51 protein-coding genes and 1 tRNA gene (2 of these 52 cut by a window edge) are annotated in these 57,158 nt (G+C 64.2%); 29 read left to right on the plus strand and 23 right to left on the minus strand.

The window, feature by feature from the left end:
* From CK218_RS24410 to CK218_RS24430, 5 genes are all read left to right on the plus strand, one after another.
* Positions 1-347 carry the final stretch of an ABC transporter substrate-binding protein gene (locus tag CK218_RS24410; RefSeq protein ID WP_095829165.1) on the plus strand. The gene continues 658 nt to the left of window position 1, outside the view, so only the last 347 of its 1,005 coding nucleotides appear in the window; its start codon lies off the left edge, out of view; it ends in the stop codon at positions 345-347.
* 59 nt (positions 348-406) lie between these two features.
* Positions 407-1,267: an ABC transporter permease gene (locus CK218_RS24415; protein WP_095826034.1), complete on the plus strand. Its 861-nt coding sequence runs from the start codon at positions 407-409 to the stop codon at positions 1,265-1,267.
* A 1-nt stretch (position 1,268) separates the two neighbouring features.
* The gene (locus tag CK218_RS24420) at positions 1,269-2,069 is read left to right on the plus strand and encodes an ABC transporter permease (protein WP_095829166.1); all 801 of its coding nucleotides are present in this window, start codon (positions 1,269-1,271) and stop codon (positions 2,067-2,069) included.
* Entirely contained in the window at positions 2,066-3,145 is a 1,080-nt protein-coding gene (locus tag CK218_RS24425) for an ABC transporter ATP-binding protein (RefSeq protein ID WP_095829167.1), read from the plus strand. The genes CK218_RS24420 and CK218_RS24425 overlap by 4 nt, the downstream gene beginning before the upstream one ends.
* 881 nt (positions 3,146-4,026) lie before the next feature.
* The gene (locus CK218_RS24430; RefSeq protein WP_095829168.1) at positions 4,027-4,926 is read left to right on the plus strand and encodes a dihydrodipicolinate synthase family protein; all 900 of its coding nucleotides are present in this window, start codon (positions 4,027-4,029) and stop codon (positions 4,924-4,926) included.
* Positions 4,927-4,972: 46 nt separating this feature from the next.
* Here CK218_RS24430 and CK218_RS24435 read toward each other — a convergent pair whose 3' ends face one another.
* From CK218_RS24435 to CK218_RS24455, 5 genes are read right to left on the minus strand one after another with little or no spacing between them, the layout of a single operon-like run.
* Positions 4,973-5,635 (minus strand): TetR/AcrR family transcriptional regulator, encoded by a 663-nt coding sequence (locus CK218_RS24435; protein WP_095777426.1) that lies wholly within the window; start codon positions 5,633-5,635, stop codon positions 4,973-4,975.
* 52 nt (positions 5,636-5,687) lie between these two features.
* Positions 5,688-6,212: a hypothetical protein gene (locus CK218_RS24440; protein ID WP_095777427.1), complete on the minus strand. Its 525-nt coding sequence runs from the start codon at positions 6,210-6,212 to the stop codon at positions 5,688-5,690.
* The gene (locus tag CK218_RS24445) at positions 6,205-9,084 is read right to left on the minus strand and encodes a sarcosine oxidase subunit alpha family protein (RefSeq protein ID WP_095829169.1); all 2,880 of its coding nucleotides are present in this window, start codon (positions 9,082-9,084) and stop codon (positions 6,205-6,207) included. Before CK218_RS24445 ends, CK218_RS24440 begins: the two co-directional genes overlap by 8 nt.
* Positions 9,081-9,350, minus strand: a complete 270-nt coding sequence (locus CK218_RS24450; RefSeq protein ID WP_095782950.1) for a sarcosine oxidase subunit delta — start codon at positions 9,348-9,350, stop codon at positions 9,081-9,083. Before CK218_RS24450 ends, CK218_RS24445 begins: the two co-directional genes overlap by 4 nt.
* Before the next feature lie 13 nt (positions 9,351-9,363).
* Positions 9,364-10,617 (minus strand): sarcosine oxidase subunit beta family protein, encoded by a 1,254-nt coding sequence (locus CK218_RS24455; RefSeq protein WP_095829170.1) that lies wholly within the window; start codon positions 10,615-10,617, stop codon positions 9,364-9,366.
* Between the two features lie 357 nt (positions 10,618-10,974).
* Between CK218_RS24455 and CK218_RS24460 the strand changes: the two genes are divergently transcribed.
* From CK218_RS24460 to CK218_RS24470, 3 genes are all read left to right on the plus strand, one after another.
* On the plus strand, positions 10,975-11,415 hold the full coding sequence (locus CK218_RS24460; RefSeq protein WP_095777431.1) for a hypothetical protein: 441 nt from the start codon (positions 10,975-10,977) through the stop codon (positions 11,413-11,415).
* Positions 11,416-11,424: 9 nt separating this feature from the next.
* Entirely contained in the window at positions 11,425-12,009 is a 585-nt protein-coding gene (locus CK218_RS24465; protein WP_245435181.1) for a hypothetical protein, read from the plus strand.
* Between the two features lie 254 nt (positions 12,010-12,263).
* Complete coding sequence (locus CK218_RS24470) at positions 12,264-13,028, plus strand: pseudouridine synthase (RefSeq protein ID WP_095829171.1); 765 nt, start codon at positions 12,264-12,266, stop codon at positions 13,026-13,028.
* Positions 13,029-13,040: 12 nt separating this feature from the next.
* Here the strand turns inward: CK218_RS24470 and CK218_RS24475 are convergent, their stop codons facing one another.
* Together CK218_RS24475 and CK218_RS24480 are read right to left on the minus strand one after the other, a co-directional pair.
* A complete protein-coding gene (locus tag CK218_RS24475) occupies positions 13,041-13,622 on the minus strand; it encodes a histidine phosphatase family protein (protein ID WP_066993924.1) in 582 nt (193 codons plus the stop codon).
* A 196-nt stretch (positions 13,623-13,818) separates the two neighbouring features.
* Positions 13,819-15,153 (minus strand): dicarboxylate/amino acid:cation symporter, encoded by a 1,335-nt coding sequence (locus tag CK218_RS24480; protein ID WP_095826078.1) that lies wholly within the window; start codon positions 15,151-15,153, stop codon positions 13,819-13,821.
* A gap of 234 nt (positions 15,154-15,387) precedes the next feature.
* Between CK218_RS24480 and CK218_RS24485 the strand changes: the two genes are divergently transcribed.
* The 3 genes from CK218_RS24485 to CK218_RS24495 all read left to right on the plus strand — a co-directional run bounded on the left by CK218_RS24485 (position 15,388) and on the right by CK218_RS24495 (position 19,105).
* Positions 15,388-17,253, plus strand: coding sequence for an ATP-binding protein (locus tag CK218_RS24485; RefSeq protein WP_095829218.1), 1,866 nt, complete (start codon positions 15,388-15,390; stop codon positions 17,251-17,253).
* On the plus strand, positions 17,250-18,638 hold the full coding sequence (locus CK218_RS24490; RefSeq protein WP_095777435.1) for a sigma-54 dependent transcriptional regulator: 1,389 nt from the start codon (positions 17,250-17,252) through the stop codon (positions 18,636-18,638). Before CK218_RS24485 ends, CK218_RS24490 begins: the two co-directional genes overlap by 4 nt.
* A gap of 212 nt (positions 18,639-18,850) precedes the next feature.
* Positions 18,851-19,105 carry a hypothetical protein gene (locus tag CK218_RS24495; RefSeq protein ID WP_170950361.1) on the plus strand — a complete coding sequence of 85 codons (255 nt, stop codon included), beginning with the start codon at positions 18,851-18,853 and terminating at the stop codon, positions 19,103-19,105.
* On the opposite strand, the gene ggt is transcribed toward CK218_RS24495, so the two are convergent.
* The 3 genes from ggt to CK218_RS24510 all read right to left on the minus strand — a co-directional run bounded on the left by ggt (position 19,106) and on the right by CK218_RS24510 (position 24,616).
* Positions 19,106-20,845 carry a gamma-glutamyltransferase gene (gene ggt, locus CK218_RS24500; RefSeq protein WP_095829172.1) on the minus strand — a complete coding sequence of 580 codons (1,740 nt, stop codon included), beginning with the start codon at positions 20,843-20,845 and terminating at the stop codon, positions 19,106-19,108. It lies immediately after the preceding gene.
* Positions 20,846-21,070: 225 nt separating this feature from the next.
* Positions 21,071-22,363, minus strand: coding sequence for an L-rhamnose catabolism isomerase (gene rhaI / locus CK218_RS24505; protein ID WP_095829173.1), 1,293 nt, complete (start codon positions 22,361-22,363; stop codon positions 21,071-21,073).
* A 150-nt stretch (positions 22,364-22,513) separates the two neighbouring features.
* Entirely contained in the window at positions 22,514-24,616 is a 2,103-nt protein-coding gene (locus CK218_RS24510) for a bifunctional rhamnulose-1-phosphate aldolase/short-chain dehydrogenase (protein ID WP_095829174.1), read from the minus strand.
* 186 nt (positions 24,617-24,802) lie between these two features.
* Between CK218_RS24510 and CK218_RS24515 the strand changes: the two genes are divergently transcribed.
* The 7 genes from CK218_RS24515 (at position 24,803) to CK218_RS24545 (ending at position 31,987) form a co-directional block, all read left to right on the plus strand.
* A complete protein-coding gene (locus CK218_RS24515) occupies positions 24,803-25,612 on the plus strand; it encodes a DeoR/GlpR family DNA-binding transcription regulator (protein WP_095777439.1) in 810 nt (269 codons plus the stop codon).
* A gap of 56 nt (positions 25,613-25,668) precedes the next feature.
* Complete coding sequence (gene rhaS, locus CK218_RS24520) at positions 25,669-26,664, plus strand: rhamnose ABC transporter substrate-binding protein (protein WP_095777440.1); 996 nt, start codon at positions 25,669-25,671, stop codon at positions 26,662-26,664.
* A 119-nt stretch (positions 26,665-26,783) separates the two neighbouring features.
* Complete coding sequence (locus CK218_RS24525) at positions 26,784-28,340, plus strand: sugar ABC transporter ATP-binding protein (protein WP_245418765.1); 1,557 nt, start codon at positions 26,784-26,786, stop codon at positions 28,338-28,340.
* The gene (locus tag CK218_RS24530; RefSeq protein WP_095777442.1) at positions 28,337-29,314 is read left to right on the plus strand and encodes an ABC transporter permease; all 978 of its coding nucleotides are present in this window, start codon (positions 28,337-28,339) and stop codon (positions 29,312-29,314) included. Before CK218_RS24525 ends, CK218_RS24530 begins: the two co-directional genes overlap by 4 nt.
* Positions 29,311-30,312, plus strand: a complete 1,002-nt coding sequence (locus CK218_RS24535; protein WP_095829175.1) for an ABC transporter permease — start codon at positions 29,311-29,313, stop codon at positions 30,310-30,312. Before CK218_RS24530 ends, CK218_RS24535 begins: the two co-directional genes overlap by 4 nt.
* Entirely contained in the window at positions 30,312-30,626 is a 315-nt protein-coding gene (gene rhaM / locus CK218_RS24540; RefSeq protein ID WP_179294590.1) for an L-rhamnose mutarotase, read from the plus strand. The genes CK218_RS24535 and rhaM overlap by 1 nt, the downstream gene beginning before the upstream one ends.
* On the plus strand, positions 30,623-31,987 hold the full coding sequence (locus tag CK218_RS24545) for an FGGY-family carbohydrate kinase (protein ID WP_095829177.1): 1,365 nt from the start codon (positions 30,623-30,625) through the stop codon (positions 31,985-31,987). The genes rhaM and CK218_RS24545 overlap by 4 nt, the downstream gene beginning before the upstream one ends.
* Positions 31,988-32,072: 85 nt before the next feature.
* Here CK218_RS24545 and CK218_RS24550 read toward each other — a convergent pair whose 3' ends face one another.
* Positions 32,073-33,329 carry a D-amino acid dehydrogenase gene (locus CK218_RS24550; protein WP_095829178.1) on the minus strand — a complete coding sequence of 419 codons (1,257 nt, stop codon included), beginning with the start codon at positions 33,327-33,329 and terminating at the stop codon, positions 32,073-32,075.
* 182 nt (positions 33,330-33,511) lie between these two features.
* The gene (galE, locus tag CK218_RS24555; protein WP_095829179.1) at positions 33,512-34,507 is read right to left on the minus strand and encodes a UDP-glucose 4-epimerase GalE; all 996 of its coding nucleotides are present in this window, start codon (positions 34,505-34,507) and stop codon (positions 33,512-33,514) included.
* Between the two features lie 281 nt (positions 34,508-34,788).
* Here galE and hemA point away from each other — a divergent pair, with 281 nt between their 5' ends.
* On the plus strand, positions 34,789-36,066 hold the full coding sequence (hemA, locus tag CK218_RS24560) for a 5-aminolevulinate synthase (protein WP_095829180.1): 1,278 nt from the start codon (positions 34,789-34,791) through the stop codon (positions 36,064-36,066).
* An 11-nt stretch (positions 36,067-36,077) separates the two neighbouring features.
* On the opposite strand, the gene CK218_RS24565 is transcribed toward hemA, so the two are convergent.
* Together CK218_RS24565 and mscL are read right to left on the minus strand one after the other, a co-directional pair.
* Complete coding sequence (locus CK218_RS24565) at positions 36,078-37,244, minus strand: pyridoxal phosphate-dependent aminotransferase (RefSeq protein ID WP_095829181.1); 1,167 nt, start codon at positions 37,242-37,244, stop codon at positions 36,078-36,080.
* Positions 37,245-37,348: 104 nt separating this feature from the next.
* The gene (mscL, locus tag CK218_RS24570) at positions 37,349-37,771 is read right to left on the minus strand and encodes a large conductance mechanosensitive channel protein MscL (protein WP_095777596.1); all 423 of its coding nucleotides are present in this window, start codon (positions 37,769-37,771) and stop codon (positions 37,349-37,351) included.
* A gap of 250 nt (positions 37,772-38,021) precedes the next feature.
* Between mscL and CK218_RS24575 the strand changes: the two genes are divergently transcribed.
* Complete coding sequence (locus tag CK218_RS24575) at positions 38,022-41,507, plus strand: PAS domain-containing hybrid sensor histidine kinase/response regulator (protein WP_095829182.1); 3,486 nt, start codon at positions 38,022-38,024, stop codon at positions 41,505-41,507.
* Here CK218_RS24575 and CK218_RS24580 read toward each other — a convergent pair whose 3' ends face one another.
* The gene (locus tag CK218_RS24580; protein ID WP_066996819.1) at positions 41,508-42,167 is read right to left on the minus strand and encodes a response regulator transcription factor; all 660 of its coding nucleotides are present in this window, start codon (positions 42,165-42,167) and stop codon (positions 41,508-41,510) included.
* Positions 42,168-42,288: 121 nt separating this feature from the next.
* Positions 42,289-42,726: a hypothetical protein gene (locus CK218_RS24585; RefSeq protein ID WP_095829219.1), complete on the minus strand. Its 438-nt coding sequence runs from the start codon at positions 42,724-42,726 to the stop codon at positions 42,289-42,291.
* Between the two features lie 110 nt (positions 42,727-42,836).
* Here CK218_RS24585 and CK218_RS24590 point away from each other — a divergent pair, with 110 nt between their 5' ends.
* Together CK218_RS24590 and CK218_RS24595 are read left to right on the plus strand one after the other, a co-directional pair.
* Positions 42,837-43,184 carry a DUF952 domain-containing protein gene (locus tag CK218_RS24590; protein WP_095829183.1) on the plus strand — a complete coding sequence of 116 codons (348 nt, stop codon included), beginning with the start codon at positions 42,837-42,839 and terminating at the stop codon, positions 43,182-43,184.
* Positions 43,181-44,260, plus strand: a complete 1,080-nt coding sequence (locus CK218_RS24595; protein WP_095829184.1) for a quinone-dependent dihydroorotate dehydrogenase — start codon at positions 43,181-43,183, stop codon at positions 44,258-44,260. The genes CK218_RS24590 and CK218_RS24595 overlap by 4 nt, the downstream gene beginning before the upstream one ends.
* Here CK218_RS24595 and CK218_RS24600 read toward each other — a convergent pair.
* The gene (locus CK218_RS24600; protein WP_066996809.1) at positions 44,253-45,593 is read right to left on the minus strand and encodes an MATE family efflux transporter; all 1,341 of its coding nucleotides are present in this window, start codon (positions 45,591-45,593) and stop codon (positions 44,253-44,255) included. The genes CK218_RS24595 and CK218_RS24600 overlap by 8 nt on opposite strands.
* 123 nt (positions 45,594-45,716) lie before the next feature.
* On the opposite strand from CK218_RS24600, the gene CK218_RS24605 reads away from it, so the two are divergent.
* On the plus strand, positions 45,717-46,655 hold the full coding sequence (locus tag CK218_RS24605) for a histone deacetylase (RefSeq protein WP_066996806.1): 939 nt from the start codon (positions 45,717-45,719) through the stop codon (positions 46,653-46,655).
* Here the strand turns inward: CK218_RS24605 and CK218_RS24610 are convergent.
* The 3 genes from CK218_RS24610 to CK218_RS24620 form a co-directional block, all read right to left on the minus strand.
* A complete protein-coding gene (locus tag CK218_RS24610) occupies positions 46,630-46,893 on the minus strand; it encodes a DUF6460 domain-containing protein (protein WP_066996803.1) in 264 nt (87 codons plus the stop codon). The genes CK218_RS24605 and CK218_RS24610 overlap by 26 nt on opposite strands.
* A gap of 149 nt (positions 46,894-47,042) precedes the next feature.
* Positions 47,043-47,798 (minus strand): glycosyltransferase, encoded by a 756-nt coding sequence (locus tag CK218_RS24615; protein ID WP_095829185.1) that lies wholly within the window; start codon positions 47,796-47,798, stop codon positions 47,043-47,045.
* Positions 47,777-48,511, minus strand: a complete 735-nt coding sequence (locus tag CK218_RS24620) for a hypothetical protein (protein ID WP_143749698.1) — start codon at positions 48,509-48,511, stop codon at positions 47,777-47,779. The genes CK218_RS24615 and CK218_RS24620 overlap by 22 nt, the downstream gene beginning before the upstream one ends.
* 392 nt (positions 48,512-48,903) lie before the next feature.
* On the opposite strand from CK218_RS24620, the gene CK218_RS24625 reads away from it, so the two are divergent.
* Positions 48,904-48,977: transfer RNA gene (locus CK218_RS24625), tRNA-Gly, on the plus strand.
* An 87-nt stretch (positions 48,978-49,064) separates the two neighbouring features.
* Here CK218_RS24625 and CK218_RS24630 read toward each other — a convergent pair.
* A complete protein-coding gene (locus CK218_RS24630; protein WP_141245831.1) occupies positions 49,065-49,520 on the minus strand; it encodes a hypothetical protein in 456 nt (151 codons plus the stop codon).
* 251 nt (positions 49,521-49,771) lie between these two features.
* On the opposite strand from CK218_RS24630, the gene CK218_RS30770 reads away from it, so the two are divergent.
* On the plus strand, positions 49,772-50,227 hold the full coding sequence (locus CK218_RS30770) for a hypothetical protein (RefSeq protein ID WP_170950356.1): 456 nt from the start codon (positions 49,772-49,774) through the stop codon (positions 50,225-50,227).
* A gap of 122 nt (positions 50,228-50,349) precedes the next feature.
* Here CK218_RS30770 and CK218_RS24645 read toward each other — a convergent pair whose 3' ends face one another.
* Positions 50,350-51,339, minus strand: a complete 990-nt coding sequence (locus CK218_RS24645; RefSeq protein ID WP_066996786.1) for a LysR substrate-binding domain-containing protein — start codon at positions 51,337-51,339, stop codon at positions 50,350-50,352.
* A gap of 293 nt (positions 51,340-51,632) precedes the next feature.
* Here CK218_RS24645 and chvE point away from each other — a divergent pair, with 293 nt between their 5' ends.
* The 4 genes from chvE to araD1 all read left to right on the plus strand — a co-directional run bounded on the left by chvE (position 51,633) and on the right by araD1 (position 56,914).
* A complete protein-coding gene (chvE, locus tag CK218_RS24650) occupies positions 51,633-52,703 on the plus strand; it encodes a multiple monosaccharide ABC transporter substrate-binding protein (RefSeq protein ID WP_066996783.1) in 1,071 nt (356 codons plus the stop codon).
* Between the two features lie 188 nt (positions 52,704-52,891).
* Positions 52,892-54,427 (plus strand): multiple monosaccharide ABC transporter ATP-binding protein, encoded by a 1,536-nt coding sequence (mmsA, locus tag CK218_RS24655; RefSeq protein ID WP_095829187.1) that lies wholly within the window; start codon positions 52,892-52,894, stop codon positions 54,425-54,427.
* Entirely contained in the window at positions 54,424-55,716 is a 1,293-nt protein-coding gene (gene mmsB / locus CK218_RS24660; protein ID WP_066996778.1) for a multiple monosaccharide ABC transporter permease, read from the plus strand. The genes mmsA and mmsB overlap by 4 nt, the downstream gene beginning before the upstream one ends.
* A 208-nt stretch (positions 55,717-55,924) precedes the next feature.
* The gene (araD1, locus tag CK218_RS24665; RefSeq protein ID WP_095829188.1) at positions 55,925-56,914 is read left to right on the plus strand and encodes an AraD1 family protein; all 990 of its coding nucleotides are present in this window, start codon (positions 55,925-55,927) and stop codon (positions 56,912-56,914) included.
* Between the two features lie 49 nt (positions 56,915-56,963).
* Here the strand turns inward: araD1 and CK218_RS24670 are convergent, their stop codons facing one another.
* Positions 56,964-57,158 carry the 3' portion of an ABC transporter substrate-binding protein gene (locus tag CK218_RS24670; protein WP_095829220.1) on the minus strand. Its footprint extends 573 nt past the window's final position, so the window shows 195 of its 768 coding nt (coding positions 574-768); its start codon lies beyond the right edge, outside the window; its stop codon occupies positions 56,964-56,966.

Here is a 57,158-nt window from a genome sequence, read left to right on the forward strand (position 1 = left end):
GGAACGGCCGTGTCTTTGCGCTCGAGAAGGACGGCGCCGATGTCGGCGTCTCCTGGAACCAGAACCTCACCGCCGCTGACGTTCTCGTCGTGCCAAAGGGCGCCAAGAACAAGGACAGCGCGATGAAGTTCCTCGCCGCTGCGAGCAGCCCGACCGGCCAGGCGAAATTCGCCGAGGCAAGCGGCTACGCGCCGATCAACACCAAGGCCAAGGCCGAAATGCCCGCCGACGTGGTGAAAGGGCTGCCCGACGCGCATGTCGAGGGTCAGATCAATCTCGACATGAACTACTGGGCCGAGCACCGCGACGAGATCGCCACGCGTTGGTACGCCTGGCAGACCAAGTAGCGCCACAGGACGCCGGGGCGCGGCAAGCCGCGCCCCCTTCGGACGACGGGAACCGCTCGATGCAAGCACACTCCCTCAGCCGCGGCTCGATTGCCGGCCTGCCGGCCGGCAGCGGCGGCGCCCTGCCGGCCCTGGTGCTGGTCGGCCTGTTCTTTGTCGTGCCGGTGGTCGCGCTCTTGCTGCGCAGCGTCACCGATCCCGAGCCCGGCCTGCAGAACTATGCCGCGCTGTTCGGCAGCGGGACTTATGTGCGGGTGTTTCTCAACACCTTCCTGGTCGCGGCCGTCGTCACCGTCGTGACCATCCTCGTCGCGTTTCCGGTCGCCTGGATGCTGGCGATCATGCCGCCGGCGCTCGGTTCGGTCGTCTTCGGCATCATCATCCTGTCGATGTGGACCAATCTCCTCACCCGCACCTATGCCTGGATGGTGCTTTTGCAGCGCACCGGTGTGATCAACCGGGCGCTGATGGGGCTCGGCGTCATCCACGAGCCGCTGCCGCTCATCAACAATTTGACCGGCGTCACCATCGGCATGGTCTACATCATGCTGCCCTTCATGATCCTGCCGCTGGTCGGCACGCTGCGCGCCATCGATCCGATGACGCTGCGCGCCGCCGCCCTTTGCGGCGCTAGCCCGTCGCAGGCATTCCGCCGCATCCTGCTACCGCTGTCGCTGCCCGGCATCGCCGCCGGCGGGCTGATGGTCTTCGTCATGTCGCTCGGCTATTTCGTGACGCCCGCGCTGCTCGGCGGCACATCGAACATGATGCTCGCCGAAATGATCGCCCAGACGGTGCAGTCGCTGCTCAACTGGGGGCTCGGAAGTGCTGCGGCCTTCGTGCTGCTCGCCGTCACCATGGTGCTCTACGCGATCCAATTGCGCATGGTCGGCGCCAGGCGCCTCGCCGGAGGGCTCTAAGATGCTGCTCGACTACGACCGGCTCGGATGGCTGCGTGCGGCGCTCGCCGGCTTCACTGCGCTCATCGCGGCTTTCCTTCTGTTACCGGTGGTCTTCATCGTCCTGTTGTCGTTCGGCTCGTCGCGCTGGCTGGCTTTTCCGCCACCCGGCTGGACGCTGAAATGGTATCAGGAACTGCTCGCCGACCCGGCCTGGGTCGACGCCGCTTTGACCAGCGCGAAGATCGCCGCGATGGCCGCCATCCTCGCGGTTCTGATCGGCCTGCTCGCCTCCTTCAGCCTGGTCAGGGGCGAGTTTCGCGGCCGGCAGCTCCTGCGCGGCCTGCTGCTGACGCCGATGGTGCTGCCGGTGGTGGTTTTCGCCATCGCCATCTACGCCTTTTTCCTGCGCATCGGGCTCGCCGGCACGACGATCGGTTTCGTCATCGCCCACACGATCCTGGCGCTGCCCTTCGCCATCATTCCGATCGCCACCGCGCTCGAAGGTTTCGACAAATCCATCGAGGACGCGGCGATCGTGTGCGGGGCCAGTCCGCTGCAGGCAAGGCTCAGGATCACCCTGCCCTCGATCCGCATCGGCATCTTCTCGGCGGCGATCTTTTCCTTCCTCGCCTCATGGGACGAGGTGGTGGTGGCGATCTTCATGGCGAGCCCGACCCTGCAGACCTTGCCGGTGAAGATCTGGGGCAGCCTGCGTGCCGATCTGAGCCCGGTCGTCGCCGCCGCCTCCAGCCTGCTCGTCGGCCTCACCCTGTGCCTGATGATCGTCACCGCACTCCTTCGCAGAAGACTGTCCAGATGACCCGGCCATTCCTGTCCATCCGCGCGGTGAGAAAGGCGTTCGGCGCCTTCGTCGCCGTCCACGACGTCACCATCGATGTGCCGAAAGGCGAATTCCTGACCTTTCTCGGGCCGTCAGGCTCCGGCAAGTCGACGACGCTCTATGCGATCGCCGGTTTCCAGGATCCGACGTCTGGCGACGTGCTTTTGGAAGACAAGTCGCTGCTTTCGGTGCCGTCGCACAAGCGCAACATCGGCATGGTGTTCCAGCGCTACACGCTGTTCCCGCATCTGAGCGTCGCCGAGAACGTAGCCTTTCCGCTGCGGGTGCGCCGCCGGCCGGATGCCGAAGTGAAGCGCAAGGTCGCCGATATGCTGGCGCTGGTGCGCCTGGAAAAATTCGCTGAGCGCTATCCCGGCGCGCTGTCCGGCGGCCAGCAGCAGCGCGTGGCGCTTGCCCGCGCGCTCGCCTACGATCCCCCGATCCTGTTGATGGACGAGCCGCTGTCGGCTCTGGACAAGAAACTGCGCCAGGAAATCCAGGCCGAGATCCGCCGCATCCACCGCGAGACCGGCGTCACCATCCTCTATGTCACGCACGACCAGGAGGAGGCGCTGCATCTTTCCGACCGCATCGCCTTGTTCAAGGAAGGCCGCATCGAGCAGATCGGCACCGGCGAGGACCTTTATCTCAGACCAGCGAGCGAGTTCGTCGCCGGCTTCATCGGCAATTCCAACTTCCTGCCGGCGGAGCACCTCGAAACAGAGAACGGCGTTGCCTTGGTGCGGTTGGCCGATGGCTCGATCGTCAAGGGCGTGAAAGCCACAAAGGCGCTTGGCCGCGGCCAAAAGGCCAGGCTGATGGTGCGGCCGGAAGCGTTCCGCCTGACGCCCATGGAGGGGAATGCGTCGCTTGCCGTCGAGATCGTCGACACCGCCTTCTTCGGCGATCGCCGGCGCGTCGTGGCGCGCACCGGGTCGGGCGACGAGATCGATGTCAGGCCAACTTCGGATACAGCCGAACCGGGCGGCACCGATGCCGCTTCTGGCCGGCAGATTTTCTTCGATCCGACTACGGCCTTCCTGTTTCCGGTCTGAAGGCAGGCTGGGTCATCCCCGCGACTGGCCCGCCGCCATCCAGTGGCGCGTCGTCACAACCGCGATCGTTTCGCGCCACGCCGGAGACCGGAACGCCTCTATGCGGCTCAACCAGGTGAGGTCGAGCTATGATGGGCACTCGCTGGACCCGCGGTCGCGCGTAGAAGGGACGCCGGCCGGCGATCGCGGGCCGCAATGCTGGTCGAAGAAATCTGCAAGGCGATGAAGATCGCTTAGGACCGTGTGCCGCCGTGCCGATCAGCACGATCCTGTCGCCGCAGAGACGTCGGCCATCCTCCTGTTGGATGCGCCGCCTTGATCAGAGGTCCACGCAGACCGGCCCTAGGGGACGGGTGCAGCAGGCGAGTACGTATCCCATGGCCTTCTCCTCTGCGCTGAGCCCGCCGAGATCGAGCATTTCCACATCGCCGCTCAGCCGGGGACGCGCTTGACCGTCATCCTCATGTCATCCGGCCGCGTGGGCGATGAAGAGATCGAGTAGTTGCGTGCGGAGCTTCTTCCAGGATGTGGGAGGGCCGCTCGGCGGCGAAGCGTCGCGCATCGTCGGCGCGCATGTAGCATGTGCCGCCGGCCCGCCGCAGCATATTGACCGGTTAGGCGCCGTTACCCGAACACCATCTTCTTGCACCGGCTCTTGGCATGCTGCTGCTGGCGCCGATCCCATCGGCATCCGCTGCAATAGGCCGCTGACGGGTCGGCGCCGGTTTTTGCGACAAACCGCTGGGCTATGGCGAAGACGCATTTGCGCCTTGGCAGGTCAACATGTGGCATTAAAAATGGGAAGCTGGTGCCGACCGGCGACACGGCACGCGACCCTTCTATGACGCCTCCGCCGGCCGCACCCAACCAAGGAGCATTCCATGACCTGGAGCGGCGTGTTTCCAGCAGTGACGACCAAGATGCAGGCTTCCGGCGCGGTCGACCTGAAAGCCACGCAAGCCAGCATCGAGCGGCTTGTTCAGAACGGCGTGTCGGGCGTGATCGTCCTGCCCATGCTTGGCGAGAATGCCACGCTGACACAGGCCGAGCGCGATGCCGTGGTTTCAGCAGCCAGGGAAGTCGTGGCGGGACGGGTGCCGCTGCTCTCCGGTCTTGCGGAATTGTCCACCGACGACGCGGCCGCGGCGGCTCGCCACTACCAGAAGCTCGGAGCCGAGGGGCTGATGACCTTCCCCAGCCTCGCCTATCGCACCGACCGCCATGAGACCGTGGCATGGTACAAGACCGTGGCCGAGGCCAGCGATCTGCCGGTGATGATCTACAACAATCCGCTCGCCTACAAGGTCGACGTCGACGTCGAGACGCTGAAGGCGCTGGTCGATGTTCCCGGCATCGTCGCCATCAAGGAAGAGACCGGCGATATCCGCAGGGTAACCGACCTGTTCAACGCCTTCGGCGACCGTTTCGACATCCTTTGCGGCGTCGACGATCTTATCCTTGAAAGCCTGACGCTCGGTGTTGTCGGCTGGGTGTCGGGCATGACCAATGCATGGCCGGCCGAGTGCGTATCGCTGTTCAACGCCGCCCGCGGCGGGGATTTCGCGGCAGCGCTTCCGCTCTACCGGCTGATGACGCCGGCATTTCATCTCGATACGGACGTCAAGCTGGTGCAGTACATCAAATTCGCCGAGCATCTGGTGTACGGCGCTCCGGAACACGTTCGAAAGCCGCGCCTGCCGATCGGCGGCGAGGAACGGTCGAAGGTGGAAGCGGTCATCAGGAAGACGATTTCCGATCTCGCAGCGCTGAAACGTGTTTGAGAAACGTTTGCAGGTGACGGCGCTGCGGACCGCCAGTCGGCCATGGTCAACTGCCGGTACGCACCCGCACCTTTTCGGCGAAGGCCTCCACCTCGCCCTGGCGAGGTTGCTTGCCGGTGTGCGTGAGCAGGTAGGCCGGCGTCAGAGACAGACGGTTGCTCACCGGCTCGACGATCTCGAGCGAGTAATAGCCGATCTGCGTGAAGTACAGCACGCGCGCCCGCACGAAGGCTTCGGTGTCTGCGTAACCGTGCCGCAAAAACATCGCCCGGATGGCATCGACCCGCGCATCGTCTTCCTCGTTCACGATACCATGGACCTTGGCGGACTGGCGCGACCAGGCACGCACGGCGAAATCCAAGCGCGGATTGAACAGCTTCTCATCCAGCCAGCACTCGAAGACATTGAGCACGGCCTCAGTTATCGACGCGGCGGGCCGGCCGGCCTGCTCGAGGATGAAGCGGGTGTTGTTGTTGCGCCAATAGTCGAGAAGCTGATCGAGCAGGTCCTGACGGCTCTTGAAGTACCAGTAGAAACTGGAACGGGAGACGTTCAGCTTCTGCCCGAGCGCGAGGACGCGCACCGCCTCCACGCCCTCTGAGATCAGCGTCTCCAGCGCGAGCTTCATCCAGTCCTCGCGCGTCACCTTGGTGTTGCCGATCAGACCGGACCGTTGCACGACTGCATCTGCACTGGAATCGGAAGGCATGTCGGGCTGGCCAGGTTTGAATGCCGGCTAGATAGACCTGAAACCGCCCCCGCTACAATACTTGCACCTGTTCGAGCCACTCCCAGAGATACGGGGCAAGACCCCGGTCGACGTGCACACGCGCCCGATCGGGGTTGCCGAACCGGTAGAAGAGAACGCCGGCGCCGGCAAAAAGGATCGAAGCCGAGGGACTTGCCTGCCTCGGATCGAGCGCTGTGCCCCTGGCGACCAGACCGGCCAATCCCGGCCCTTTCATCTCGAATACATGCAGCCCGGCATCCATGACCGTGACCGCGAAACCGGCCGCGTGCCAGCCGGCCGCGACGGGTAATGGCCGTCCGCTCACGGCGAGAATGCGATCGCGCGCGATGCGCACCATGTATTTGTCGCCGTTGGCAACCGTGCCGGCTTCGACCCCTTCCCCCGCGAGACCCGAAGCCTGCGCCCAAGCCGTCAGGTCGCCGCTGACCAGAAGCTGGTTCAGCCCGTCCAATGTGCGCACGCTAATCCCGTCCGTGTTCAGGACCGCGGTGGTCCAGTCAGGCGCTGGGGGCCATTTTTCGGCAAGGTTACGCATGCAGGCGGCTCCCTTCCGGATCGAAGGCGCAGGGCGCGACGATGGTGGCCCGGCGCAGGACGCCGAGATGTTGAACGTCGATCGTTTGGCCATGCCGCGCGGCACCCCGTTCGATGAGCGCCAGGGCGACCGGACGCCCGAGGGTCGGGCTTTGATAGCTGGAGGTGACGAAGCCGATGCTCCGGAGCCGGTCGCCGCTTTTCTCCACACCATGCGCGCCGGTCGCCAGCGGCGCCTCGCCTTCGCCGACAGCCAAGCCGACAAGCTGATTGCGATCGGTTCGGCTCGCCGCTTCGGTGAAAAGCGAGCGCCGGCCGACGAACTCACCTGTACGCTTGGTCCGCGGTCCCGCGACGCCGAGGTCGTGCGGCATGACGTTGCCGTCGGTGTCCTTGCCGATGACGATGAAGCCCTTCTCGGCGCGCAGGATCATCAGGGATTCAAGCCCGAGCAGCACGGCGTCGAACGCGCGGCCCTCCTGCTGCATCCTTGCCCAGAGCACCTCGGCCCGGTCGGCGCGGATGGAGATCTCGTAGCTTCGGTCGCCGGTGAAGGAGACCCGGGCAATGCGCACCTCGTCGCCGGCAAAGCGGCCGGCGGTAACCGCCATGTGCGGCAGGCTGGCATCGTCCAGCGCGGCACCCAGATCGAGCGCCTCTATCAGCCCGCGCGCTTTCGGACCCGAAATGGTCAAGGTGGCGTATTGGGCGGTGGCGTTGTGGATATAGACCGCATCGCGGCCGAAACGATCCTGCCGCCATTCTTCGAGACGCGCGTGGACAGCGGCGACATGCGACGACGAGCAGGAGACGATGAAGCGGTGCTCGTCGAGACGAACCAGCACGCCGTCATCGAAGACGACGCCATTTTCCGACAGCATGAAACCGTAGCGGCAATGGCCGGGTTTGAGGGTCGACATGGTATTGTAATAGATGAAGTCGACGAATTCGGCCGCGCGCGGACCGATCACCTCGATCTTGCCGAGCGTCGAGCCGTCGAAGAGCGCAACGGACTGCCGGGCGCGCCGCGCTTCCTCCTGGATCGTGGCTCCGGCTTCGCCGCTTCCGTAATAGGCCGGCCTCAGCCAGCCGCCATATTCCTGGAACACTCCGCCTGCTGCGCGATGGTTTGCCTCCAGCGGCAGGCGACGGACCGGGGCGTGCATGCTGCCCCGACGCGCTCCCGCCAGGCTGGCGAACGGCACAGGCGTGAAAGGCGGCCGGTAGGTGGTGGTGCCGACATCCGAGATGGCGCGGCCGGTAACCGCGGCCAGCAGCGCCAGACCGTTCAGGTTCGACGTCTTGCCCTGGTCGGTCGCCATGCCAAGGGTCGTATAGCGCTTCAGGTGCTCGACGGAGACAAAATTCTCCCGCGCCGCCAGTTCGACGTCCTTGGCGGTGACGTCGCTCTGGTAGTCGATCCAGACGCGGCCCTTGGCTTTGGGCTTCGGCCACAGGCTGACGACGCCAAGCTTTGCTTCCTCGCCAGTGCTGCGAGGTGCCGGCGGCGCCGAGCCGAACCCGCCGAGGGCCGCTAGGCCGCTGGCCAAAGTTTCGGAAAGCGAGACCGTGCCGGCGACGGCGCCGGCTACGCCGATCCCCTCGATCGCTTCTGCGGGAATGAAAGCCGACAGTTGATCGCTCCAGGCGAGCTTGCCTTTTGCCTGCGAGAACAGATGCACGGTGGGTGTCCAGCCGCCCGAGACGAGCAGGCAATCGGCCGCAAGGGCGGTACCGTCGTCGAGCAGAACACTCTGAACGGCGTTGCGGCCGCGCGCCGCTGCAATGGCGCGTCCGGCGAGGACCCGAATACCGCTCTTCGCCTGTACGCCACCCTCACGCCGGCAATCAACCACCGTCACCGAAGCGCCGGCCGCAGCCAGCGCCGAGGCCGGCTCGTAGGCGCTGTCATTGTTGGTTGCGACCACGATCTGCCGGCCCACAAGGACGCCATGCCTGCGCAGGTAGCTCAACGCCGCGTCAGCGGAGAGTATGCCCGGAAGGTCGTTGTTGGCGAACGGGACCGGCCGCTCGATCGCGCCCGTCGCCAGCACGATGCGGCGCGGGCGCACGCGCCACAGCGTATCGGGTCGGCCGTCGCGGTGAATCTGGTTGAGAGCGACCAGATTGTGATCATAGAGGCCGAAGGCGGTCGTATCGCTGAGCACGAGATGCCCGCTGCTCTTCAGCCGGGCCACCGTCGCATCGACCCATTCCGTACCCTTGACACCGTCGACTGCGCCTGCACGGTGGCGCAGCGACCCGCCGGGATGCGTCCGCTCGTCGACCAGCACGACCGAGTGCCCGGCTGCCGCCGCGCCCGTTGCCGCGGCGAGTCCGGCCGGTCCGGCGCCGACCACCAGGACGTCGCAATGGTGATTGATCTGGTCCGAGACGTGACGCGGCTTCCAATTGCGGTCGACGACGCCGAGCCCGGCCATGGCGCGGATGCGCGGCTCGAACAGGTGCCAGTCCGGCCACATGAAGGTCTTGTAGTAGAATGCGGCGGGCAGGAAACGGGCAAGGCGGTCCAGCACCGCGTTGCGGTCGGCCAGCGCCGTCGGCGACGCGTTGACGCTCTTGACCGTGAGGCCGTCCCGCGCCGGCACGGTCGTTGCCCGCGCATTGGGCACGCGGCCGCCGGCGCTCTCGACATCGACCAGCGCGTTGGGCTCCTCCACGCCGGATCCCCAGATGCCACGCGGCCGATGATATTTGAAGCTGCGGCCGACGATCGCCCGGCCGTTCGCCAGCAAGGCAGAAGCGATCGTGTCGCCGGCAAAGCCGTCGACGCGCGTGCCGTCAAAAGTGAAGCTCAGCGGACGGGCCCGATCGATGTCGCTGCCGCCATTGGCAAGACGCGAAGCGCTCATGCGCCATGCTCCGCTTCGCCGAGCACGGAGGAACCCAACACCTTGTGATTGACGCTGTCGCGGCTCATCGCAAAGAACTCGCCGCAGGTCAGGTGCACCCAGATCTCGCGGGTCGGCCCCTTCGGGTTGTCGCGCATGTGGAGATAGCCCGCCCAGCGCTCGGCCGTCACGTCGTCGCCGTCGGGCCGCAAATTGCCGGCCTCTCCGCCATAGTGAAATTCGCTTTCTTCGCGCGGCCCGCAGAACGGACAGGGAAAGAGCTGCATCTTTGCTATACCTTCAATGGGCAATGCCGGAGCCGGCAGCCTCGTCGATCAGCCGGCCGCGGGCGAAGCGGTCGAGATCGAAAGGCCGGCTGATGTCGTGGTGCCTGCCGGTTGCAAGCAAATGGGCAAGCAGCGTGCCGCCGGCGGGAATCGCCTTGAAGCCGCCCGTGCCCCAGCCACAATTGAGGAAAAGCCCGGGCAACGGCGATTCGCCGATGATGGGCGAGGAATCGGGGACGACGTCGACGATGCCTGCCCATTGCCGCATCATCTTCAGCTGGCCGAATATCGGGAACATTTCGAGCATGCCTGCGATCGCGCCTTCCAGCACCGGCAAGTTGCCGCGCTGGCCATAGGACGGGATGCGGTCGAGCGCGCCGCCGATCACCAGTTCGCCCTTGTCCGATTGGCTGACATAAACGCCCGTATCCGGCGAGATCACCACCGTGTCGATGATGGGCTTGACCGGCTCGGACACGCAGGCCTGCAGCGCATAGGAATTGACCGGCAGCCGGAATCCCGCCTTCGCCGCCAGCACCGAGGAGTGGCCGGCCACCGCCATCCCCGTACGCTCTGCCCGGATTGCGCCGCGCGATGTGACGACCCCGCGGCAGCGCCCGTCCTCAATGATAAAGTCGCTGATCTCGCAGTTCTGAATGATGTCGACGCCGAGACGGCTGGCGGCGCGCGCATAGCCCCAGGCGACAGCGTCATGACGGGCCGTGCCGCCGCTCGGCTGCCAGGTGCCGCCATAGACGGGGTAGCGGGCATCCGGGCTAAAATTGTAGATCGGCACCACCCGGCGGACGTCCTCGACCGAGAACAATTCGCAATCGATGCCGTTGACCTGGATGGCGTTGACGGACCGGGCAGCGGTTTCCATTCCCGCTTCACTATGCGCGAGGGTGAGAATGCCGCGCGCGGAAAACATCACATTGTAGTTCAGATCCTTCGATAGCCTCTTGTAGAGGCTATGCGCCAATCCGTAGATCGCTGCGCTTTCCGGGTAGAAGTAATTTGAGCGGACGACGGTTGTGTTGCGGCCGGTGTTGCCGCCGCCGATCCAGCCTTTCTCGAGCACCGCCACATTGGTGACGCCGTGGTTCTTTGCGAGATAGTAGGCCGTAGCGAGGCCGTGGCCGCCACCGCCGATGACGATGGCGTCGTAACGCGGTTTGGGCTCCGGCGAGCGCCAGGCCTTCTCCCAGCCTGTCTGGCCGGCGACGCCTTCCTTGAATAGCGAAAGCGCTGAATAGTGCCTTGTCATGCGCTCAGGCCCGCATCACGTGAGCGATATTGCAAGGGTGCCAAGAACCGCTGAGACGCCAGATCGGCGGCGCCGTACCAAAACCGGCGCAATCAACTCGCCCCGTCCTCGAAAGTCCATAACCCATCCCGTTCTGCCGCGGTTCGACAAGAGTCGCCGAGCTTCGCGCGGCGCGAACTTAGCTTGAATGGACACCTGTGTCCATTGGGCAATCGAGATCGCGCGTCGTACGAGCGCGGTATCGGCCATCTAAGCAAAGTGAAATGCATTTGCGCGTGTCAGGCGCATGGCGGATTTCATTTGCTTGGTGATCCTCCTCCCATGGGGCAAACTCCCGCCGGGCTGTCAGGAGGAGAAATGAGAGCACGCGCAGCGACGGTCGGAGATCTCGAGGATGTTTTCCGCGGCCTGTCCAAGCGAATGTCGGACGAGTACCTGGCGGCCGGCAAGGACAGCAAGGCCGCCTACGACAATCTGATGATGAACCTGAAGGAAGGCCGGGCCCATGCGCTGGTCGAGGGCGAGCAGGCCGTCGCCTTTATCGCCTGGCATGAGCATGGCGACGCGGCCGACACGCTGTTTGCCGCGCAGGAGGACTTCTTCAGAGCGGCAACCGTTCGCTTCTGCAGGCGTCACATCCGCCACATCCAAGCGCTCGCCGGCAACCTGCCCGTGCACTCGCGCAGCTGGCTCGATGGACCGGACGTCGCAAAATGGTTTCGGCTCATCGGCTATGTCGAGCGGGGACAGGAGAATGGCGCCACCCTGTTCGAACTGCCGCCGGCGCCCAATGGGTGACACGGGTTATTGGCGCAGCGGCTTGCACCGCGCAGCAATTGGCGGGATGGTGTGGAAGGCAGCCGGGGGCTCTGGCAGGCCGGAGATGCATGGCTGCTGGAAAACAAAATGGTGCGAGCTTGTTTGGCCCTTGTCGCCCTTGTTGCCCTTGCGAGGCCAACAGAAGCAGGCGAGCGAGCGGCTCCCCTCTTCGACCGCTCCGATCTGGCATCCACGTATTCCGGTGAGTCCGACCTCGTAACCGCCTATACGAGCGGGATGGCCCGGTACCGTCTTCAGCTCATGGCGCGTACCGGCACCGCCAATCTCGCCGCCCCTCTCGAACCTTTGGCCCTGCGGCCGGAATTTCGCCAGCGGACATGGCGCTCGGCCGATGGCAGCCTGCTGCAGGGCTTCGCCGGCAAAGGCGGCTTCCGGCTGACTGTCGGCAACTGCCTTGCCCGCCTCTGCGCGGCCAGCGAATGCAGCGAGGCCGGCTGGCCGGTCTATGCCTGCAGCGACGGCCATAAGCGCAAGATGTCGGTGAAGAGCTTCGTGACGGCAACCTTCGACGGCGTCCCTTACCTGCGGTTGAGCGCTCCGCCGGAACCGTGATTTGATTGCGGTCGACGACGCTGCCGGTTCAGCAAAGTCAGGTACTCGTCTCCACCCGAAACGCTGGCTGCACCGCTTCTCGTCACCGGAGCAGCCACATCAGCACGGGACCGCCAGCGAGCGTGGCGACCAGGCCGGCCGGGATCTGGCGCGGGATCAAGGTGCGGCCGATCTGCGAGCGAAGGGCAATGCGAGAAGTGCAAGCACGGCGGCCAGGTTGCGCCGGCGTTGCCCGGCATGGCATCTGTCGGCCGATGTCACGCAAGCCCCTACGACAGCTTCCCGAATTCCCGCGACGACCGATCGCTGGAAAAGTCAGCCTCAACCGAGCGCTGTCGAAGCTAGGATTCTGCTCGCGCAAGCAGGCCGAACTGATGATCGCCGAAGGACGCGTGCGCGTTGCCGGCAAGGTGGCGCGCGATCCGTCGCTGCGCGTCGATCCGGATCGCGACCGCATCGCAGTCGATGGCGCACAGGTCGCCGCGGAACGAAAAGTGTATCTTATGTTCAACAAGCCGCGCGGGCTGGTCACCACGCGCGACGACCCCGAAGGACGCGGCACCGTCTATGACTGCCTTGCCGATCTCGACCTGCCCTTCGTGTCGCCGGTCGGGCGTCTCGACAAGGCGAGCGAAGGTCTGCTGTTGATGACCAACGACACGCGCTGGGCGAACCGTTTGCTCGATCCTGCCTCGCATGTCGCCAAGACCTATCATGTGCAGATTGCTTCCGTGCCCGACGAGAAGATGCTCGAGCGGTTCCGCCAAGGCGCTGTCGTCGACGGGGAATTGCTGACGGCGAGCTCGATCGCGCTCTTGCGCAGCGGCGGGCGCACGACATGGCTGGAGTTAGTCCTCGACGAAGGCCGCAACCGCCAGATCCGCCGCATGCTCGGCGCCTTCGACATGGGCGTGCTCAGGCTGGTACGGGTGGCGATCGGGCGGCTGCAGTTGGGTGATCTCGCGAAGGGCAAGGCGCGGCATTTGACGGCCGAGGAGCTGGCGATACTTGCCGCTTAACAGGGGCCGGAACTACTTTTGGTTCCAGCGGCGGATGACCGGCTCGGTCAGGTCGTGCTCGTAGCCGAGGATGCTGAGGCTCGCGGTATCGAGGACGAAATGTTCGCCGCCTTCCGGCGGCAGGCCGATCCAGCACGCCGCAAGCACGCGCAGGAAATGCGAGCTCGAGAAGATGAGCACATTGCCGGCCACCGTCCGGATTTCGGCCACGATCGCATTGGCCCTGGCGCCTACATCGGCCGCCGTCTCGCCGCCCGGGCAGCCGTCGCGAAACAACTGCCAGCCCGGACGTCCGGCAAGGATTTCCTTCGTTGTCACGCCTTCATAGGCGCCATAATCCCATTCCTGCAGGTCGGCCTTCTTGAGCGCGCGCTCGCCGAAGCCGGCCAGCCGGCAGGTGTCGAAGGCGCGCTGCGACGGGCTCGACCAGACCGCCTGGAAGGTGTGCTCCTTGAGGCGGTCGGCGACGCCGCCTGCGGCCTGTTCGCCTTTCGCGGTCAACGGAATGTCGGTGCGGCCGGTATGCTTTCCCGATGCGCTCCATTCCGTCTCGCCATGGCGGACAAGGTAGATCTCAGGAAACGCGCTGCTCATCCGCCGGCCCTCACGCTTGGATGCACCGGCAAGAATGCCGGCCCGCGCCACCCTATGCGGCGTCCGACAAAAAGAACAGGCCGCGGCGGAGCCACGGCCTGTTTCGGCTTGGGTGGACGCTCTTTGTCTGTGCAACTCCGGATCGAAGGCTACGGTGAAGTCACCGAGGCAATTTTCCGGGAATTGTTGCGATCGCTCAGGCCGGCTGCAGGCCGCCTGAGAGCGCGAGGTCTGCCTCCTCCGGCATCTGGCCGGCCATGGCGGCGGCGAACTGCTTCTGGTCGAGCTCGCCTTCCCAGCGCGCCACGACGATGGTCGCGACGGCATTGCCGACGAAGTTGGTGAGCGCGCGACACTCCGACATGAAGCGGTCCACGCCGAGGATCAGCGCCATGCCGGCAACCGGCACCGAAGGCACGACCGAAAGCGTGGCCGCCAAGGTGATGAAGCCCGCGCCGGTGATGCCGGCGGCCCCCTTGGAGCTCAGCATGGCAACGAGCAGCAGCAGGATCTGGTCGCCGAAGGTGAGCGGCGTGTCGGTCGCCTGGGCGATGAACAGCGCTGCCAGCGTCATGTAGATGTTGGTGCCGTCGAGGTTGAACGAATAGCCGGTCGGGATGACGAGACCGACCACCGAGCGGTTGCAGCCGGCGCGCTCCATCTTGGCCATCAGGCCGGGAAGCGCTGCCTCCGACGACGAGGTGCCGAGCACCAGGAGCAGCTCTTCCTTGATGTAGCGGATCAGCGCCAGGATGGAGAAGCCGTTGTACCATGCCACCGCTCCCAGCACGATCAGCACGAAGAGCAGCGACGTCAGGTAAAAGGTGCCGATCAGGAAGGCGAGATTGGCGATCGCGCCGATGCCGTATTTGCCGACGGTGAAGGCCATGGCGCCGAAGGCGCCGATGGGCGCAGCCTTCATCAGGATGGCGACGAGGCGGAAGATCGGCGCCGTCAGCGCCTGCAGGAAGTCGACCACCGGACGAGCGCGCTCGCCGACCAAAGCGAGAGCGACGCCGAACAGCACCGAGAAGAACAACACCTGCAGGATGTCGCCCTGGGCGAAGGCGCCGGTGATGGTGTCGGGGATGATGTTCATCAGGAAGCCGACGATCGTCGTGTCATGCGCCTTCTCGGTGAAGGTCGAGACCTTCGAGGCGTCGAGCGTCGCCGGATTGATGTGCATGCCGGCGCCGGGCTGGACGACATTTGACACGATCAGGCCAACGATGAGCGCCAGCGTCGAGAAGACGAGGAAATAGATCATCGCCTTGCCGGCGACCCGGCCGACCTTATGCAGGTCGGAGACGCCGGCGATGCCGGTCGCGACGGTGAGGAAGATCACTGGCGCGATCACCATCTTGACCAGCTTGATGAAGGCATCGCCGAGCGGCTTCAGCGAGGCGCCGATGTCGGGATAGAAATGGCCGAGCAGGATGCCGGCGGCGATCGCCGCCAGGACCTGCACGTAAAGATGCCGATAAAAGGGAACTTTGCCGCGCGGTTCCGCGGCAGCGATTGCCGTCTGCATGATGTCCTCCGTTCGGCCCCGATCGAGAAGCTCGACCTCCCGGGGCAGTTGACCTTCACAGCCTCGCGGCTGCTGCGGATGCATTTGCAACGGCCGTGCCAGATTGCGCCTTGATGCGTCGAGCATTGATTTTGTTTGGTTTTCTGACGCAACGCGCTTTGCCATTCAACAGCGCAGTGCGGCGATCCGCATAGCTCGAATTGTGCTTTGTGCGAAATCATGCACAAATGGGCGATGCTGCAACGCCCCGCCGCTGCCCTCGCTTCGACGCCCGAACTGCTCGCCGGGCGGGCGCGGCGCGCCTGGCTGCTGTTTGCGGCGGTGGCGCTTCTCATCGTCTTTGCAGCGCTCTTTGGCGCCGGCCTCTACGGACGCTCGACCGAGATCGAGGCGCTGTCGGCGCAAGGGCGGACCGACGCCAATCTCAAGGTCGCGCTGCTGCGTGCGGTGCTCGAAAATCCGCGCGCGCTGCCGCTGCTTCTGTCCGAAGACCAGCAGGTGCATGACGCGCTCGCCGAGCGCAGCCCCGCCTCGATCGACGTGCTCAACCGCAAGCTCGAAGGGCTGGTTTCCGGCACCAAGGCCTCGGTGCTTTACGTCACCGGCCCGGACGGGCTGGCCATCGCTTCCAGCAACTGGCGCGAGCCGGTAAGCTTTGTCGGCAATGACTACGGTTTTCGCGCTTATTTCTCCGGCGCCATGCAATCCGGCACGGCCGAGTATTTCGCGCTCGGCAATGTCAGCAAGCGCCCGGGCCTCTACATTTCGCGCCGTGTCGGGAGTGCGGCGGCCCCGCTCGGCGTCGTCGTGGTCAAGATGGAGTTCGACCAGCTCGAAGCCGACTGGCACGAGGCGAACCGCCCGGCCTATGTCAGCGACGAGCATGGGGTGGTGCTGATCACCAGCGTGTCCTCCTGGCGCTTCATGACGACGGCGCCGCTGGCCGCTTCAGTCGCGGCCGACATCCGCGCCAGCCAGCAGTTCGGCGAGGCTCCGCTGGTGCCGTTGCCCGTCACGAGGCCGCAACCGCTCAGCCCCGATGTCGCGTTGGTGCACGCCATCACGCCCGGCGGCAGCGACGCGGAGTATCTGCGGCTATCGACCGCCGTGCCGTCGACGCCATGGCGCCTCGACTATCTCGTGCCGGCGGAAGCGCCGATCGCGGCGGCGCAGCGCGAAATGCGTTTGTTGGCCCTCGGCGTCCTTGTCCCGCTCCTCGCTTTGGCCGCCTATCTGTTGTGGCGCCGGCAGTCCGCGCAGATGCGGATCGCCGCCGAGCAGGCGGCGCGCGCCGAACTCGAACGGCGCGTCGTCGAGCGCACGCAGGACCTCAGCCTCGCGCGCGACCGGCTGCAGGCCGAGATCGCCGACCACCGCAGCACCGAAGCCAAGCTGCAGGTCATGCAGCAGGAGCTGGTGCAGGCCAACCGCCTGGCGACGCTCGGCCAGGTTGCCGCGGGCGTCGCGCATGAGATCAACCAGCCGGTGGCGACCATCCGCGCCTATGCCGACAATGCGCGCGTTTTCCTGGAACGCAAGCAGACGGCGCCGGCGGAGGAAAATCTCGGCGCCATCGCAGCGCTGACCGAACGCATCGGCTCCATCACCGAGGAGCTGAAAGCTTTCGCCCGCAAGGGTCGCACCGCCGCCGAGCCGGTCGAGTTGCGCAGCGTCATCGAAGGCGCCGTGGTGCTGCTCAGGAGCCGCTTTGCCGGCCGATTGGACGCGCTGGCGATCACGCTGCCGCCGGCGACGCTGAAAGTGATGGGCAACCGGCTGCGGCTGGAGCAGGTGCTGATCAACCTGTTCCAGAACGCGCTGGAAGCGCTCGATGGTCGTGACGGTGCTCGGGTCGAAGTGTCCGCCGAGGAAACCGCCGACGGCGTCGCGCTGATCGTGTTCGATAACGGACCGGGGATTCCGCCGGCGATCCTGAAATCGCTGTTCACGCCTTTCAATACCTCGAAGGAAAAGGGCTTGGGGCTCGGGCTCGTCATCTCGAAGGACATCGTCGCCGACTATGGCGGGCGTATCGAGGTGACAAGCAGCGGGACCGGCACCCGCTTCACCATCCATCTCTCGAAGGCTGGCCCGAGATGACAGACGGCAATCCGGTCATCCTGATCGATGACGATAGCGACCTGCTCAAGGCGACGAAGCAGACGCTCGAACTCGCCGGTTTTGCCGTGTCTGCCTTTTCCGCTGCAAGCGAGGCACTCGCCGGCCTCGATGCCGGCTTTGCCGGCGTCTTGGTGTCAGACATCCGCATGCCCGAAATGGACGGCCTGCAGCTTTTCGACCTCGTGGTCGACCTTGACCCGGATATTCCCGTCATCCTCGTCACCGGGCACGGCGATATCGCCATGGCGGTGAAGGCGATCAAGGACGGCGCCTATGACTTCATCACCAAGCCCTTCGCCGCCGACCGGCTGGCGCAAAGTGTATGGCGCGCCGCGGAAAAGCGCCGTCTTGTTATGGAGAACCGCGCCTTGCGCGAAGCGGCCGAGCAGGCGCAGGAAGGCCTGCCGCTGATCGGCCAGACGCCGGCGATGGAGCGGCTGCGCCGCACGCTGAGACAGATCGCCGACACCGATGTCGATGTGCTGGTGACCGGCGAGACAGGCTCGGGCAAGGAGGTGGTGGCGAGCCTGCTGCATCGCTGGAGCCGCCGCGCCAAGGGCAATTTCGTCGCGCTCAATTGCGGCACGTTGCCGGAGACAGTGATCGAAAGCGAGTTGTTCGGTCATGAGGCCGGCGCCTTCACCGGCGCGCAGAAGAAGCGCGTCGGCCGCATCGAGCATTCGAGCGGCGGTACGCTGTTTCTCGACGAGATCGAAAGCATGCCACCCTCCACTCAGGTGCAGATGCTGCGCGTACTCGAAATGCGCGAGGTGACGCCACTCGGCACCAACGAAATCCGGCCCGTCGACCTGCGCGTCGTTGCCGCCGCCAAGGTCGATCTCGGCGATCCCGGCCAGCGCGGCAATTTCCGCGAAGACCTCTACTATCGGCTCAATGTGGTGACGCTGTCGATCCCGCCGCTGCGCGAGCGGCGGGACGACGTGCCGCTGCTGTTCGGGTATTTCGCCGAGCGCGCCGCCGCCCGCTTTCATCGCCAGGTGCCCGCGGCGCCGGCCGCCGTCCAGCGCCATCTGCGCGAACACGACTGGCCCGGCAATGTCCGCGAGCTCGCCCATTTTGCCGAGCGCTTCGTGCTCGGACTGGAAGAGATCGGCAGCAGCCCCGCCGCTCAGCCGACAGATTTGGACGTCTCGATGCCCTTGCCGGAACGGCTGGAGCGCTACGAGGCCGAGATCATCCGCGAGACACTTGGCCGCAATGGCGGCGATGTCCGGCGTACGATCGAGGCGCTCGGCATTCCGCGCAAGACCTTCTACGACAAGCTGCAGCGGCACGGCATCGTGCGCAGCGATTTTTCCAGAGAGATCAAGCTTGTGGAACCCGATCGAAGCCCCCGGCGTTGAGGCTATCCAGGAAACCGTGGCACGTTGGCACCAGCCGGGTGGCGAACGCATGATGGCGGTGGCGTTGCCGGTTGCACTTGGCAAGCGTTGATGGTTTGTTGCCGCTCAGCGGAGAACGAATGATGCGCGAATCCCTCGGTCAAGACGAATACGGCTCGGCCAGCCCCTTTGATCCGGACGATTTGCCGAATCTCAACGCCATGGGACCGGCGATGGGCAGCGGCAATGATTTCGAGAAATATGCCGTTGCCGTCATCATCGTGTTCGGCGCGCTGATCATCGGCGGCCTCATGGCCGCCTCGATGACCTTCGGCCACCGCAACGGCTTCCTGTTTGCGTTGGGCGGCGCCACTTCGGCCTGGATTTCGGGCAACGCGCTGCTGATTGACCGGCCGCGCATTTATGCGCTGTTCGTCGGCATCGCGGCGGTGCTGCTGATTGCCTCGACCATTACCCTCGTCGTGTAGTCAGTAGCCCAGCGCCTCGCCGGAAGCGGCGCGGCTGTCGATGGCTCCGTTGTAGCGGGCGCCGCCACCTTTCTCGATCTCCGCCAGGCTCTTGCCGCCGACAAGGATGCCGGCCGCCTGGCCCCAGGTCTGGTCGCTGAGATCGAGATGATAGCCCATGCCGGCAAGCAGCCTTTCGGTGTCGGGAGAAAGCCCGAATGGCTCGACATAGACGGTGTCGGGCAGCCATTGATGGTGGATGCGCGGAGCGTCGATCGCCTCCTGAATGTTCATGCCGTGGTCGATGACGTTGACGATCGCCTCCAGCGTGATGGTGATGATGCGCGAGCCACCCGGGCTGCCGATGACCATGAACGGCTTGCCGTCCTTCACAACGACGGTCGGGCTCATCGAGGACAGCGGCGTCTTCTTCGGCTGGATCGCGTTGGCCTCGCCTTGGACCAGTCCGTAGAGGTTGGGCACGCCGGGCTTCTGGGTGAAATCGTCCATTTCGTTGTTGAGCAGGATCCCGGTGCCGTCGGCGACGACGCCGGCGCCAAAGGAACCATTGAGCGTATAGGTGACGGCTACCGCGTTGCCGTCCTTGTCGATGATAGAATAATGGGTGGTTTCCTTCGACTCGCCGAAGCCCTTGGGCATCAAGTCCTTCGAGGCGCCGGCGCGGAACGGATCGATCTTGTCGCGGATGTCCTTGGCATAGCCCTTGTCGAGCAGTTTCGAGACCGGATTGTCGGCGAAATCCGGATCGCCGAGCGCCGAATTGCGGTCGACATAGGCATGACGCATGGCCTCGACCATGACGTGGACGGTCTCGGCCGAGCCGGCTCCGAGATAGGACAGCGGATAGCCTTCGAGCACATTGAGGATTTCGCAGATGATGACGCCGCCCGAACTCGGCGGCGGCGAGGAGATGATCTCGTAGCCGCGATAGGAACAGGTCACCGGCTTCAGCTCGCGCACCGCGTATTGCTCGAAATCGCCTTTGGCGAGGATGCCGCCCTTGGCGCCGCTCGCCTTGACGATCGCGTCGGCAATCGGCCCCTTGTAGAAGGCATCGGGGCCTTTCTCGGAGATCGCCGAGAGCGAGGCCGCAAGGTCCGACTGAACTAGCTTCTCGCCGATGCCATAGGGCTTCCCGTCTTTTTTCAGAAAAATAGCGGCCGCTGCCGGATCCTTGGCCAGCCGGTCGGCGCCGCCGGCGAAGGAGGCCGCGTCGCCCTGGTTGAGGACGAAGCCGTCCTTGGCATAGGCGATCGCCGGGGCCATGAGATCCTGTCTGGACAAGGTCCCGTATCTCTCGCGCGCCATCTCGAAGCCGGCCACCGAACCAGGCACGCCGACGGCGAGATAACCGTCGAGGCTGGCACCTTTGATCGGCTTGCCCTCCTTATCGAGATACATCGTCTTGGTCGCCGCAAGGGGCGCGCGCTCGCGGAAATCGATGAAGGTCGAACGGCCGTCCTTCAAGCGGATGGTCATGAAACCGCCGCCGCCGATATTGCCGGCATTCGGATAGACGACGGCCAGCGCATAGCCGACGGCGACCGCCGCATCGACGGCGTTGCCGCCCTTCTTCAGCACGTCGATGCCGACTTCGGTGGCGAGATGCTGGGCGGTCACCACCATGCCGTGCTCGCCCTTGGCGGGAGCCGGCGAAGCCGCAAAAACGGCGGCCGATGGTGTGAAGGCAACAGTGAGCGCAAAGCTGACGGCGATCAGCGTCCGGCGGGTGAAATGCATGGTGGGTCTCCAAGGCGGGGGGACACCCAGGAAAGACCGTTGGAGCGCGTTAGTCCAATAACAATTGGAGTAGCATTGGGCAGAGCCCCTCACCTGCCCCCCGAATTGCGAAGGGCAATTCGGGGCAGTCCGACCTCTTCCCGCGGGGGAAGGAGCTCGTCAGCGCCGACGCCAACCTCTTCTGCCTTGGGAGAAAGGCGGCCGCGAAGCGGCCGGATGAGGGTGTCAGACGATCCCGCCGCCACCGCCGGCGACGCCCGGCCGCTCCGCCGCGACCTTCGCCCGGTAGCCGGCCTGGCGATAGGCGGCGACCGGATCAATGGCGCCGCCGGTTCTCAGCCGCGCCATGGCGAGGATCGGCTCGACATCGGTGCGGTAGGCGGTCTTCAGCGTCTGCGTCGCCATCAGCGCGTCGTTCGCTTCCTGAAAACCGTCCAGCGCCTTGCGGTCGACCAGCAGCGCCTGCGCATAGGCGCGCTGCACCTCGACCGCGGACAGCATCAGGCTTTCGATCGGATCGGTGACGTTATGGCTCTGGTCGAGCATATGCGCGGGATGGAAGCCCTTGGCACCCGAAAGCTCTGCATCGACCAGCTCGTTGAAGACCAAAAACAGCCGGTAAGGATCGATCGAACCGGCGTCGAGATCGTCGTCGCCATGTTTGGAATCGTTGAAGTGGAAGCCGCCGAGCTTGCCGAATTGAATCAGCCGCGACACGATCATCTCGATGTTGACGTTGGGCGCGTGGTGGCCGAGGTCGACGAGGCAGAAGGCCTTGTCGCCGAGCTCCTTGGCGATGATGTAGTTCGTGCCCCAGTCCTGCACGACGGTCGAATAGAAGGCCGGCTCGTACATCTTGTGCTCGGTAAACAGCCGCCAGTCGTCCGGCAGGCCAGCGTAGATTTGCCGCATGGCGTCGAGATAGCGCTCGAAGGCCTTGGCGAAACTGACCTGGCCGGGGAAGTTCGAGCCGTCGCCGATCCATACCGTCAGCGCCTTCGACCCAAGCGTCCTGCCGATCTCGATGCATTCGAGATTGTGCTCGACCGCCTGGCGGCGCGTGCCGGCATCGGCGTGCGACAGCGAGCCGAATTTGTAGGAGAGCTTCTGGTCCTTCGCGTCGGAAAAGGTGTTGGAGTTCATCGCATCGAACCCGAGCCCGAAACGCGCCGCCGCCTGCTTCAGCCGGTTCGGATCGGCCTTGTCCCACGGGATATGCAGCGAGACGGTAGGCGTCGCTTGCGTCAGCTGGCTGATGACGGCGCAATCCTCGATCTTGTCGAAGATGTCGCGCGGCTCGCCGGGGCCGGGAAAACGGGCAAAGCGCGTGCCGCCGGTGCCGACGCCCCAGGACGGGATCGCGACGCCGAATTTTTCGACTTGGTCGCGGATGGCGTCGATGGCAATGCCGCGCCGGTCGAGGCGTTCGCCGAGCGAGGCGTAGTCGCGCTCGAGGGCGGGTTGGCGAGCTGAGTTGTGGTTGGCGACGAGGTCGGCTGAGATGATCTGTTCGGACATTTTTTCCTCCCAATTCGCCAGCGCTGCCCCTCACCCTTACCCTCTCCCCGTATAGTGACGGGGAGAAGGGACGCGCTCCAGCGCTGGCGCCCCTCTCCCCGTTCTTACGGGGAGAGGGTAAGGGTGAGGGGCAGCGCTGGCTTTGACAATTTACCGCGTAAAACTCTGCGCGTTGCCGGCGTCGACATTGACGATGTTGCCAGTCGACTTGGCCGACATGTCGGAAGCGAAGAAGTAGATCGCTTCGGCGATATCTTCCGGAAATACCGAGCGTTTCAGCATCGAACGCGACCGGTAATGCTCCTCGAGATCGTCGGTCGACATCTTGTAGGCGGCGGCGCGCTGTTCCTTCCATTCGCCGGTCCAGATCTTGGAGCCGCGCAGCACGGCGTCCGGATTGACGACGTTGACCCTGATCTGCGCCTCCGCACCCTCAAGCGCGAGACAGCGCGCGAGATGGATCTCGGCCGCCTTGGCCGTGCAGTAAGCGGCGGCGTTGGGCGAAGCGGCAAGGCCGTTCTTGGAGGCGACGAAGACGACATTGCCGCCGATCTTCTGCGCGCGGAACAGCCGGAAAGCCTCGCGCGAAACGAGGAAATAGCCGGTCGACAGGATGTCCATATTCTTGTTCCACAACGCCAGCGTCGTTTCCTCGATCGGCGCCGAGGAGGCCAAGCCGGCATTGGAAACCAGAATGTCGATGCCGCCGAACTCGACCGAAGTTTCGGCAAAGCCCGACGTGACCTGATCTTCCGAGGTCACGTCGATCCGCACCGGACGGACGAAGTCTTTGCCGTAGGCCTTCGACAGCTCTTCGTGAGCGCCGGCAAGCGCGGCCTCATCGATATCGGCCAGCACGACGCAGGCGCCTTCGCGCAGCAGGCGGTTGGCGGTGGCGCGGCCGATGCCGCCGGCGCCGCCCGTGACCAGCGCGATCTGTCCCGCCAGCGCCTTCGGCTTCGGCAGGCGTTGGAGCTTGGCTTCTTCCAACTGCCAGTATTCGATGTCGAAGGCCTCCTGAGCCGGCAGGCCGACATAGGACGAGACCGTCGAGGCGCCGCGCATGACGTTGATGGCGTTGACGTAGAACTCGCCGGAGATGCGCGCCGTCGCCTTGTCGCCGGCGAAGGTGAACATGCCGACGCCCGGCATCAAATAGACGACCGCGTTCGGATCGCGGATGGCGGGCGAGTCCTTATGTTTGCAACTGTCGTAATAGGCCTGGTAGCCGACGCGATAGGCCTCAATGTCGTCGGCGAGGCGCGCGATGACGGCATCGACATCCGGCTTTGCCGGATCGAAGTCGATCACCAATGGCCGGATCTTGGTGCGCAGGAAATGGTCCGGGCAGGACGTGCCCAGGGCCGCCAGCGGGCGCAGGTCTTTCGAATTGACGAATTCGAGCACTGCCGGCTGGTCGTCGAAATGGCCGAGCTTATGGCTCTTTTCCGAGATCAGGCCGCGGATTCTCGGCATGAGTTTCGCGGCAATGGCACGCCGTGCCGGCGCCTCGAGCGCCTTCACCACCTCGCCGCCGAAGATCGCCTTGCCCTGGGATTTGCGCTCGAACCAGTCGATCGCCTGATTGATCACCGAAATCGTCGTTTCGTAACATTCCTTCGGCGTGTCGCCCCAGGTGAACAGGCCGTGGCTTTCGAGAACCACCCCCTTGGCGTCGGGGTTCTCGCGGCAGAATTTCTCCAGCCACAGCCCAAGCTCGAAGCCCGGCCGCTTCCAGGGCAGCCAGCCGATGGCCTCGCCAAACACCTCTTTCGTGATCGCTCTGGAGTCCTTCGCCGCGGCAATCGCGATAATGGCATCGGGATGCATGTGGTCGACGCAAGCCTTCGGCACAAAGGCATGCAGCGGCGTGTCGATGGAGGCCGCGCGCGGATTGAGGTTGAAGGTGCAGTGGGGCAGATAGCCCACCATCTCATCCTCGTGGTCGACGCCGCGATAGAGGCTCTTCAGCGCGCGCAGCTTGTCCATGTAGAGGGTCGCAAACCCGTCGAGCTTGATCGAAGCGCTGTCGCCGCCCGAGCCCTTGACCCACAGCACCTCGACGTCCTCACCGGTCAGCGCGTCTTTCTGCCAGACCTTGGACGAGGTGTTGCCGCCGCCATAATTGGTGACGCGCTTGTCTGACCCCAGCGTGTTCGAGCGATAGACCAGAAGCTCGGGACCGCTCATCCCTTCGGCCCTTGCATCGTCCCACAGATTGGCGAGGCGCGAGCCGGAGCGCTTGTCGAGCATAGGTATCCTCCCTTGGGACGCTAAAAATGCGCAGTCCAATTTGGCAGGAATGTCTACGCAACAGGGCCTCTTGTCAATCATAAACGATCAAGATCGATCATATTGCACTGCACAATGAAAATATGTGATCGGAAATGATTGACACTGCGCGTTTTCTGGTGCCTGATAGCCAGGCAGGGAGGAACCATGCACGAAAAAGAGCGCCACAGGATCATTCTGTCCGCCGTCCAGGAAAAGCCTGTGGTGACGGTGCAGGAAATGGTCGACCTGACGGACTCCTCCGAGGCGACGATTCGGCGCGATATCGCGGCGCTGCATGTGCAAAAGCGCCTGCGCCGGGTGCGCGGCGGCGCCGAGGCGATCTCACCGCCGCAAGTCATCGGCCTTGCCGGCCGGCCCTTCTCGGTCAACGAAACGCTGAACGCCGCGCAGAAGCGGGCGATCGCGCGGGAAGCGGTGAACCTTTGCAAGGACGGCGAGCCGATCATCATCAATGGCGGCACCACGACCTTCCAGATGGTGCATTTCCTGACCGGCCGCCGCATGCCGATCTTCACCAACTCGTTCCCGATCGCCGAGCATCTGCTCAAGCACTCGAAGAACACGGTGATGCTGTCGGGCGGCACGATCTATCGCGAGCAGAACATCATCCTGTCGCCCTTCGACAATGACGTGACGCGCAATTTCTATGCGCGGCGCATGTTCATGGGCGCTCAAGGGTTGGGACCGCTCGGCCTGATGGAAGGCGACCCGCTGCTGATCCAGGCGGAGCAGAAACTGATCGACCAGGCCGACGAGCTGGTGGTGCTGGTCGATTCCTCGAAATTCCGCATGCGCTCCAGCCTGATCCTGTGCGGGCTGTCGCGCATCACGACCGTGATCACAGACGACGGCATCGACGACCGCGAAGCCAAGATGCTGGAAACCGCGGGTGTGGCGCTGATCGTCGCCCGCAAACAGTCAAGCGACAAGGAGGAATCTTCACTGCAGGCCTGAGGACAACTCGCGCCCGCAGCGGCGATGGAATGCAACGCTCAAGGGAGGATATTCGAATGAGCTTTTTGAAGAAACTGCTGGTCACGGCGGCCTTTTCCGCCGCCATGTTCGTGAATGGCGCCTATGCCGAGAACGTCAAGATCGCGCTGGTCGTGAAGTCGCTCGGCAACGGCTTCTTCGACGCCGCCAACAAGGGCGCCGAGGAAGCGGCCAAGGAACTGGGCGACGTCGACGTGATCTATACCGGTCCGACCAAAGCGACGGCGGAGGCGCAGATCGAGGTGATCAACTCGCTGATCGCGCAGAAGGTCAATGCCATCGCCGTCTCGGCCAATGACGCCGATGCGCTGGTGCCGGTGCTGAAGAAGGCGATGGATCGCGGCATCACCGTGATCTCGTGGGACTCCGGCGTCGCCAAGGAAGGCCGCCAGCTCCACCTCAACCCGTCCGACACCAATTTGATCGGCGAAACCATCATCAAGCTCGCCGCCGACTACCTGCCGGAAGGCGGCGATGTCGCCATCCTCTCGGCATCGTCGACCGCGACCAACCAGAATGCCTGGATCGAAGCGGCCAAGAAGATGCTGCCGGAGAAGTTCCCGAAGATCAAGCTGGTCGCCACCGTCTATGGCGACGACGACTCCGCCAAGAGCACCGACGAAGCCAAGGGCCTGTTGAAATCCTATCCGAACCTCAAGGCGATCATCGCGCCGACCACCGTCGGCGTCGTTGCCGCCGCGCAGGTCGTCACCGACGAGAACCTGATCGGCAAGGTCAACGTCACCGGCCTCGCGCTGCCGTCGGAGTTCAAGAAGTTCATCGACAACGGCGCCAGCCAGGCGGTCGCGCTGTGGAACCCGATCGACCTCGGCTACTCGGCGATCTATCTCGCGCATGACCTGGCGGTGAAGAAAGAAGAGGCCAAGCCCGGCGCCACGCTGTCGATCGGCCGCGTCGGCAAGGTGACGCTCGACGATACCAACTCGGCTGCGATGGCTCCGCCCTTCCAGTTCGACAAGACCAACATCGAGAAGTTCTCAAAGATCTATTGATCTGAGGAGCTTGCACCCTCCCCCTTGTGGGGAGGGTCGGCGAGGCGGTGTCGCGAAGCAAAACTGGCGAGACGGGGCGGAGGCGACGACGCTTCCATGCACCAGGACCTTAACTTGATATGCTAGACAACCCCCATCCCGCTCACTTTGTTCGCGACCCTCCCCGCGAGGGCGAGGGCAAATTGGCCCCGCGCCTGACGCTCTCAGGCATCTCCAAGAGTTTTCCGGGCGTTCGGGCGCTGCACAATGTCAGCCTGTCGCTCTATCCCGGACAGGTGACGGCGCTGATCGGCGAGAACGGCGCCGGCAAGTCGACGCTGGTCAAGATCATGACCGGCATCTACCAGCCCGACGCCGGCGAAATCAGCATCGACGGCCAGGCCACGGCGCTGCCCAGTGCCCATGCCGCGTTCGCCCACGGCATCACCGCCATCCATCAGGAGACGGTGCTGTTCGACGACCTTTCTGTCGCCGAAAACATCTTCCTAGGCCATGCGCCGCGCACCCGCTTCGGCACCATCGACTGGCGCACCATGCGCAAAAATGCGCGCGAGGTGCTGGAGACGATGCGCGCCGGCCATATCGACGCCGATGCTCGGCTGAAGGACCTTGGCATCGCCAACAAGCATCTGGTGGCTGTGGCGCGCGCCATGTCCATCGACGCGCGCATCGTCATCATGGACGAGCCGACCGCCGCACTTTCGATGAAGGAGATCGAGGAGCTTTTCCTCTTGATCGAATTCCTGAAGAGCGAAGGCAAGGCGGTGCTCTTCATCAGCCACAAGTTCGACGAGATCTACCGCATCGCCGACCGCTACACCGTCTTCCGCGACGGCGAGATGGTAGGCGAAGGCCTGCTCAAGGACACCGGCCAGAACGAGATCGTGCGTATGATGGTCGGCCGCAACGTCGACCACATCTTTCCGCAGCGCGAGCCGAAGATCGGCGCTCCGGTGCTGTCGGTCTCCGGCCTGTCGCACCCGACCGAGTTCGACGATATCGGCTTCGAATTGCGCAAGGGCGAAATCCTCGGCTTCTATGGCCTGGTCGGTGCCGGCCGCAGCGAGGTGATGCAGGCGATCGCCGGCATCACGCGCACCAGCCGCGGCACGATTTCGCTGGACGGCAACTCAATCGCGCCGAAATCGGCGGCGGATTCGATCGAGGCCGGCATCGTGTATGTGCCGGAAGAGCGCGGCAAGCAGGGTGTCGTCATCGGCCTGCCGATCTTTCAGAACGTATCGCTGCCTTCGCTTGCGCGCACCTCGAAATCCGGTGTGCTCAAGCTGGCGGAAGAATTCTCACTTGCCCGCTCCTACACCGAGCGGCTGGACCTGCGCGCGTCGTCGCTCAGCCAGGATGTCGGCACGCTTTCCGGCGGCAACCAGCAGAAAGTAGTCATCGCTAAATGGCTGGCGACGACGCCGAAGGTGATCATCCTCGACGAGCCGACCAAGGGTATCGACATCGGCTCCAAAGCCGCCGTGCACGGCTTCATGGCCGAGCTGGTGGCGCAGGGGCTATCGGTGATCATGGTCTCCTCGGAATTGCCGGAAATCCTCGGCATGTCCGACCGGGTCGTCGTCATGCGTGAAGGCCGTATCGCGGCCACCTACGACAACAAAGGCCTCGACGCCGAGACGCTGGTCAGGACCGCAGCGGGGATCGCGGCATGAAGAATTTTCTCAAATACCGCGAGATCTGGCTGCTCGCCGGCATCGTCCTGCTGATCGGGCTGATCTCGACCCGCTTCCCCGGTTTTGCCGATCCGGCCAATCTGCGCCAGGTGTTCAATGACACCTCGATCCTGATGATCCTGGCGCTCGGCCAGATGGTGGTGATCCTGACGCGCTCGATCGATCTGTCGATGGCGTCCAATCTCTGCTTCACCGGCATGGCGGTGGCCATGCTCAACGCCGCCCATCCGGCGATCCCGATCCCGGTGCTGATCGTCATCGCACTGCTTGTCGGCCTCCTGCTCGGCGCCATCAACGGCATCCTGGTGTGGCGGCTGAATATCCCGTCCATCGTGGTCACGCTCGGCACGCTCACCATCTATCGCGGCGCCACCTTCGTCGTCTCCGGCGGCGCCTGGGTCAATGCCGACCAGATGAGCCCCGACTTCATCAACTTCCAGCGCGCCGCCTTCCTCGGCCTGCCGGTTCTGTCGTGGATCGCGCTTCTCGTCATTGCGCTGTTCTTTCTGGCGATGACGCGCACGCAGATCGGCCGCTCGATCTATGCCATCGGCGTCAACCCGACCGCCTCGGTCTATGCCGGCATCGATGTCGGTCGCACCAAGTTCATCGTCTTCTGCATTTCCGGCATGATCGGCGGGCTTGCCGGGTACTTATGGATCTCGCGTTACGTGATCGCCTCGGTCGAGGTCGCCAACGGCTATGAGCTCAACATCATCGCCGCCTGCGTCATCGGCGGCATTTCGATCGCCGGCGGCATCGGCTCGGTCGGCGGCGCGGTGCTCGGCGCGCTCTTCCTCGGCATCATCTCCAACGCGCTACCGGTCATCAACATCTCGCCCTTCTGGCAGATGGCGATCTCGGGCAGCGCCATCATCCTGGCCGTGGTGCTCAACGCGCGCGGCGAGCGCCGGCAGGGCCGCATCATCCTCAGAAAGGCGGAAGCGGCATGACCGACACCCCTGCCCCGCGTCATATCCCCGACCGGCTCGACAAGCCGCTTTCTTCGGCGATTTTTTCCTGGGAGGCGCTGCTCGTCGTCATCGCGATCCTCATCTTCGCGGTGAACAGCTTCGCCTCGCCCTATTTCCTCGACCCCTGGTCACTCTCGGATCTGACCTTCAACTTCACCGAAAAGGGCCTGATCGCGCTCGCCATGGCGCTGCTGATCATCTCGGGCGAGATCGACCTGTCGGTTGCTGCGATCGTCGCGCTCGCTTCGACGATGATGGGCATGGCGGTGCAGGCTGGCGCCGGCACGCCGGTGCTGGTCGCGATCGGCATCGCCGTCGGGCTCGGCTGCGGCGCTTTCAACGGGCTGCTCGTCACCAGGCTCGGCCTGCCCTCCATCGTCGTCACCATCGGCACGATGAGCCTGTTTCGCGGCATCGCCTTCATCATCCTCGGCGACCAGGCCTATAAGGGATATCCGGAAAGTTTCGCCTTCTTCGGCCAGGGTTATGTCTGGTGGGTCTTCTCGTTCGAGCTGGCGTTGTTCCTTCTCGCGGCGCTGGTCTACTGGTTCGTGCTGCATCGCACGAGCTTCGGCCGGCGCGTCTTTGCCATTGGCAACAATCCGGTCGCCTGCCAGTTCTCCGGTGTGCGCGTCGACCGCATCAAGTTCATCCTTTTCTGCCTCACCGGGCTGATGTCTGGCATCGCCTCGGTGCTGATCACGTCGCGGCTCGGCTCGACAAGGCCGTCGATCGCGCAGGGCTATGAGCTGGAGGCCATCACCATGGTGGTGCTGGGAGGTGTGTCGATCCTCGGCGGCGCCGGCAGCATCCTCGGCGTGGTGCTTGCCGCCTTCATCATGGGGCTGGTGACCTTCGGCCTCGGCCTGCTCAACGTGCCCGGCATCGTCATGTCGATCTTCATCGGCCTGCTGCTGATCATCGTCATTGCGCTGCCGATCGTCTGGCGGCGGCTGCGCGAAGGACGTTTCGCCTGATGGAGAAACACGCCTTCAAGATGAAGCTCAATCCCGGCATGAAGGCCGAGTACAAGCGCCGCCATGACGAGATCTGGCCTGAACTGGCGGAGCTGCTGAGAGAGGCCGGCGTCTCCGACTATTCGATCCATCTCGACGAGGAGACCAGCATCCTCTTCGGCGTGCTGTGGCGACGCGACGATCACGGCATGGCCGACCTGCCGAAACATCCTGTGATGCAGCGCTGGTGGGCGCATATGGCCGACCTCATGGAAACCAAACCCGACAATGAGCCGGTGGCGGTGCCGCTGGAAACCATGTTCCATATGGCATGATCCGCCACGTCGCCGTCATCGATATCGGCAAGACCAACGCCAAGGTGGCGCTGGTCGAGCTCACGACGCCGAGCGAGATAGCGCTGCGCCGCACCGCGAACGCGCCCGTTTGGCAGGCGCCCTACCCGCATCACGATGTCGAGGCGCTGTGGACGTTCATCCTGAACAGCCTCGCCGATATCAACCGCGAGCGGCGGATCGATGCGATCTCGATCACCACGCATGGCGCGACCGGGGCGCTGGTCGACGCCGCCGGCGAACTGGTGCTGCCGGTGCTCGACTATGAATTCGACGGCCCCGACCAGCTTGCGGCCGACTACGACGCCGTACGCGCTCCCTTCGCCGAAACAGGCACGCCGCGGTTGCCCATCGGCCTTAATCTCGGCGCGCAATTCTTCTGGCAGCAAAAGCGCTTTCCAGTGGAATTCGCCAAGTCCGCCGCGATCCTGATGTACCCGCAATATTGGGCGCTGCGGCTGACCGGCGTCGCCGCCAACGAAGTGACATCGCTGGGCTGCCACACCGATCTGTGGAACCCCTGGACGTCCGACTATTCCTCGCTGGTCGACAGGATGGGCTGGCGTCCGCTGATGGCGCCCGTGCGTCGGGCGAAGGACAGGCTCGGATCGATCCTGCCGGCGATTGCCCGACTGACAGGGCTCGACCCCGCGACTCCCGTGTTCTGCGGCCTGCACGACTCCAACGCTTCGCTGCTCCCGCATCTGTTCTCCGATCGGCCGCCCTTCTCCGTCGTCTCGACCGGCACATGGGTGGTCTCGATGGCGGTCGGCGGCAAGAAGGTCGAGCTCGATGCGGCGCGCGACACGCTGGTCAATGTCAATGCGCAGGGCCATCCCGTGCCGTCGGCGCGCTTCATGGGTGGACGCGAGTTTTCGCTGCTGACCGAGGGCCAGGCGCAGGACTGGACCGAGGCCGATGTTGCCGCCGTGCTGGCACGCCAGGCCTTGCTGCTGCCTTCAACCCAACAGGGGTCTGGGCCATTCCCTCACCATGCCGCGCAATGGGTCAACGCCGAGGGCTTGCCCCCCGGCCAGCGCTTCGCCGCCATCTCGTTCTATCTGGCGCTGATGACCGCGACCTGCCTGGAGTTGATTGGCGGCGACGGGCGGACGACGGTCGAAGGGCCCTTTGCGCGGAACCCGCTTTTCATCCGCATGCTGGCGGCGGCAACGGGACGGGCTGTCATTGCGTCGGAGACGTCGACAGGAACGAGCATCGGCGCGGCACTGCTGGCGTCAGACGGCGCTACCGCAATGAGCAAAGGCGAGCGGACCGAGCCACCCGCAGATCCGGCTTGGCATGATTACGCGCGAGCGTGGCAGCGGGTCGTCGGGACGTGATCCGCGCCATGGTATTTGCCACAACTTGACAGGTCGCGCCGACCAGCGCCGACATAGGCCAGTGGCAACTTGCCGACCGAACGTCTCAGCCCGATGTCGCGTAAAGCAACCCTTGCGGATCGATCTCCGGCTTGCGGCCGGCGACGAGATCGGACAGGAATTTTCCCGAGCCGCAAGCCATGGTCCAGCCGAGATGGCCGTGGCCGGTGTCGAGATAGAGGTTGCGGTATTTCGCCTGACCGAAGATGGGCACGGAACTCGGCATCATCGGCCTCAGGCCTGCCCAAAGCAGCGCCTTCTTCTCGTCGAAGGCGCCCGGGAACAGGTCCTTGCCGGTTTCCAGGATGGTTCTGAAATCACGCGGCTTGAAGCTGCGATCGAAGCCTATGAATTCCGCCGTCGAGGACATCCGCAGCCGGTTGCCCAGCCTCGAATAGCCGATCAGCCGGTCCTCGTCGGCGCCGCCCATGGTCGGGCCCTTGCTCTCGTCATCGAGCGGGACGGTCACGGTGTAGCCCTTCACCGGGTAGACGGGCAGGTCGATGCCGTAGCGGCGGCCGAACAGGCCGCTTTCGGGTCCCATCGAGATGACGACGGCGTCGCCCGCAACCGGTCCGGCCGAGGTCATCACGGCTCGCACCCGGTCGCCCTCGATGTCGAGACCCTCGATTGTCGTGCCGAACAGGAACCTGACGCCAAGCTTCTCGGCCGCATAGGCGGCGAGCTTGTCGACGAATTGCTTGGAATCGCCGGTCTGGTCGATCGGCGAATAGATGCCGCCGGCGATCTTGTCCTTCACGTCGGCAAGGCCCGGCTCTAGCTCGGCTAGGCGGTCGCGGCCGACGATCTCGATCGGTAGGCCGTGCTCGCCGAGATAGCGGTAATTGGCGGTGCCGGTGTCGAAGCTTTTCTGCGAGCGGAAGAAGTAGAGGATGCCTTTCTTGCGTTCGTCGTAGTGGATGCCGGTCGCCTCCGAGAGCGCATTGATGCAGTCGCGCGAATAGAGCGCGAGCCTCAGCTTGACGTCGGTGTTGGCGCGCAGGCGCGCTACGGTGCATTCGCGCAGGAAGCGCAGGCTCCAGGCATAGAAATACGGATCGAGGCGCAGCCGGACCTTGATGCCGAGGTCATGGTTCCAGAGCGCGCGCAAAAAGGTCTTCAGCGCCGCCGGCGAGGCCCAGGCTGTGGCGTCGCCCGGCGAGACCAGGCCGGCGTTCGACTGGCTGGTGCCGCGCGCCGCTGCCTCATGGCGCTCGATCACCGTCACCTCATGACCGTCTTTAGCCAGATAGTAGGCGGCCGCCGTGCCAACCACGCCGGCGCCGAGCACCAAGACCTTCATGCCGTCCCTCAAGGCTCATTCCAATAGTGCGCCTTCGGCGCACCGCCGCATGAGCCTCAATACCGCGTCTAAAAGCGCCGGACGAGCCCTTGGCCCAACAGGTCAGTGTCATTTACGCAATTCCGGGACGAAGGCTACGGCGAAGTCGCCGAACCCAACCGCTACACACTTTCCTGAACTGCTTAGTTTCGAACGGAGTTCTTGGTCGTCAGGATGCGTTCCCAGGCCAGCGCGTCCTTGACGATCTGGTCGAGATCGTCGCGCTGCGGCGTCCAGCCGAACTCCTTGCGGGCAAGGTCGGAATTGGCGACCACGGCGGCGGCGTCGCCCGGCCGTCGCGCACCCATGCGAACGTCGAAATCATGGCCGAAGGCGCGGCGCACGCTGTCGATCACTTCCAGCACCGAATAGCCATGGCTGTAGCCGCAATTGGCGACGAGGCTCTCCCCGCCATCGCGCAGCCGCTGCAGTGCCAACCGGTGCGCCGCCGCCAGATCGCTCACATGGATGTAGTCGCGGATGCAGGTGCCGTCCGGTGTCGGATAGTCCTTGCCGAAGACCTGCATGAATGGCCGCTTGCCGAGCGCCGTCTCGCAGGCGACCTTGATCAGATGCGTGGCGCCGGGCGTCGACTGTCCGGTGCGGCCCTTGGGGTCGGCGCCGGCGACATTGAAATAGCGCAGCGCCGTATAGCGGATGTCGTGCGCAATCGCGGCATCGCGCAGCATCCACTCGCTCATCAGCTTGGAGAGGCCGTAAGGGGATTCCGGCGCCAGCCGGGCGTCCTCGCGCACCGGCTCCAGCCCGGCGCCGCCATAGACGGCTGCGGTGGACGAGAAGATGAAGTGCGGCACGCCCTCGCGCACGGCGGTTTCGATCAGCGCGCGCGTCTTGCAGGTGTTGTTCTCGTAATAGCCGAGCGGATCGGCGACCGATTCCGGCACCACGATCGAGCCGGCGAAATGGATGATGGCGTCGACCTTGTTTTCCCGGATGATCCGGCCGACCAGATCGCGATCGGCGGCGTCGCCGACGACGAGCTTCGCCTCGGGCGCCACCGCCCATTCGAAGCCGGTGGAAAGCCTGTCGAGCACGACGACACTTTCGCCGGCGTCCAAAAGCTCCCAGACCATGTGGCTGCCGATATAGCCGGCACCGCCCGTCACCAAAACCGTCATCGCTTACCTCGCTGATCAAGATTTATCGGAAACTGTCTCAACAGCCGCCATGCTGGAAACCCCGCCGTAAGCCCATTAGCCTCCCATTTTAGTGTTAAGTCTGTAACAGTTCCGCCTGCCCGAGGCATCGTACCGAAACAAAGCTGGTTCACATCCCCGGGAATAGGCCATGATCCGGCATCGTTAGGAACAGGCGCGGGGCGTGGCATTTTGACCGGTGCGGCGCGGTGGACGTAACATAGGCCCGTGACTATGATCCGGCGCAAAATTGGGAAGCCGACATGAACTACCAGCGGTTCTTCGAAGACGCGATCGACCAGCTCCATGCCGAGCGGCGCTACCGCGTTTTCGCCGACCTCGAGCGCATCGTGGGCAAGTTTCCACGCGCCATCTGGCGCTCCAACGGTCGCGCCCAGGAAATCACCGTCTGGTGCTCCAACGACTATCTCGGCATGGGCCAGAATCCGGACGTCATCGCCGCCTTCCAGAACGCGGCGGGCCGGATGGGCTCGGGCGCCGGCGGCACCCGCAACATTTCCGGCACGTCCAACCCGCTGGTCGAGCTGGAGCATGAGCTCGCCGACCTGCACGACAAGGAGGCGGCGCTGGTCTTCACCTCCGGTTTCGTTTCCAACGAAGCCTCGATCTCGACCATCGCCAGGCTCTTGCCCAACTGCCTGCTCATCTCGGACGAGTTGAACCATGCCTCGATGATCGAAGGCATGCGGCGTTCCGGGGCCGAGAAGAAGATCTTCCGCCACAACGACGTTGCGCATCTGGAAAGCCTGCTGCAGGCGGCAGGACGCGAGCGCGCCAAGCTGATCGTCTTCGAAAGCGTCTATTCGATGGACGGCGACATCGCGCCGATCAAGCAGATCGTCGAGCTCGCCGAGCGCTACAACGCCATGACCTATATCGACGAGGTGCATGCTGTTGGCATGTACGGTGCGCGCGGCGGCGGCATCACCGAGCGCGAGGGTCTTGCCGACCGCATCGACATCATCGAGGGGACGCTGGCCAAGGCCTTCGGCACGCTGGGCGGCTACATCACCGGCACGAGCGCTGTGATCGACGCGGTGCGCTCCTATGCGCCGGGCTTCATCTTCACCACCGCGCTGCCGCCCGCGATCGCGGCGGCCGCCACCACCTCGATCAGGCATTTGAAGCGCTCGCAGGCCGAGCGCGACGCCCAGCAGCGCCAGGCAGCGCGGGCCAAGCAGGTGCTTGCCGCGGCCGGGCTGCCGGTGATGGAATCGGCCACCCATATCGTGCCGGTGCTGGTCGGCGATCCCGAGCTTTGCAAGATGGCGAGCGACCGCCTGCTTGGCGTCCACGGCATCTACATCCAGCCGATCAATTATCCGACGGTGCCGCGCGGCACCGAACGGCTGCGCATCACGCCCACCCCGTTCCATTCGGACGCGCTGATCGCCGAACTGCAGGACGCGCTGGTCGAGACCTGGGACGCACTCGGCATCCCCTATGCCGCCTCCGGCCGCCCGGCCGTCGCCAAGAGCGACCGGATTATTCCACTCCTGGTGCCGAAATCAGGCGGCTGAAGCCGCCCGTCTCAGACCGTCTTCATCCATTTCGCCAGGCGATTTGCCGCTTCCTCAAGCTGATCGAGGCGGCGGTGGAAGCATAGTCTGAGGAAAGCCTCTCCGCCGGGGCCGAAGGCCGTGCCGGGCGCCAGGCCGACATTGGCGTTGTCGACGATGTCGAAGGCGGCGGCGCGGGAATCGGTGATGCCGTCGACGGTGAAGAACAGGTAGAACGCACCTTGCGGCACGGTGAAGCGCGCCTTGCCGGTGGCACCCAGGATGTCGCAGACCAGATCGCGCGCCGCACGTGCCCGCTCCACCTGCTCGACGATAAAGCCGTCACCCTTGTCGAGGGCCGCAACCGCGCCGCGCTGCATGAACTGGGCGACGCCCGAGGTCGAATACTGGATCAGGTTCTCGAACACCTGCTGCAGCGCCGGATGCGTCTTGATCCAGCCGACTCGCCAGCCGGTCATCGCCCAGTTCTTGGAGAAGCTGTTGACGAACAGGATGCGGTCTTCCGCCGTTGCGATATCGAGGAAAGACGGCGCGCGGCCGTGGCCATAGTGGAACAGCGCATAGATCTCGTCGGCGATGATCCAAAGCTTCTTCGTGCGGGCCAGATCGAGGATCGCTTGAAGCGTTTCCTTGTCGGTTGTCCAGCCGGTCGGGTTCGAGGGGGTATTGATGAACAGCGCCTTGGTACGCGGCGTGATGGCGGCTGCGATCTTGTCGACATCGCAGGACCAGCCATTGCCGGACTGGTCGAGCGTGACCGGCACGGGAACAGCGCCGGCAACACCGGCGGCGGCAGCGAAATTCGGCCACGCCGGCGAAAGATAGACGACCTCGTCGCCGCTGCCGGCGATCGCGTCGATGGCCAGTTGAATGGCATGCATGCCCGAGCCGGTGACGATGAATTCTTCCTCGGCGAAGCGCTGGCCGAAATGCCTGGCATAGTAGCGGGCGAGCGCCTGCCTAAGCTCGGGAATGCCCTTCTGCCAGGTGTAGAAGGTCTCGCCATTGGCGAGGCCGCCTGCGGCGGCATCGCTGATGAAGGAAGGCGTCGGCAGGTCGCCCTCTCCGGCCCAGAGCGGAATAAGGCCTTCGTGCAAGCGGCCGTGATTGACGACGGCGACAATGCCGCTTTCGGGGGCAGCACGGGCTTCGGCGCGCAAGGTCTCAATCAGGGTCATGGACAAATCCGTGCTCGTTTTGCTGCGCTCTTACCAGATCACTGAACAGAAAACCCCAGCCGCAAGCGGCCGGGGTTTTGGTCCAGCGAAGAGCGTTGGATGCGTTATTTCCTGGCGAGCAGGTCGCGGATTTCGGTCAGAAGCTGGACATCCGCCGGCGGCGGCGCCGCGGCAGGCGCGGGCTTCTCTCGCTCCAGCCGCCTGCGCAGATTGTTCACCGCCTTGACCATCAGGAAAATGATGAAGGCGAGGATCAGAAAATTCAGCACGACGGTGATGAAGCTGCCATAGGCGAAAACGGCTCCCTCTTTCTTGGCTTCGGCCAGCGTGGCCGAGTGCACATTGGAGGACAGCCCAAAGAAGTAATTGTTGAAGTCAAGCCCGCCGAAAATCGCGCCGATGATCGGCATGATGATGTCGTTGACCAGCGAATCGACGATCTTGCCGAAGGCGGCGCCGATGATGACGGCGACGGCCAAGTCCATCACATTGCCCTTGGAGATGAATTCCTGGAATTCTTTCAGCATCCGACCCTCCTTGCCATGACGGGCCGCGCTGCCGCCCCGGCTCTCCGGCACCGACCCCGAAGCCACAATAACAAAAACCCCCAGTTGCAAAACCGGAAAAAGGGCGGAGCCGCCGGTTTGTGCCTAACTGGTTCGCGCTTCTGGGCGTCACCAAGCACCTATGCGCCGAAAGCCGCGGTGGACTTGGCGTCAAAGCTGTGGTTGCGTTTGATAACCGGACGAGCAGCCGGTCAGGAAGGAAGTTCGAACCGTGCAAGGCTGGTTCGTCGTCATCATCGCGATCGCCTATGTGACGCTGCTTTTTGCCATCGCCAGCGTCGGCGACCGGCGCTCCGTGGCAGCCGGACTCGGCCGCGCACGGCCCTCCATTTATGCGCTCAGCCTCGCCATCTACTGCACCTCCTGGACCTTCTTCGGCTCGGTCGGGCTCTCCTCCGAGCGGGGTCTCGAATTCCTCGGCATCTACACCGGCCCGGTGCTGGTCTTCGTGTTCGGCTTCCCGCTGCTCAACCGCATCGTCCGGCTGGCAAAGAGCGAAAAGATCACCTCGATTGCGGACTTTCTCGGCGCCCGCTACGGCAAGAGTTTTGCCGTCGCGGCGATCGCCACGCTGATCGCCACGGTCGGCGCCGTGCCCTACATCGCGCTGCAGCTCAAGGCGATCTCCGGCTCGGTCAGCCTGATGATCGAGCACTATACGGGATCGCCGCCCTCCTTTGATCCTTTTGTAAGCGACATCTCGCTGGTGGTGGCGATGCTGCTGGCGCTGTTTGCGGTCCTGTTCGGCACCCGCCACGCCGACGCCACCGAGCACCAGGACGGGCTGGTGCTGGCGGTCGCGGTCGAGACGGTGGTCAAGCTCGCAGCCTTCCTCGCCATCGGCCTTATGGTCACCTTTCTCATCTTCGGCGGCCCCGGCGACATGCTGGCGACGCTCGGGGCGAATGCCGAGGTGCGCCAGGCGATGGGCTACAACACGTCCTTGGTCACCTGGCTGGTGCTGACGACCTTGAGCGGCTTCGCCATCCTGATGCTGCCGCGCCAATTCTACGTCACCATCGTCGAGAATCGCAGCGAGGCCGAGCTGCGCACCGCGACCTGGGTGTTTCCGCTCTATCTCGTGGCGATCAACCTGTTCGTCCTGCCGATCGCCTTTGCCGGGCTGTCGCTGGTCGGCGCAAGGACCAGCAGCGACCTCTACGTCCTGTCGCTGCCGCTATTCAGCGGCCACGACGTGCTGGCGATGATCGCTTTCATCGGCGGCCTGTCGGCGGCCACCGCCATGGTCATCGTCGAGAGCGTGGCGCTGTCGATCATGATCTCCAACGACCTCGTCATCCCGCTGTTCGTGCGTCGATTGCTCAAGACCACTTCTTCGGAGAACGAAGACTGGTCGACGCTGATCCTGAACGTTCGGCGAGCGTCGATCTTCATCATGCTGTTCATCGCCTTCCTCTACTATCGCGAGAGCACCAACAGCGCGCGGCTGTCCTCGATAGGGCTGATGTCCTTCGCAGCGATCGCGCAATTCGCGCCCGCCCTGATCGGCGGGCTGATCTGGCGCCGCGCCAATGGCCGAGGCGCCGCCCTCGGCATGGTCGCCGGCATCGCGGTCTGGGGTTACACGCTGCTGCTCCCTTCCCTCGTCGGTCCCGGCTCCGACTTTGTCGTCCATGGACTGTTCGGCTTCGAGGCGCTGAGACCCCAGGCGCTGTTCGGCACCGTCGGCGAGCCGCTGAACCACGGCGTGCTGTGGAGCCTGTCAGTCAACACGCTGTTCTTCGTGATGGGTTCGCTGTCCCGCGCATCGGTGCCACTGGAGCGTATCCAGGCGGCGATCTTCGTGCCGCGCGAGGCGGGGCCGATGCCAAGCCTGCGCCGCTTCCGCACCGCCGTCACGGTCAACGACCTCAAGGACACGATTTCCCGCTATCTCGGCGTCGAGCGCACCGAGCGCTCCTTCCAGTCCTTCGAGAAGAACGCGAACGTCTCCCTGCACGGCAAGGAACAGGCCAGCATGGACGTCATCCGGTTCTCGGAGCAGTTGCTGGCGAGCGCCGTGGGCTCGTCGTCGGCGCGGCTTATCCTGTCGCTGCTGTTCCGCCGCAACGACCGCGACTCCAAGGACGCCTTCCGGCTGCTCGACGACGCCACCGAGGCGCTGCAGCACAACCGCGATCTGCTGCAGATCGCGCTCGACCAGATGGAGCAGGGCATCACCGTCTTCGACCGGGATTTGCGGCTGATCTGCTGGAACCGGCAATACCGGGCGCTGTTCGATCTGCCTGACGAGATGGGCCAAGTGGGCGTGTCGCTCGACCAGATCCTGCGGCATCTGGCCGAGCGCGGCGATGTCGCCGCCGACCAGCGGGTGACGATGCTCAACCGGCTGACCAGCTTCGTCGGTCCTTGGCAGATGGAGCTCAGGACCAGCGGCCGCATCCTGGAGCTGCGTTCCAACCCGATGCCCGACGGCGGCATCGTCGCCACCTATGCCGACATTTCCGGCCGCGTCGAGCAGGACCTGGCGCTGAAGCGGGCCAATGAATCGCTGGAGCAGCGGGTCAGGAGCCGCACCGCCGAGCTCACCCGCGTCAACGAGGAGCTGGCGCAGGCGCAGATGCTTGCCGAGGAAGCCAATCTCAGCAAGACGCGCTTCCTCGCCTCCGCGGGCCACGACATCCTGCAGCCGCTCAACGCCGCCAGGCTCTATTGCTCCTCGCTGATCGAGAAGGCCGGCAAGGGGCCGGCCGGCAGGGCCGCGACCAACATCGAATCCTCACTGGAATCGGTCGAGACCATCCTCGGCGCGGTGCTCGACATATCGCGGCTCGACGCCGGCGCGTTGAAGCCCGAGGACACCGCCTTCAGCCTCGGCGGGCTGCTTGGCCAGATCGGCAACGATTTTCGCCCGCTCGCCGCCGAAAAGAAGCTCGGCCTGAAAATCATGCCGTCGTCGCTCGGCGTGATGACCGACCGCAATTTGCTTCGCCGGCTGATCCAGAACCTCGTTTCCAATGCGATCAAATACACGCGCGAAGGCCGCATATTGGTCGGCGTGAGAAGGCGCGGCGAGCTGGCCGAGATCCAGGTGATCGACACCGGCATCGGCATTGCCGCCGACAAGCTCAACACCGTCTTCCACGAATTCACCCGGTTGGACGAGGGCGCGCGCGAAGCCGAAGGCCTTGGCCTTGGCCTTTCCATCGTCGACCGCATCGCCAGGGTTCTCAGGCTCGAAATCCGCATCTTCTCCAACCCCGGCAAGGGCACGCGTTTTTCCGTCATCCTGCCGGTCGCCGCGATCGCGGCGCCGCCGCGCGAGATGGGAAAGGCCCCCGCCCGCGCGCCATCCTCACTTGCCGGACTCAATGTGCTGTGCATCGACAATGACGCGCGCATCCTCGACGGCATGCGACTGCTGCTCGAAGGCTGGGGCTGCAGCGTCGAGACCGCTTCGGGATCGCAGGACCTGATGCGCCCGGGTGCGGCAAGGCCGGATGTGGTGCTCGCCGACTATCATCTCGACGGCGGTACCGGGCTCGACGCCATCACCAGGCTGCGCGCCGCCTACGGCCAGGACCTGCCCTGCGTGCTGGTCACCGCAGACCGCTCCAGCGAGGTGCGCACTGCTGCTGGTCTGCTTGATGTGCCGGTGATCAACAAGCCGCTGAAGCCTGCCGTGCTGCGCTCGATGATGGCAAGGGTCAGGGCACTGGCGCCCGCGGCGGAATGATCAGCTCACCGGCTGCAGCGGGTCGCCGCCGATCTTGGAAAGCTGGATGACCGCCTGGGTGCGGCTGTCGACGCCGAGCTTCTGCAATATAGCCGAGACATGCGCCTTGATGGTGGCTTCGGAGACGCCGAGCTCATAGGCGATCTGCTTGTTGAGCAGGCCTTCGGCCAACATGCCGAGCACCCTCGTCTGCTGCGGCGTCAGCGCCTGCAGGCGCTTGATCAGATCGGAAATCTCCGGGTCGCGCTCGACGCCGAGCTCGATGCCGGCGGGTGCTGCGATATCGCCGGCAAGCACAGTCAGGACGGCGCTGCGTATCTCCTCCATGCTTGCCGATTTGGAGATGAAGCCGGACGCGCCGAGATCGAGCGCGCGGCGGATGGTGGCTGGATCGTCATGAGCCGACACCACCACCAGCGGCACCGAGGCATGGATGCCGCGCAGCGAGATCAGTCCGGACAGGCCGCTGGCGCCCGGCATCGACAGGTCAAGCAGCACCATGTCGATGTCTTCATTGGCGACGACCAGCGCCTTGGCGCTTTCGAAATCGCCGGCCTCATGGATGGCGGCAACGTCGCCTATGCCGGCCAGCGCTTCCTTTAGCGCGCCGCGAAACAGCGGATGGTCGTCGGCAATGACGAAAGTGTGGCCCGACGGCAAATATTCCTCCCCGGATCCCATCGCCGATTGTGTGCTTTCTTACGGGATCGGAACGATTATGCGGCGGCGCGGCGCGTTTTCAAGCAGCAAAGGCCGCGCGCGCAGGCTTTTTCCCGGGAGCTCAGGTCTTTTGCGGGCTGGGCTTCGTGCCACCGTCGCCTTCCTGCCTGTCGATGTCCTTGACGATATCCATGAAGCTGCGGAAGAAGCGCTCCATGTAGCTCATCGTCTTGTTGAAGTCCTCCTCGCTCGGCAGTTGGGACTCCAGCCGGGCCGAGAGCGAGTTCTCGAGCTTCGCGACGCGCTCGTCGAGTGCCTTCACCGTGCTCTGCAGCCGGTCGATCTCGTCCTGGAAGGCGGAGCGCTCGTCGGCGGCCAACTTGCAGACGAGCTGGCCGGAGCGCTCCTCGCAGATCGACATGGCGCCGGTCTGGGTGTCCATGCGGACATAGCCGTTGGTGGACTTTTCGAGCCGATAGCGGTCGGTCTCCTCGGAATAGGCCGATGCGGCGACCAGCGAGCAAAGCGCCGCCGGGATCAGAATGTGCTGCAGACGCATGTTATCCTCCATGAGCCGTTGTGCGAACAATATCACAGGTTTGCGCCTGAAATGGGGAAGAGTTCGCAAGCACCCTTTCCCCCATGGATCGTTCGGACTATAGCGCGCCAATGTCTCAGTTTATCTACAAGATCGCGCCTGAAGCCATGTGGCGCGAAGCGGAACGGAACGGCCGCTTCACCGGGGCGCCGATCGACATCGCCGACGGCTTCATCCATTTCTCCACCGCTGCCCAGGTGCGCGAGACGGCGGCCAAGCATTTCGCCGGCCAGGCGGACCTGCTTCTGATCGCTGTCGACGCGGCAAAGCTGGGCGACGCGCTGAAATACGAGGTGTCGCGCGGCGGCGCCCTGTTCCCGCATCTCTACGCCGCGCTCGCAATCGACGCCGTTCTCTGGGTGAAGCCGTTGCCGCTCGGCGCCGACGGCCACGAATTCCCGCCGCTGGAGGGCGAATGAGCGTGCTCGACCGGATCGGCCAAAAGCTGCTTTTCTCGTTCGACCCGGAAACGGCGCATGGCCTGTCGATCGCGGCTTTGCGCTGCGGCCTGCCGGCCGCCTCGCCTCCCCCGCGCGACGCGCGGCTCGAGGTCAGCGTCTGCGGGCTCGATTTTCCGAACCCGCTCGGCATGGCGGCCGGCTACGACAAGAACGCAGAAGTGCCGGACGCGCTGCTTGGGCTTGGCTTCGGCTTCGCCGAGGTCGGCACCATCACGCCGCTGCCGCAATCGGGCAATCCAAAGCCGCGCATCTTCCGGCTGACCGCGGACGAAGCGGTGATTAACCGGCTCGGCTTCAACAATGAAGGGCATGGGGCCGCCGAAAGACGGCTTGCCGCGCGCAAAGGGCGGCCGGGTATTGTCGGCGTCAACATCGGCGCCAACAAGGACAGCGCCGACCGCATTGCCGACTATGAGCGCGGCGTCGCCCGCTTCGCGGCTCATGCCAGTTATCTGACGGTCAACATCTCCTCGCCCAACACGCCGGGCCTGCGCAACATGCAGGCGCGCGAGCAACTGGGCGAACTCCTGTCGCGCGTGGTAGCGGCGCGCGCGGCTGCGTCGGTTCAGCCGCCCATCTTCCTCAAGATCGCGCCGGACCTCGTCGAAGCGGAACTGGAAGACATCGCCGCCGAAGTCATCGAGAAAAGGATCGACGGGGTCATCGTCTCCAACACGACGCTTGCCAGGGTCGGGTTGCGCAGCGCAAGTCTGGCCGGCGAAGCCGGCGGGCTGTCAGGCAAGCCGCTTTTCGAGCGCTCGACGGCGGTACTCGCCCGGATGCGCAAGCTGCTCGGCCCACAAGTGACGATCGTCGGGGTCGGCGGCGTCGACTCGGCGGAAACCGCGCTGGAGAAGATCCGCGCCGGCGCCGATCTCGTCCAGCTCTATACCGGCATGATCTATGCCGGCCCGGCGCTGCCTGGCCGCATCGTTGCCGGCATGGCGCGGTTTGTGGAGCGCGAGCGGCTTGGCTCGATCCAGGATTTGCGCGACTCGGCTTGCGAGCGCTGGGCTTCAAAGCCGATCAGCTGAACGCCGTGCGCATCCTGAGCCTCAGCACCGCAAGCAGGCTGAAACCCCGCACCAGCAAAAAGACGTGCAGTGCGGCCCATAGGCCGTTGTTGCCGAAGGCGGGCGCCAGCGTGATCAGCGCCGCGGCGAAGGCCAGGAAGGACAGGAGCATCATGTTGCGCATGTCGCGCGACCAGGTGGCGCCGATGAAGACGCCGTCCATCTGGAAGGCAAGCACGCCGCTCAGCGCGGTGAAGGCGGCCCAGGGCAGATAAATGTCGGCGACCGCGCGGACCTCCGGAGCGGTCGTCACCATCGCCACCAGCTGTGCGCCCGCCGTCAGCAGGGTAAGACTGGCGACCGCCGCCAGGCCAAAGCCCCAGATCAGCGTCAGCCGTACGGCTTGCCGGAAAGGGGCGGCCGCATGCGCGCCGATGGCGCGGCCGGCCAATTGCTCGGCCGCGGTGGCGAAGCCGTCCAGGAAATAGCCGGCGACGAGGAAGAAGTTCATCAGCACGGCATTGGCGGCGAGCGTCACCGTGCCGAACTGGGCGCCCTGCCTAGTGAACAGCGCGAAGGCGGCAAGCAGCGAGAAGGAGCGGATCATGATATCGCGGTTGAGCGACAGCATGCGCCGGTAGGCCGGCAGGTCGAGGATGCGCCGGCGCGACGGCCGCTCCAGCTTGCGGAACCGCCTCAGCACGATGGCAAGGCCGAGCAGCATGGCCAGGAACTCGCCGGTGACGGTCGCCCAGGCAACGCCCGCCACGCCCCAGCCGAGCTCGAGGCCGAGCAGGAAGCAGAGCAGGATGTTGATGCCGTTGAGCACGGCCTGCAGCATCAGCCCTATCCCGCCCTCGCCACGCCCCAGCACGTAGCCCAAGATGGCGTAGTTGATGAGCGAGAAGGGCGCGGCAATGAGCCTGATGCGGATATAGACCGACATCGCCGCGCTGACACGCGGCTCGGCGCCCATGAACCACTGGCCGCCTACCGCAAACAGCGGCGCAAGTGCTGCAAGCACCACGCCGGCGACGACCGCGATCAGCACGGCCCGCCAGAGCACCGCCTGCTCCTCCAGCGGATCGCCGCGTCCGAAAGCCTGGGCGACGAGGCCGGTGGTGCCGGAGCGCAGGAAGTTGAAGGTGGTGAAGACGACGTCGAAGACCAGCGCGCCTGCCGCCAGTCCGCCGAGAAGAGCCGCATCGCCGAACTGCCCGATCACCGCGGTGTCGACGATGCCGAGCAGCGGCGTCGTCAGATAGGCAAGGGTCATCGGCACCGCGATCGCCAGCACCGACCGGTTGGTGACGATGAAGGTCCCGGCGTTGATGTGGGTCGCACCCTTGTCCAAGGATTGCTGCCTTGCTCATTGCGGCTTGCTAGAATGGCCGATGTGCCCCAGTTTGCCGCTGCCGCGCAATCGCCATCGGGTGACGGCTAACCGAATTCCAGCTCTGGCGCAGGCCGCCCCATCATGCCTTTGCAGATCGTCCACCATCCCGACTATGACGCCGGCTTTGCCGTCAATCACCGCTTTCCGATGAGCAAATATCCGTTGCTAATGGAGGCTTTGCACAGCCGCGGGCTGGCAGCAGCGGGAGCGCTTTCGATGCCGGAACGGGCGCCGGCGGCGTGGCTCAAGCTCGCGCACGAGGCCGGCTATGTCGACCAGGTGCTCACTTGCGAGGTGCCTGAAAAGATCGAGCGCGAGATCGGCTTCCCGGTCAGCCAGCGCGTGTCATTGAGAGCGCAGCTAGCAACGGCAGGCACGGTGCTGGCGGCGCGGCTGGCGCTGAAACACGGCATAGCCTGCAACGCCGCCGGCGGTAGCCACCATGCCAGGCGTGCCCAAGGCGCGGGCTTCTGCACCTTCAACGACGTGGCCGTGGCTTCCCTGGTCCTGCTTGCGGAGGGCGCCGTCGAAAACATCCTGGTCGTCGATCTCGACGTGCATCAGGGCGACGGCACGGCGGACATTTTGAAGGATGAGCCGCGCGCCTTCACCTTTTCCATGCATGGCGAACGCAATTATCCGGCGCGCAAGATCGCCTCCGATGTCGATATCGCGCTGCCGGACGGCACCGGCGACGCTGCCTATCTCGACCGGCTCGGCGCCATTCTTCCAGAGCTTTGCGCAAGGCGGCGCTGGGACATCGTGTTCTACAATGCCGGCGTGGATGTCCATGCCGAGGACCGGCTTGGCCGGCTGACATTGACCGACAACGGCCTGCGCAGCCGAGAGGAGCTGGTCATCAGCTATTTCCGCAAGGCCGGCATCCCGCTATGCGGCGTCATCGGCGGCGGCTATTCGAGCGACGTGCCGGCGCTTGCCGCGCGCCACGCCATTCTGTTCGAGGTCGCGGCCGCGTATGCTGACGCTCGCCAGGCTACTTCCTGTAGCTCGCAATCCTGAGCAGGATAAAGGCGGGCACGACGATCGCGGCGCCGAGCAGGATATAGCCCAGGAAGCGGTCGAGAGTATGGAAGCCGAGGTTCCACAGGTCGATGAAGAACTGGCGGATGCCGTAGAGCACGTCCATCGGCGACCAGCCGAAAGCGTGCATGACGAGGCCGACGAGAAAGGAAACCACCAGCAGCTTTACAAGCACCCTGAGTGGCGTGTCGCCGAGAAAGCGTGTCAGTGCGGACAAGGCCGTTCTCCGGTTCGAGCTGCCCGATTCGGGGGGCGACCTCAGAAATACGCACTCGGATACCCGGCATCAAGCCGAAGGCCGCGCGCGAAGCCATCGTGCTGGCAGCCCTGATAGCCCGATCCGGCCGGCACACGCGGCTCGCACGGTCAGATCCGCCATCGGAAGATGCGGGCCCAAAGCGGCCGGTCGCGGTAGACTTCCCTGGAGCGCCACAGCCTGTTGTAGCGGTTGCCGCCGCCGATACCGAGGTGCGATATCGGCTTGCCGCCCCGCTTGCGCTTGATCGCGACCGGCTCGCCATCATGGCTGAGGCAATGGCCGAAATCCGCGGACGCCTGAAGAGGCGCAGCAGACGGCACCGACCTGAGGGCTTCGCCGACGATGAGGTCTTCCGGCTCGCAGGTCAGTGCGACGGCCTTGCCGAACAAGGTCGGGCCTGTGGGGCAGAGCGCAGTCGGCCCGTAATATTCCCGTTTCACATTGGCGCAGACAAGCTCGATCGCCTTGGCGAGCGCCTTGTGGCGAGGCGGCGCGGCAACAACGCCGATGCTGGTGTCCCAAGGGGTCGAGCTGAGGAAATCGCGAAAGATCGACAATTTTCCATCGCCGCGAGGCACTCCGCGCAGGAAGAAATAGGAGAGATCGGCATAAAGGCCGCCTTGCTCATGGAGCAGGCAATATTTGGCGAGGTCCGCCTTGTAGGAATAAGGTCGCAGCGTCCTGAAAGCCGAAAGCACCTCTGCTCCGAAATGCGTCGAAATGAACTCCGCCAACGCCGCTTCCCGGAACAGGCGGTGCTCTTCGCCCGGATGAGCAGCCGTGAGCGACTGGATGTTTTCGGCAACGAGCCCGGAAAGGTGCTCGCTGCCGTCGTCGGTGATCAGAATGCTGAAGAGAGGCATCCGGCTTCCGTCTCGATCAGGGTGCCTTGGTGAGCCTTCAACTTGCCCCAGTCGCGCCACTGGTGGGGACTGGCCTTCAGATAGGCCAGGTGCCGATCGGCGAAGTCTTGCGCGGCGCTCTGGATCAGTTCGGCCTTGTCCTGGCTGCGATCAAGATCGATCGGATTTTCCACAGTCACCCGTATCTTGCCTGTCCTGTCGTCACGAACGACGAAGACCGGCAGCAGGGGAGCGCCGGCGATCCTGGCCAAGCGGGGCGCGCCGCCGGCAAATTCAATGGCCGACTGGCCGATCCGCGCGCGCACCAGCAGCTCACCCTCCCAGGCGCCAGCGGTGATGGACGCAAACTTGCCCTGGCGAAGCAACCGCCTCGCCTCGTTCATGCTGGCGGCGGGATTGGCTCGGTCGATCACGATACGGCCCGCCGCATGTCTGAGCTCGACGCAGGTTCTGATCGGGTTGAGGAACCGGATGCCGAAGCGCGATTTCGAGAAGCCATGCTCCGGCCTGCTGACGTGATAGACGTCGAAGCCGGCTTTGGCGAAAACCATCTTCGCCGCAAGCGCGTTGAAGGCGAAATGCGCAATCCACAGGACGGCGCCACGGCCCTGTTCGCGCGCCGCATCGAGATGCTCGGCGCCGAGCAGTTCGATCTCGGGTCGCCAGCCGACGAGCCACTCGCGGACGATCTGGATGTTGTGTTCGCTGCGCATCGCGTCGACCCGGAGCCGGTCCTCGCGGCCGGCTATGCCAAAGGCGGCAAGATCCGGTTGGTCACCAACGTCGCGCCGAGACTCAGGCGCCCGTTTCAGCCGCTCCAGCCAAAGGCAGACACTGCGCCATCTCTTCTCAGGCACGAAAAGAGAGACGAATACAAAAAGAGGAAGCCTCAGCAGGAATCCGAGATCTTCCACAGCAAAGGCTTTTCCGGAGCGAGAGGCTCGCTTCCTCTTCCGAACATTGATTTCCAAGCTGGGTCCCCACCCTTAACCCCTGAGCCATTACCATGTTGTGGCGCGGCGTCAAAGCGCCGGTGGATGGCTCTCGGCTTTCAATGTATCGCCGATTGCTAGATGCGGGGCCATCATGGTAACGAGGCTGTTGCGCGGGTATGATGTAATGGTAGCCTGTCAGCTTCCCAAGCTGAACGCGCGGGTTCGATTCCCGCTACCCGCTCCATCCCTCGCTACAGTGCCGCGCGGTCGCAGCGATCTGGCAGAGCGTCCTCAAGCGGCCGAAGGCGAATGCGATCGTTGCCGTTAGCGGTCATGCCAGCACGCCGCAGAGGGGAAGATGCTTTGCGGCCTCGGCGGCTTCCATCCGCACGATGGTGTGCGACAGGCCGCCGTGTTCCTCGACCCACAGGCGAACCCAGTCGGGATATTGCGAGATCAGGTACCCGGCGGCGATTGCGTTCTCATGGGCGCCGACGCCGTAAGGCAGATGGAAGCCGAAGGATGCACGCGGCGTGATGCAAAGCTGCTCGGCGGGCAAAGACAGATAGAGCGTGCAGGCGCTGTCGCAGGCACCGTCAAATTCCACAGGCTCGTTCGCGGCGCGCAGCTCGGCGACGTGCAAAGCGAAGATCACGATCTGACCGCCGGGATTTTCCTGCACCGTTTCGGCATCTGCGGGCAGCGTTGTCAGGGCGGCGGCGAGGAACGCTAGCGCCTTGGCTATCAGCCTCCGCTTAACCCGCGCGCGCGGCAGATCGGCGTGCATGTTGGTGACCTCGCTCATCCGGCGAGACCAAGGCTAACATTGCGATGGTTAACAACAGGCAGCTTTGAAAACATCGAACATCCAGATCGCCCAACTGCCCGCATCCTCTCAACAGCAGGGGGACTGGAAAATCAACGTGCTTTTTGACCGCACTCCGAAGGGAGCCACCTCGTTCGGCGAAAGCGCGCAAACGAAAGAGCCGCTCGAAAGGCGAGGGGCTTGGGCCCTAGAAGAGGATCGCCGCGCGATCTATGGCGAAAAAGAAGCCAGCCACCTTGCGGCGGCCGGCTCTGGACCGGTTGAGCAATCCAGGACCACGTCTCGGTCCGGAATTCCGTAAAAACAGTTCTTTACTGCGGGTGAGCGGCTCTTATCCAAAGCTGAACCGCTATGGACCCCTAAAGCCAAAAGCCAATCCAAACACGTTCGCGCCAGCAGCGGCGACGCCAGCGGCCACGACGCCAGTAGCGGCGGCAAACACGTCTCCAAACGCGGCGCCGTCTGCGGCGGCGACGGCCGTGATGCCAATGACGATGGTAAACCTGCTCCACTTCAGCCCGTTCGTCTCCATCCTCGAAGACGGCGGTATCGGGCTTATCGAGTTCATCGAGAATTCCGTTGCCGCTTGGAATTCCGGCAACCGCCCTACTGGGGCCAGCCAGGGTTGCAATTGCCGCTGCCCCCGCAACGCCAAGCATTCCAGTTAGAAACAAGCGACGTTCCATCAAAGACCTCCCGATAGTTCAGCATCGGCAGGTGGTTCCCTCACCCAAACGGGCTCCAGCGAACTGCCGATCTGTTTGAACGCACAGGTAGCATTCTCGTTCCATTACCCCACTTCGCGCAGGATGAAGTCGTGCAGCATCTTGGCGGCGGGCGAGAGCGCCCGGTTCCTGACCGTGATCAGGCTGTAGGGCCGGACCTCGATGTCGAACTCGGTCTGAACGACATCGATCGCTCCGGACAGCCCGTCGCCGCTCTGGATGAACTTGGCCACCTGTACTGAAACGGGGGCGATGGCGTCGGATTGCGCCACCATTACCAGCGTCAAGAGCAGCGACGAAGTGTTGAGGATGCGGTCGGGAAGCGGGATGCTGCGGTTCAAGAAATTGCTTTCCATCGCCTGGCGCAGGGGCGAGCCGCCGGACTGGAAGACCCAATCATAGGCAGCCGTCTCCTCCAGGCCGACCATCCCGCCGCCGGCAAGCGGATGGCCGCGGCGCACGATCAGGCAGGCCTTCTCGATGCCGATGACGCGCGATTCGAACAGCCGCGGATTGAGGTCGTCGGGGATGCGGGCGATGATGAAGTCGTGGCGGGAGGCGATCAGCTCGCGGGCGAGCACGTTCGAGGTCTCGACCTGCATGGTGATCTCGATGCGCGGATAGATGCGGCGGATCTCGCGAATCGCCGGCACCGCCAGCTCGATCGCCGGCGCGGTCACGGCGCCGAGAAACACCGAGCCGCCTTTGCCTGCCTTGAGCTCCGAAATCTCCCGGTCGGCTTCGCGCATTTCGAGCAGGATGGAGCGGGCGCGCCTGGCGAGCGCCTGACCGTAAGGGGTCAGCGTCACGCCGCGCGGCAGCCGCTCGCATAATTTCACGTCGAGCACCGCCTCCATCTCGGCAATCATGCGCGAGGCCGCCGGCTGGGAAATATTCATGACCTGGGCGGCGGCGCTCACCCGTCCGTGATCGTCGAGCGCGGCGATCATCCGCATATGGCGCAGGCTCAGGCCGCTGCGCAGCAGCGTTTCACCGTCCCCCGGAAGCTTCTCGTAATTTCCTGAAATCGTATCAGGATCGCGCAGCGCCGCCATGATTTCCCAGCCTCTCCGGCAGTTCTCTGCGCTACGCTAAATCATACCAGTTTCGGTATAGCAACCAGCAAAGATCGCATTTGACAGTTATGTCAAAGGGACACACCCTTCGCGCGTTCCGAGACGCAGCGATCGGCAACGAGCAAAATCGTATCGATTGAAACTGCGTCGCGGGGCCGATTGGGAGGATACCGGAGATCGATAAAGCCGACAGAGGCGCGATTGCGCTCCTGTTCGACTGCGCGGCCCGCGAAGCCCCGAGGTGTCGCGTCCATCAACCAGGGAGAGTAAATGTGAAGATCATCAAGACGCTGGCCGCCGTCGCGGCCCTTGGCATTGCCGCCACGACCTATTCGGCGCACGCCGCCGACAAGGGTCTCGTCGGCGTGCTGATGCCGACCAAAACCTCGCAGCGCTGGATCAACGACGGCGACGCCGTCAAGTCCCAGCTCGAAGCGCTGGGCTACACGGTCGACCTGCAATACGCGCAGGACGATATCCCGAACCAGCTCAGCCAGTTGGAAAACGAGATCACGAAAGGCCCGAAGGCGCTGATCATCGCTTCGATCGACGGCACCACCATGGCCGATGCGCTGCAGAAGGCCAATGACGCAGGCGTCGTCACCATCGCCTATGATCGCCTGATCAAGAAGACCCCGAATGTCGACTACTACACCACCTTCGACAATTTCGGCGTCGGCGTGATCCAGGCAAATTCCCTGGTCAAAGGCCTCAAGGAGCGCTTCCCGAACACCAAGCCGTGGAACGTCGAGCTGTTCGGCGGCTCGCCCGACGACAACAACGCCTTCTTCTTCTACAACGGCGCGATGTCGGTTCTGCAGCCGCTGATCGACGACGGCTCGATCAAGATCAAGTCCGGCCAGATGGGCATGGACAAGGTCGGCACGCTGCGCTGGCTCGCCGCCACCGCACAGGCCCGCATGGACAACCTGCTCTCGGCCAACTACTCGGACGGCAGCCGCGTCGATGGCGTTCTTTCGCCCTATGACGGCCTGTCGCGCGGCATCACCGCCTCGCTGCGCGCTGTCGGCTACGGCACGGATGCTCAGCCCTGGCCGATCGTGACCGGTCAGGACGCCGAGACCGCCTCGGTCAAGCTGATCATTTCGGGCGAGCAGTATTCGACCGTGTTCAAGGACACCCGCGAGCTGGCCAAGGCCACCGTGCAGTTGGTCGACAAGGTGCTCTCCGGCGGCAAGCCCGACGGCCTCGACACCAAGACCTACAACAACGACGTCAAGGTCGTTCCCTCGATTCTCTTGACGCCGCACGAGGTCGACAAGTCGAACTACAAGGCGCTGGTCGTCGACTCCGGCTACATCAAGGCCGAAGAGCTGAAGTAATCCAGCCTTTAAGGGAGGGGTCCTGCGCGACGCAGGGCCCCTTTTCGTTCAGAAGCGACCCCGGTATTGTTTTTGCCGGCTTCTGCAGCGCCATGCGCCATCGCGGCGCGAGCCAGACTGCAGTATGTTGATTTCGCGCATAACGTTTTCCGGAAACGGAAGGCCTGCGCCAGGGAGCGGAATTCCTGATGAGCTCGACGATTTTGGAGATGCGCGACATCACCAAGACGTTCCCCGGCGTGAAGGCGCTGTCGAACGTGAACCTCAGCGTCGAGGAAGGAGAGATCCACGCCATCGTCGGCGAGAACGGCGCCGGCAAATCGACGCTGATGAAGGTGCTGTCGGGCGTCTACCCGACCGGTACCTATGAAGGCGAGATCGTCTTTCGCGGCCAGGAATGCCACTTCAAGGGTATCCATGATAGCGAGCATATCGGCATCGTCATCATCCACCAGGAACTTGCCCTGGTGCCGATGCTGTCGATCGCGGAAAACATCTTCCTGGGCAACGAGCACGCCAGCTACGGCGTCATCGACTGGAACGCCAACGAGAAGCGCACCAAGGCCCTGCTCGACAAAGTCGGCTTGAAGGAAGATCCCAAGACGCTGATCACCAATATCGGCGTCGGCAAGCAGCAACTGGTCGAGATCGCCAAGGCGCTCAGCAAGGAAGTGAAGCTGCTGATCCTTGACGAGCCGACCGCCTCGCTCAGCGAAAAGGACAGCCAGGCGCTGCTCGATCTCCTGCTCGAGTTCAAGCGCCAGGGCATGACCTCGATCCTGATCTCGCACAAGCTCAACGAGGTGAACCGCGTCGCCGACAAGGTGACGGTGATCCGCGACGGGCGTACCATCGAGACCCTGCCCAGGAAGGACATCAGCGAGGACCGGATCATCACTTCGATGGTCGGCCGCTCGCTCGACGACCGCTACCCGCCGCGCGAGCCCCAGATCGGCGAGGTTATTTTCGAAGTGAAAAACTGGTCGGTGTACCATCCGATCCACGCCGAGCGGCAGGTGATCAAGAACGTCAACCTCAACGTGCGCAAGGGCGAGGTGGTCGGCATTGCCGGGCTGATGGGCGCCGGCCGCACCGAATTCGCGATGAGCCTGTTCGGCCGTTCCTATGGCCGGCATATCAGCGGCGAGGTCCTGCTCAGGGGTAAGCCTCTCGATCTTTCGACGGTGAGCAAGGCGGTGGAGAACCGGATCGCCTATGTCACCGAGGACCGCAAGACCTTTGGCCTCAACCTCATTGACCACATCAAGCACAATGTGACGCTGGCCAATTTGGGAGGCGTCTCCAGCCGCGGCGTCATCGACGACATGCGCGAGATGAGCGTCGCCAACGACTATCGCAAGAAGACCAACATCCGCGCATCCAGCGTCTATCAGCTGACCGGCAATCTTTCCGGCGGCAACCAGCAGAAGGTCGTGCTGTCGAAATGGCTGTTCGCCGACCCGGAAGTGCTGATCCTCGACGAACCGACGCGCGGCATTGACGTCGGCGCCAAGTACGAAATCTACACGATCATCGCCCGCCTCGCCGCCGAGGGAAAGGCAATCGTCGTCATCTCGTCGGAAATGCCGGAATTGCTCGGCATCACCGACCGCATCTATGTCATGAACGAAGGGCGTATCGTCGGCGAAATGGCGGCAGGCGACGCCAGCCAGGAAAAGATCATGCGCGCCATCGTTCGGGGAGAAGGAAAAAAAGCCTCATGAGCACAGAAAGCGCTCCCGCGCCGCAGAGCGGCGTCGCCGAAGACGTCAAGCATGGTCCGCGCGTCGCCGTTTCGGCGCTGACGACGAACCTGCGCGAATACGGACTGATCATCGCGCTGATCGTCATCATGCTGTTCTTCCAGTACACGACGTCCGGCACGCTGTTCAAACCGGTCAACCTCAGCAACCTGGTGCAGCAGAACTCGTTCATCATCGTGATGGCGCTTGGCATGCTGCTGGTGATCGTCGCCGGCTATATCGACCTCAGCGTGGGATCGGTCGCCGGCTTCATCGGCGCGCTTGCCGCAATGATGATGGTCATCTGGCCGCTCGGGATATTCAGCAATCCGCTGGTGGTCTCTATCGTTTGCTTGATCGTCGGTGCGCTTATCGGCGCGGCGCAAGGCTATTGGATCGCCTATCACCGAATACCGAGCTTCATCGTGACGCTGGCGGGTATGCTGATCTTCCGCGGCATCTGCCAGGCACTGCTTGGCGGCGGCTCCTCGGTCGGCCCGCTTCCCGACAGCTTCAAGGCGTTGAGCTCCGGCTTCATCCCCGACGTCATCGGCCCGCTGACGCTCATTCCGCCGACGGTGAATGCGGCCGGCAAGACCATCGTCGGCAGCGGCCTTACGCTGCACATGACGACGATCGTGCTCGGTCTGGTCGCCGTGCTCGCCTATGCCTATTTCGGCTTCAGAACACGGCGTAAGCGCGAACGGCATGGCTATGAGGCGGAGCCCTTCCCGCTGTTCGTCGTCAAGACGCTGGTCGGCAGCGCGCTGGCGCTGTTCCTGGTCTTCCAGTTCGCCAGCTACAGGGGCCTGCCGGTGGTGCTTCTGGTGATGGGCGTGCTGATCTCGCTGTTCGTCTTCGTCACCAAGCGCATGACCATCGGCCGCCGCATCTATGCGATGGGCGGCAACGCCAAGGCGGCGCAGCTGTCGGGCATCAACACCGAACGGCTGACGCTGCTCGTCTTCATCAACATGGGCGTGCTGTCGGCGCTCGGCGGCCTGATCATCGCCGCTCGCCTCGGCCAGGCCGTCCCGGCCGCAGGTCTGGGCAGCGAACTCGACGTGATCGCCGCCGTCTTCATCGGCGGCGCTTCGGCGATGGGCGGCGTCGGACAGGTCATCGGCGCCGTGGTCGGCGGCTTCATCATGGGCGTGATGAACAACGGCATGTCGATCATGGGCGTCAATGTCGACTGGCAGCAGGTGGTCAAAGGCCTGGTGCTGCTCGGTGCCGTCATCTTCGACGTCTACAACAAGAACAAGGCGTAGAGGCCGGAGGCAAGGACTAAGGAGGCATACGGGTTCTAGATCGCGAAGCTGCCGGCAACCCGTCGGCGCGAAGAAGTCTTGGAAGGACCAGGCTCGCGAGTGCAATCCGGACAAAGAGTTTCAACCGTGGCGCGGATCGGTTCCGGGCCGCGCCGGTCAGGGCTTGCCAATCGGCAGCCGGGCCAAGGCAAAAGAGAGAGGGTTCATCATGCTGATTTCCCAGATCCTCGATGACGCCGAGACGATCCGCGTCGTTGCCCGCAGCGGCGGCAAGACCCGGATCATCAACGGCGCGCGCAGCGTCTATTCGCTGGCGATGGAGGCAGCCCGCACCGGGACCGGGCTCGAGGCGCTGATCGAGCGCAAGGGCTATGGCGAGACGGTCGACCTCGACGCCGTCTACAAGAAGGGACGCCTGGTATCGCCAATCAACCATCCCGACCCCGCGCATCTCCACCTTACCGGCACCGGGCTTACACATCTCGGCTCCGCCGCGACACGCGATTCCATGCACAAGAAGCTCCGCGACGGCGAGGAGCAACTCACCGATTCCATGAAGATGTTCCGCATGGGGCTGGAGGGCGGCAAGCCGGCAAAGGGCGAGATCGGCGTGCAGCCGGAATGGTTCTACAAGGGCAACGGCACGATGGCGGTGGCGCCCGGTGCCGCGCTGATGTCGCCGGCCTTCGCGCAAGACGCCGGCGAGGAGCCGGAGATCGCCGGCATCTATGTCATCGGCGACGACGGCGCGCCGTTCCGCGTCGGCTTCACGCTGTCCAACGAGTTTTCCGACCATGTGACCGAGCGCGTGAACTATCTGTTCCTCGCCCATTCCAAGCTGCGCAACGCCTCGTTCGGACCGGAAATCCTGATCGGCGAGCTGCCCGCCCACATCAGGGGCTCTTCACGAATCTGGCGCGACGGCAAAGTGCTTTGGGAAAAGCCGTTCCTGTCCGGCGAGGCGAACATGTCGCACACCATCGCCAATCTCGAGCATCACCACTTCAAATATTCGGCCTTCCGCCAGCCGGGCGACGTGCATGTGCACATGTTCGGCACCGCCACACTCTCGTTCGCAGACGGCGTCAGGACCGAGGAAGGCGACACGTTCGAGATCGAGGCCAAGGATTTCGGCCTGCCGTTGCGCAACCCGCTCGCGATCGAGAAGCCGGTGAAGGTGGCGGTGAAGGCGCTGTAAGGTTAGAGCGTGATCTCCCCCACGAGGGGGGAGATTGGCAGCTTCAACCTCAATAAATATCGAAATCGAAATACTTCGACTGGATCTTCTTGTAGGTGCCGTCGGCAACGATGGCGTCGATGGCCGCGTTGAGGCGGTCGCGCAGGGCGGTGTCCTCCAGGCGCACGGCGATGCCGGCCTCGGTCTCGGTGCCCTTGACGTCGCCCACCAGCTTGCAGCAGTCGTCGCTCGCCTTCTTCATCCA

It is taken from the genome of Mesorhizobium sp. WSM3879 (assembly GCF_002294915.1).
In the GTDB taxonomy this organism is placed as follows: domain Bacteria; phylum Pseudomonadota; class Alphaproteobacteria; order Rhizobiales; family Rhizobiaceae; genus Mesorhizobium.

Coding starts and splice junctions, on each gene's coding strand:
- CK218_RS24460 (WP_095777431.1), top strand. CDS start 10,975: ATGAGAGCACGCGCAGCGACGGTCGGAGATCTCGAGGATGTTTTCCGC.
- CK218_RS24620 (WP_143749698.1), bottom strand. CDS start 48,511: ATGCGCAGCGAACACAACATCCAGATCGTCCGCGAGTGGCTCGTCGGC.
- CK218_RS24475 (WP_066993924.1), bottom strand. CDS start 13,622: ATGAGCAGCGCGTTTCCTGAGATCTACCTTGTCCGCCATGGCGAGACG.
- CK218_RS24470 (WP_095829171.1), top strand. CDS start 12,264: ATGTCACGCAAGCCCCTACGACAGCTTCCCGAATTCCCGCGACGACCG.
- CK218_RS24645 (WP_066996786.1), bottom strand. CDS start 51,339: ATGGCGGCGCTGCGCGATCCTGATACGATTTCAGGAAATTACGAGAAG.
- mmsB (WP_066996778.1), top strand. CDS start 54,424: ATGAGCACAGAAAGCGCTCCCGCGCCGCAGAGCGGCGTCGCCGAAGAC.
- rhaS (WP_095777440.1), top strand. CDS start 25,669: ATGAGCTTTTTGAAGAAACTGCTGGTCACGGCGGCCTTTTCCGCCGCC.
- CK218_RS24590 (WP_095829183.1), top strand. CDS start 42,837: ATGTCTCAGTTTATCTACAAGATCGCGCCTGAAGCCATGTGGCGCGAA.
- CK218_RS24425 (WP_095829167.1), top strand. CDS start 2,066: ATGACCCGGCCATTCCTGTCCATCCGCGCGGTGAGAAAGGCGTTCGGC.
- CK218_RS24630 (WP_141245831.1), bottom strand. CDS start 49,520: ATGCACGCCGATCTGCCGCGCGCGCGGGTTAAGCGGAGGCTGATAGCC.
- CK218_RS24535 (WP_095829175.1), top strand. CDS start 29,311: ATGACCGACACCCCTGCCCCGCGTCATATCCCCGACCGGCTCGACAAG.
- CK218_RS24565 (WP_095829181.1), bottom strand. CDS start 37,244: ATGACCCTGATTGAGACCTTGCGCGCCGAAGCCCGTGCTGCCCCCGAA.
- CK218_RS24515 (WP_095777439.1), top strand. CDS start 24,803: ATGCACGAAAAAGAGCGCCACAGGATCATTCTGTCCGCCGTCCAGGAA.
- CK218_RS24495 (WP_170950361.1), top strand. CDS start 18,851: ATGGGCAGCGGCAATGATTTCGAGAAATATGCCGTTGCCGTCATCATC.
- ggt (WP_095829172.1), bottom strand. CDS start 20,845: ATGCATTTCACCCGCCGGACGCTGATCGCCGTCAGCTTTGCGCTCACT.
- CK218_RS24450 (WP_095782950.1), bottom strand. CDS start 9,350: ATGCAGCTCTTTCCCTGTCCGTTCTGCGGGCCGCGCGAAGAAAGCGAA.
- CK218_RS24430 (WP_095829168.1), top strand. CDS start 4,027: ATGACCTGGAGCGGCGTGTTTCCAGCAGTGACGACCAAGATGCAGGCT.
- CK218_RS24435 (WP_095777426.1), bottom strand. CDS start 5,635: ATGCCTTCCGATTCCAGTGCAGATGCAGTCGTGCAACGGTCCGGTCTG.
- CK218_RS24440 (WP_095777427.1), bottom strand. CDS start 6,212: ATGCGTAACCTTGCCGAAAAATGGCCCCCAGCGCCTGACTGGACCACC.
- CK218_RS24420 (WP_095829166.1), top strand. CDS start 1,269: ATGCTGCTCGACTACGACCGGCTCGGATGGCTGCGTGCGGCGCTCGCC.
- CK218_RS24445 (WP_095829169.1), bottom strand. CDS start 9,084: ATGAGCGCTTCGCGTCTTGCCAATGGCGGCAGCGACATCGATCGGGCC.
- CK218_RS24525 (WP_245418765.1), top strand. CDS start 26,784: ATGCTAGACAACCCCCATCCCGCTCACTTTGTTCGCGACCCTCCCCGC.
- hemA (WP_095829180.1), top strand. CDS start 34,789: ATGAACTACCAGCGGTTCTTCGAAGACGCGATCGACCAGCTCCATGCC.
- CK218_RS24585 (WP_095829219.1), bottom strand. CDS start 42,726: ATGCGTCTGCAGCACATTCTGATCCCGGCGGCGCTTTGCTCGCTGGTC.
- mmsA (WP_095829187.1), top strand. CDS start 52,892: ATGAGCTCGACGATTTTGGAGATGCGCGACATCACCAAGACGTTCCCC.
- CK218_RS24595 (WP_095829184.1), top strand. CDS start 43,181: ATGAGCGTGCTCGACCGGATCGGCCAAAAGCTGCTTTTCTCGTTCGAC.
- rhaM (WP_179294590.1), top strand. CDS start 30,312: ATGGAGAAACACGCCTTCAAGATGAAGCTCAATCCCGGCATGAAGGCC.
- CK218_RS24480 (WP_095826078.1), bottom strand. CDS start 15,153: ATGCAGACGGCAATCGCTGCCGCGGAACCGCGCGGCAAAGTTCCCTTT.
- CK218_RS24415 (WP_095826034.1), top strand. CDS start 407: ATGCAAGCACACTCCCTCAGCCGCGGCTCGATTGCCGGCCTGCCGGCC.
- CK218_RS24490 (WP_095777435.1), top strand. CDS start 17,250: ATGACAGACGGCAATCCGGTCATCCTGATCGATGACGATAGCGACCTG.
- araD1 (WP_095829188.1), top strand. CDS start 55,925: ATGCTGATTTCCCAGATCCTCGATGACGCCGAGACGATCCGCGTCGTT.
- CK218_RS30770 (WP_170950356.1), top strand. CDS start 49,772: ATGGCGAAAAAGAAGCCAGCCACCTTGCGGCGGCCGGCTCTGGACCGG.
- CK218_RS24510 (WP_095829174.1), bottom strand. CDS start 24,616: ATGCTCGACAAGCGCTCCGGCTCGCGCCTCGCCAATCTGTGGGACGAT.
- CK218_RS24605 (WP_066996806.1), top strand. CDS start 45,717: ATGCCTTTGCAGATCGTCCACCATCCCGACTATGACGCCGGCTTTGCC.
- CK218_RS24530 (WP_095777442.1), top strand. CDS start 28,337: ATGAAGAATTTTCTCAAATACCGCGAGATCTGGCTGCTCGCCGGCATC.
- rhaI (WP_095829173.1), bottom strand. CDS start 22,363: ATGTCCGAACAGATCATCTCAGCCGACCTCGTCGCCAACCACAACTCA.
- galE (WP_095829179.1), bottom strand. CDS start 34,507: ATGACGGTTTTGGTGACGGGCGGTGCCGGCTATATCGGCAGCCACATG.
- mscL (WP_095777596.1), bottom strand. CDS start 37,771: ATGCTGAAAGAATTCCAGGAATTCATCTCCAAGGGCAATGTGATGGAC.
- CK218_RS24550 (WP_095829178.1), bottom strand. CDS start 33,329: ATGAAGGTCTTGGTGCTCGGCGCCGGCGTGGTTGGCACGGCGGCCGCC.
- CK218_RS24615 (WP_095829185.1), bottom strand. CDS start 47,798: ATGCCTCTCTTCAGCATTCTGATCACCGACGACGGCAGCGAGCACCTT.
- CK218_RS24545 (WP_095829177.1), top strand. CDS start 30,623: ATGATCCGCCACGTCGCCGTCATCGATATCGGCAAGACCAACGCCAAG.
- CK218_RS24485 (WP_095829218.1), top strand. CDS start 15,388: ATGCTGCAACGCCCCGCCGCTGCCCTCGCTTCGACGCCCGAACTGCTC.
- CK218_RS24455 (WP_095829170.1), bottom strand. CDS start 10,617: ATGACAAGGCACTATTCAGCGCTTTCGCTATTCAAGGAAGGCGTCGCC.